At 48.4% G+C, this 57,671-nt stretch carries 48 protein-coding genes, 8 tRNA genes and 1 riboswitch (2 of these 57 cut by a window edge); of the genes, 12 read left to right on the top strand and 44 right to left on the bottom strand.

Annotation, left to right across the window (positions count from 1 at the left end):
- From rpoC to ACKTSF_RS03655, 18 genes are all read right to left on the bottom strand, one after another.
- Window positions 1-2,634 carry the 5' portion of a DNA-directed RNA polymerase subunit beta' gene (gene rpoC / locus ACKTSF_RS03740; protein ID WP_407886773.1) on the bottom strand. Its footprint begins 1,014 nt before the window's first position, so 2,634 of the gene's 3,648 nt are visible here — the first part of the coding sequence; the start codon lies at window positions 2,632-2,634; its stop codon lies off the left edge, out of view.
- A 21-nt stretch (window positions 2,635-2,655) separates the two neighbouring features.
- Window positions 2,656-6,270: a DNA-directed RNA polymerase subunit beta gene (gene rpoB / locus ACKTSF_RS03735; RefSeq protein WP_407886772.1), complete on the bottom strand. Its 3,615-nt coding sequence runs from the start codon at window positions 6,268-6,270 to the stop codon at window positions 2,656-2,658.
- 240 nt (window positions 6,271-6,510) lie between these two features.
- Entirely contained in the window at window positions 6,511-7,110 is a 600-nt protein-coding gene (locus ACKTSF_RS03730) for a TetR/AcrR family transcriptional regulator (protein WP_407886770.1), read from the bottom strand.
- Between the two features lie 538 nt (window positions 7,111-7,648).
- Window positions 7,649-10,138 carry an ATP-dependent Clp protease ATP-binding subunit gene (locus ACKTSF_RS03725; protein WP_407886768.1) on the bottom strand — a complete coding sequence of 830 codons (2,490 nt, stop codon included), beginning with the start codon at window positions 10,136-10,138 and terminating at the stop codon, window positions 7,649-7,651.
- Between the two features lie 17 nt (window positions 10,139-10,155).
- Entirely contained in the window at window positions 10,156-10,623 is a 468-nt protein-coding gene (locus tag ACKTSF_RS03720; protein ID WP_407886766.1) for a CtsR family transcriptional regulator, read from the bottom strand.
- 337 nt (window positions 10,624-10,960) lie between these two features.
- Window positions 10,961-11,034 (bottom strand) — tRNA-Pro (locus ACKTSF_RS03715).
- A 37-nt stretch (window positions 11,035-11,071) separates the two neighbouring features.
- A tRNA-Pro gene (locus tag ACKTSF_RS03710) sits at window positions 11,072-11,145 on the bottom strand.
- A 34-nt stretch (window positions 11,146-11,179) separates the two neighbouring features.
- Window positions 11,180-11,253: transfer RNA gene (locus ACKTSF_RS03705), tRNA-Arg, on the bottom strand.
- A gap of 20 nt (window positions 11,254-11,273) precedes the next feature.
- Window positions 11,274-11,359 (bottom strand) — tRNA-Leu (locus tag ACKTSF_RS03700).
- 11 nt (window positions 11,360-11,370) lie between these two features.
- A tRNA-Gly gene (locus ACKTSF_RS03695) sits at window positions 11,371-11,442 on the bottom strand.
- Window positions 11,443-11,469: 27 nt separating this feature from the next.
- Window positions 11,470-11,542 (bottom strand) — tRNA-Thr (locus ACKTSF_RS03690).
- 37 nt (window positions 11,543-11,579) lie between these two features.
- Window positions 11,580-11,661 (bottom strand) — tRNA-Leu (locus ACKTSF_RS03685).
- Window positions 11,662-11,700: 39 nt separating this feature from the next.
- Window positions 11,701-11,773, bottom strand: a tRNA-Val gene (locus ACKTSF_RS03680).
- 562 nt (window positions 11,774-12,335) lie between these two features.
- Entirely contained in the window at window positions 12,336-13,607 is a 1,272-nt protein-coding gene (gene serS, locus ACKTSF_RS03675; RefSeq protein WP_407886764.1) for a serine--tRNA ligase, read from the bottom strand.
- 248 nt (window positions 13,608-13,855) lie between these two features.
- Window positions 13,856-13,999, bottom strand: coding sequence for a hypothetical protein (locus ACKTSF_RS03670; RefSeq protein ID WP_407886762.1), 144 nt, complete (start codon window positions 13,997-13,999; stop codon window positions 13,856-13,858).
- 141 nt (window positions 14,000-14,140) lie between these two features.
- Complete coding sequence (locus ACKTSF_RS03665) at window positions 14,141-14,773, bottom strand: deoxynucleoside kinase (protein ID WP_407886760.1); 633 nt, start codon at window positions 14,771-14,773, stop codon at window positions 14,141-14,143.
- A gap of 239 nt (window positions 14,774-15,012) precedes the next feature.
- Complete coding sequence (locus tag ACKTSF_RS03660) at window positions 15,013-16,527, bottom strand: amino acid permease (RefSeq protein ID WP_407886758.1); 1,515 nt, start codon at window positions 16,525-16,527, stop codon at window positions 15,013-15,015.
- 118 nt (window positions 16,528-16,645) lie between these two features.
- Window positions 16,646-16,828, bottom strand: a riboswitch (Lysine riboswitch).
- Between the two features lie 56 nt (window positions 16,829-16,884).
- Window positions 16,885-17,433: a GNAT family N-acetyltransferase gene (locus ACKTSF_RS03655; protein ID WP_407886756.1), complete on the bottom strand. Its 549-nt coding sequence runs from the start codon at window positions 17,431-17,433 to the stop codon at window positions 16,885-16,887.
- 373 nt (window positions 17,434-17,806) lie between these two features.
- Here ACKTSF_RS03655 and ACKTSF_RS03650 point away from each other — a divergent pair, with 373 nt between their 5' ends.
- Window positions 17,807-18,595, top strand: a complete 789-nt coding sequence (locus tag ACKTSF_RS03650; RefSeq protein ID WP_407886754.1) for a lp_1002 family arylesterase — start codon at window positions 17,807-17,809, stop codon at window positions 18,593-18,595.
- 102 nt (window positions 18,596-18,697) lie between these two features.
- Here ACKTSF_RS03650 and ACKTSF_RS03645 read toward each other — a convergent pair whose 3' ends face one another.
- From ACKTSF_RS03645 to ACKTSF_RS03620, 6 genes are all read right to left on the bottom strand, one after another.
- Complete coding sequence (locus ACKTSF_RS03645; RefSeq protein ID WP_407886752.1) at window positions 18,698-19,387, bottom strand: phosphatase PAP2 family protein; 690 nt, start codon at window positions 19,385-19,387, stop codon at window positions 18,698-18,700.
- An 89-nt stretch (window positions 19,388-19,476) separates the two neighbouring features.
- Window positions 19,477-19,926 (bottom strand): threonine/serine exporter family protein, encoded by a 450-nt coding sequence (locus ACKTSF_RS03640; RefSeq protein ID WP_020089845.1) that lies wholly within the window; start codon window positions 19,924-19,926, stop codon window positions 19,477-19,479.
- Window positions 19,927-19,938: 12 nt separating this feature from the next.
- The gene (locus ACKTSF_RS03635) at window positions 19,939-20,694 is read right to left on the bottom strand and encodes a threonine/serine exporter family protein (protein ID WP_407886749.1); all 756 of its coding nucleotides are present in this window, start codon (window positions 20,692-20,694) and stop codon (window positions 19,939-19,941) included.
- 274 nt (window positions 20,695-20,968) lie between these two features.
- Window positions 20,969-21,616, bottom strand: a complete 648-nt coding sequence (locus tag ACKTSF_RS03630) for a metal-dependent transcriptional regulator (protein ID WP_407886748.1) — start codon at window positions 21,614-21,616, stop codon at window positions 20,969-20,971.
- 58 nt (window positions 21,617-21,674) lie between these two features.
- Window positions 21,675-22,574, bottom strand: coding sequence for a cation diffusion facilitator family transporter (locus tag ACKTSF_RS03625; RefSeq protein WP_407886746.1), 900 nt, complete (start codon window positions 22,572-22,574; stop codon window positions 21,675-21,677).
- A gap of 175 nt (window positions 22,575-22,749) precedes the next feature.
- Entirely contained in the window at window positions 22,750-23,313 is a 564-nt protein-coding gene (locus ACKTSF_RS03620) for a GNAT family N-acetyltransferase (RefSeq protein WP_407886744.1), read from the bottom strand.
- Window positions 23,314-23,641: 328 nt separating this feature from the next.
- Here ACKTSF_RS03620 and ACKTSF_RS03615 point away from each other — a divergent pair, with 328 nt between their 5' ends.
- Window positions 23,642-23,809: a hypothetical protein gene (locus tag ACKTSF_RS03615; protein ID WP_407886742.1), complete on the top strand. Its 168-nt coding sequence runs from the start codon at window positions 23,642-23,644 to the stop codon at window positions 23,807-23,809.
- 195 nt (window positions 23,810-24,004) lie between these two features.
- Here ACKTSF_RS03615 and ACKTSF_RS03610 read toward each other — a convergent pair whose 3' ends face one another.
- Window positions 24,005-24,448, bottom strand: a complete 444-nt coding sequence (locus ACKTSF_RS03610; protein WP_407886740.1) for a MerR family transcriptional regulator — start codon at window positions 24,446-24,448, stop codon at window positions 24,005-24,007.
- A 219-nt stretch (window positions 24,449-24,667) separates the two neighbouring features.
- Here ACKTSF_RS03610 and ACKTSF_RS03605 point away from each other — a divergent pair, with 219 nt between their 5' ends.
- Window positions 24,668-26,158: an MDR family MFS transporter gene (locus tag ACKTSF_RS03605; RefSeq protein WP_407886738.1), complete on the top strand. Its 1,491-nt coding sequence runs from the start codon at window positions 24,668-24,670 to the stop codon at window positions 26,156-26,158.
- Complete coding sequence (locus ACKTSF_RS03600) at window positions 26,155-26,880, top strand: DUF4811 domain-containing protein (RefSeq protein ID WP_407886736.1); 726 nt, start codon at window positions 26,155-26,157, stop codon at window positions 26,878-26,880. Before ACKTSF_RS03605 ends, ACKTSF_RS03600 begins: the two co-directional genes overlap by 4 nt.
- Window positions 26,881-27,538: 658 nt before the next feature.
- On the opposite strand, the gene ACKTSF_RS03595 is transcribed toward ACKTSF_RS03600, so the two are convergent.
- Window positions 27,539-27,778, bottom strand: coding sequence for a MerR family transcriptional regulator (locus ACKTSF_RS03595; RefSeq protein ID WP_407886734.1), 240 nt, complete (start codon window positions 27,776-27,778; stop codon window positions 27,539-27,541).
- Window positions 27,779-28,171: 393 nt separating this feature from the next.
- Here ACKTSF_RS03595 and ACKTSF_RS03590 point away from each other — a divergent pair, with 393 nt between their 5' ends.
- Together ACKTSF_RS03590 and ACKTSF_RS03585 are read left to right on the top strand one after the other, a co-directional pair.
- Window positions 28,172-28,876, top strand: a complete 705-nt coding sequence (locus ACKTSF_RS03590) for an AzlC family ABC transporter permease (RefSeq protein ID WP_407886732.1) — start codon at window positions 28,172-28,174, stop codon at window positions 28,874-28,876.
- Window positions 28,867-29,202 carry an AzlD domain-containing protein gene (locus ACKTSF_RS03585; protein ID WP_407886730.1) on the top strand — a complete coding sequence of 112 codons (336 nt, stop codon included), beginning with the start codon at window positions 28,867-28,869 and terminating at the stop codon, window positions 29,200-29,202. The genes ACKTSF_RS03590 and ACKTSF_RS03585 overlap by 10 nt, the downstream gene beginning before the upstream one ends.
- An 81-nt stretch (window positions 29,203-29,283) precedes the next feature.
- Here ACKTSF_RS03585 and ACKTSF_RS03580 read toward each other — a convergent pair whose 3' ends face one another.
- From ACKTSF_RS03580 to ACKTSF_RS03555, 6 genes are all read right to left on the bottom strand, one after another.
- Entirely contained in the window at window positions 29,284-30,555 is a 1,272-nt protein-coding gene (locus ACKTSF_RS03580; RefSeq protein WP_407886728.1) for a uracil-xanthine permease family protein, read from the bottom strand.
- Between the two features lie 221 nt (window positions 30,556-30,776).
- Window positions 30,777-31,187: a hypothetical protein gene (locus ACKTSF_RS03575; RefSeq protein ID WP_407886726.1), complete on the bottom strand. Its 411-nt coding sequence runs from the start codon at window positions 31,185-31,187 to the stop codon at window positions 30,777-30,779.
- A 182-nt stretch (window positions 31,188-31,369) separates the two neighbouring features.
- Entirely contained in the window at window positions 31,370-31,936 is a 567-nt protein-coding gene (locus ACKTSF_RS03570; RefSeq protein WP_407886724.1) for a GNAT family N-acetyltransferase, read from the bottom strand.
- A gap of 271 nt (window positions 31,937-32,207) precedes the next feature.
- Window positions 32,208-32,984 carry a DUF1003 domain-containing protein gene (locus tag ACKTSF_RS03565; protein WP_407886722.1) on the bottom strand — a complete coding sequence of 259 codons (777 nt, stop codon included), beginning with the start codon at window positions 32,982-32,984 and terminating at the stop codon, window positions 32,208-32,210.
- Window positions 32,974-33,873: an RluA family pseudouridine synthase gene (locus tag ACKTSF_RS03560; RefSeq protein ID WP_407886720.1), complete on the bottom strand. Its 900-nt coding sequence runs from the start codon at window positions 33,871-33,873 to the stop codon at window positions 32,974-32,976. Before ACKTSF_RS03560 ends, ACKTSF_RS03565 begins: the two co-directional genes overlap by 11 nt.
- Before the next feature lie 15 nt (window positions 33,874-33,888).
- The gene (locus ACKTSF_RS03555; protein WP_407886718.1) at window positions 33,889-34,206 is read right to left on the bottom strand and encodes a biotin/lipoyl attachment domain-containing protein; all 318 of its coding nucleotides are present in this window, start codon (window positions 34,204-34,206) and stop codon (window positions 33,889-33,891) included.
- A gap of 212 nt (window positions 34,207-34,418) precedes the next feature.
- Between ACKTSF_RS03555 and ACKTSF_RS03550 the strand changes: the two genes are divergently transcribed.
- Entirely contained in the window at window positions 34,419-34,613 is a 195-nt protein-coding gene (locus tag ACKTSF_RS03550; RefSeq protein ID WP_407886716.1) for a hypothetical protein, read from the top strand.
- Between the two features lie 131 nt (window positions 34,614-34,744).
- Here ACKTSF_RS03550 and ACKTSF_RS03545 read toward each other — a convergent pair whose 3' ends face one another.
- From ACKTSF_RS03545 to ACKTSF_RS03505, 9 genes are all read right to left on the bottom strand, one after another.
- Window positions 34,745-36,154 (bottom strand): sugar porter family MFS transporter, encoded by a 1,410-nt coding sequence (locus ACKTSF_RS03545; RefSeq protein ID WP_407886714.1) that lies wholly within the window; start codon window positions 36,152-36,154, stop codon window positions 34,745-34,747.
- Window positions 36,155-36,568: 414 nt separating this feature from the next.
- The gene (locus ACKTSF_RS03540) at window positions 36,569-37,132 is read right to left on the bottom strand and encodes a sugar O-acetyltransferase (RefSeq protein ID WP_407886712.1); all 564 of its coding nucleotides are present in this window, start codon (window positions 37,130-37,132) and stop codon (window positions 36,569-36,571) included.
- 332 nt (window positions 37,133-37,464) lie between these two features.
- Window positions 37,465-38,889 (bottom strand): L-arabinose isomerase, encoded by a 1,425-nt coding sequence (gene araA / locus ACKTSF_RS03535; RefSeq protein ID WP_407886710.1) that lies wholly within the window; start codon window positions 38,887-38,889, stop codon window positions 37,465-37,467.
- A 57-nt stretch (window positions 38,890-38,946) separates the two neighbouring features.
- A complete protein-coding gene (locus ACKTSF_RS03530) occupies window positions 38,947-39,675 on the bottom strand; it encodes an L-ribulose-5-phosphate 4-epimerase (RefSeq protein WP_407886708.1) in 729 nt (242 codons plus the stop codon).
- Between the two features lie 17 nt (window positions 39,676-39,692).
- A complete protein-coding gene (locus tag ACKTSF_RS03525; protein ID WP_407886706.1) occupies window positions 39,693-41,294 on the bottom strand; it encodes a xylulokinase in 1,602 nt (533 codons plus the stop codon).
- Between the two features lie 35 nt (window positions 41,295-41,329).
- A complete protein-coding gene (locus tag ACKTSF_RS03520) occupies window positions 41,330-42,733 on the bottom strand; it encodes a sugar porter family MFS transporter (RefSeq protein ID WP_407886704.1) in 1,404 nt (467 codons plus the stop codon).
- Window positions 42,734-43,357: 624 nt separating this feature from the next.
- Entirely contained in the window at window positions 43,358-44,458 is a 1,101-nt protein-coding gene (locus ACKTSF_RS03515) for a GntR family transcriptional regulator (protein WP_407886702.1), read from the bottom strand.
- A 189-nt stretch (window positions 44,459-44,647) separates the two neighbouring features.
- Window positions 44,648-45,238: a sugar O-acetyltransferase gene (locus tag ACKTSF_RS03510; RefSeq protein WP_407886701.1), complete on the bottom strand. Its 591-nt coding sequence runs from the start codon at window positions 45,236-45,238 to the stop codon at window positions 44,648-44,650.
- Between the two features lie 175 nt (window positions 45,239-45,413).
- Entirely contained in the window at window positions 45,414-47,657 is a 2,244-nt protein-coding gene (locus tag ACKTSF_RS03505) for an ATP-binding cassette domain-containing protein (protein WP_407886699.1), read from the bottom strand.
- A gap of 521 nt (window positions 47,658-48,178) precedes the next feature.
- On the opposite strand from ACKTSF_RS03505, the gene ACKTSF_RS03500 reads away from it, so the two are divergent.
- Window positions 48,179-48,346 (top strand): hypothetical protein, encoded by a 168-nt coding sequence (locus ACKTSF_RS03500; RefSeq protein WP_407886698.1) that lies wholly within the window; start codon window positions 48,179-48,181, stop codon window positions 48,344-48,346.
- A 118-nt stretch (window positions 48,347-48,464) separates the two neighbouring features.
- On the opposite strand, the gene recQ is transcribed toward ACKTSF_RS03500, so the two are convergent.
- Entirely contained in the window at window positions 48,465-50,246 is a 1,782-nt protein-coding gene (gene recQ, locus ACKTSF_RS03495) for a DNA helicase RecQ (protein ID WP_407886696.1), read from the bottom strand.
- A 384-nt stretch (window positions 50,247-50,630) separates the two neighbouring features.
- Between recQ and ACKTSF_RS03490 the strand changes: the two genes are divergently transcribed.
- The 4 genes from ACKTSF_RS03490 (at window position 50,631) to ACKTSF_RS03480 (ending at window position 53,758) form a co-directional block, all read left to right on the top strand.
- Window positions 50,631-50,900 (top strand): hypothetical protein, encoded by a 270-nt coding sequence (locus ACKTSF_RS03490; protein ID WP_407886694.1) that lies wholly within the window; start codon window positions 50,631-50,633, stop codon window positions 50,898-50,900.
- On the top strand, window positions 50,901-51,278 hold the full coding sequence (locus tag ACKTSF_RS14580) for a type II toxin-antitoxin system YafQ family toxin (RefSeq protein ID WP_491062241.1): 378 nt from the start codon (window positions 50,901-50,903) through the stop codon (window positions 51,276-51,278).
- 274 nt (window positions 51,279-51,552) lie between these two features.
- The gene (locus ACKTSF_RS03485) at window positions 51,553-52,338 is read left to right on the top strand and encodes a potassium channel family protein (RefSeq protein WP_407886692.1); all 786 of its coding nucleotides are present in this window, start codon (window positions 51,553-51,555) and stop codon (window positions 52,336-52,338) included.
- Between the two features lie 16 nt (window positions 52,339-52,354).
- Entirely contained in the window at window positions 52,355-53,758 is a 1,404-nt protein-coding gene (locus ACKTSF_RS03480; protein ID WP_407886690.1) for a C69 family dipeptidase, read from the top strand.
- 317 nt (window positions 53,759-54,075) lie between these two features.
- Here ACKTSF_RS03480 and ACKTSF_RS03475 read toward each other — a convergent pair whose 3' ends face one another.
- Window positions 54,076-56,610: a M1 family metallopeptidase gene (locus ACKTSF_RS03475; RefSeq protein ID WP_407886688.1), complete on the bottom strand. Its 2,535-nt coding sequence runs from the start codon at window positions 56,608-56,610 to the stop codon at window positions 54,076-54,078.
- A 219-nt stretch (window positions 56,611-56,829) separates the two neighbouring features.
- Window positions 56,830-57,671: the end of a mucin-binding protein gene (locus tag ACKTSF_RS03470; protein WP_407886686.1), read on the bottom strand. 2,488 nt of this gene lie beyond the right edge of the window; only the last 842 of its 3,330 coding nucleotides appear in the window; its start codon lies off the right edge, out of view — the gene reads right to left on this strand; its stop codon occupies window positions 56,830-56,832.

Genomic DNA, 57,671 nt, shown 5'->3' with positions numbered 1-57,671 from the left:
AACGATCTTTTGAGCGGTGTCTTCGACGATCATTTGGTTCTTAGGAACGATAACGTCCCCAGTCTTTGGATCGTTGACGGTCTTTTGGGTGTAACGCCCTAAGATCCGGTCGTACAATGGTTCGATCATTTCGTTACCATCAGTGATGGCGCGAATCTTCAAACCACGGTCAGTCCCACAATCCTTTTCCCGAATGATAACGTCTTGCGCAACATCGACCAGCCGCCGAGTCAGGTAACCTGAGTTGGCAGTCTTGAGGGCCGTATCGGTCATCCCTTTACGAGCCCCATGGGTCGAAATGAACATTTCCATAACCGTCAGGCCTTCACGGAAGTTTGACGTAATCGGCAGCTCCATGATGTCACCACTAGGAGCGGCCATCAAGCCACGCATACCAGCCAACTGGGTAAAGTTAGAAATGTTACCACGAGCACCAGAATCACTCATCATAAAGATAGGGTTCTGTTGGTCGAAACTGTGAATCAGTGCGTTTTGAATGTCATCCTTGGCATCGTTCCAGATTCCAATAACACGTTCGTAACGTTCGTGATCGGTGATCAACCCACGCCGGAATTGCTTCGTTACCGTGGCAACCTGTTTGTGGGCTGCGTCGATAATTTCTGGCTTTTCCTTTAAGTCGGTAACGTCGACCATCCCAACCGTTAACCCAGACTTCGTAGATTCGTCGTAACCCAAATCCTTGATCCGGTCCAACAGCTTAGAGGTTTCAGTAACCTTGTATTGTTGGTAAACGGCAGCGATAATGTCGGACAAGAAGCCCTTCTTGAATGGTCCAATGATTTCTGCATTTTGCAGGTAATCGTGAATGTCTTCGCCCGGTGCCAAGAAGTACTTGTCAGGGACGTAGCCGTTCAGGTTCGTGCTGGTTGGTTCGTTCAAGTATGGGAACGACTTAGGCAGGATGTTGTTAAAGATCAACTTCCCAACAGTCGTTACCATAATCTTACCGCGTTGTTCATCGGTAAATGGCTTGTCAGTCATGCCGGAGACTTGGACCCCAACGCGACTGTGCCAGTGAACCAAACCGTTACGATAAGCCAAGACGGCCTCGTTGAGGTCGGTAAAGATCATGCCTTCCCCTTCACGGTTATCTTCTTCCATGGTCAAGTAGTAGTTCCCGATAACCATATCTTGAGAAGGCGCAACAACTGGCTTACCACTGGCAGGTGCCAGGATATGGTGAGCAGCCAACATCAGCAAACGTGCTTCAGCTTGTGCTTCGTCAGATAACGGCACGTGAATGGCCATTTGGTCCCCATCGAAATCGGCATTGTAAGCTTCACAAGCCAATGGGTGAAGACGCATAGCCTTACCACTAACCAAGACTGGTTCGAACGCTTGAATCCCCAAACGGTGAAGCGTAGGTGCCCGGTTCAACAGAACAGGGTGTTCCTTGATAACATCTTCAAGAACATTGAAGACATCGTCATCTTCACGATCGATCTGGCGCTTGGCATTCTTAATGTTAGAAGCCAAACCACGCGCAACCAATTCCTTCATGATAAATGGCCGGAACAATTCCAAAGCCATTGGAACTGGCAGACCCATTTGGTTGAACTTGAGGGAAGGACCAACGTCAATAACGGAACGACCAGAGTAGTCAACCCGCTTCCCTAACAAGTTTTGACGGAAACGCCCTTGCTTCCCTTTCAACATGTGTGAAAGAGACTTCAATGGACGATTACCAGGACCAGCAACTGGACGGCCACGACGACCGTTATCGATCAAAGCATCAACGGCTTCTTGGAGCATCCGCTTTTCGTTTTGAACGATGATCCCAGGTGCATTTAAGTCCAGTAAACGCTTCAACCGGCTGTTCCGGTTGATAACCCGCCGGTACAAATCATTCAGGTCGGACGTTGCAAAACGGCCACCTTCGAGTTGTACCATTGGACGAAGATCAGGTGGGATTACCGGAATAGCATCCATGACCATCCAGTCGGGACGGTTACCTGAGGTTACGAAGGCTTCCAGAATGTCCAAACGACGAACGGCACGCGTCCGCTTTTGACCAGTGGCTTCCTTCAGTTCTTCTTTTAATTCTTTAACTTCTTTTTCTAGGTCTACGGCCATCAATAACTTCTTGATGGCTTCGGCACCCATTTCAGCCTTGAAGGCCTTGCTACCGTATTCTACGAGCTTGTCACGATAATCCCGTTCGGAAAGGAGTTGCTTCTTTTCCAATGGGGTGTTACCTGGATCCAAGACAACGTAAGATGCAAAGTAGATGATTTCTTCCAGGGCACGAGGACTCATGTCGAGGACCAAGCCCATCCGACTTGGAATCCCCTTGAAGTACCAGATGTGGGTGACAGGAGCAGCTAATTCAATATGGCCCATCCGTTCACGACGAACCTTAGAACGGGTAACTTCAACACCACAACGGTCACAAACGACACCCTTGTAACGGATCCGCTTGTATTTCCCACAGGCACATTCCCAGTCCTTGGTAGGACCGAAAATCCGCTCGTCGAACAGCCCATCTTTTTCAGGCTTTAACGTCCGGTAGTTGATGGTTTCAGGCTTCTTAACTTCCCCGTAAGACCAGCTACGGATCTTATCAGGTGAAGCCAGCCCGATCTGCATGCTTTCGAACTTATTGACATCGACCAAAGAAGCGACCTCCCTTATTAATTAGTCTTGTGTGTTCGGTTGACTTTCATTTTTCGTTGATTCTGGTGTGGTCTTGGCACTATCGGCCTGAGCTTGCGCTTTACGTTGCTCTTCTTGCTGTTGGGCGTACTTGCTCAAAGCATCAACGTTCACAACATCATCGTCATCGTCGTCCATATCGCGGAGTTCGATTTCTTCGTTGTTCCCGTTTAAGACCTTCATGTCCAGCCCTAAGGATTGTAGTTCCTTGACCAGAACACGGAATGATTCAGGGACACCAGGCTTTGGAATTGGATCGCCCTTAACGATGGCTTCGTAGGTCTTAACCCGACCAACGACGTCATCGGACTTGTACGTCAAGATTTCTTGCAACGTATAAGCGGCACCATAAGCTTCCAAGGCCCAAACTTCCATTTCACCAAACCGTTGGCCACCAAATTGTGCTTTCCCACCAAGGGGTTGTTGGGTAACCAATGAGTAAGGTCCAATAGAACGAGCGTGCATCTTGTCATCAACCATGTGGGCCAACTTCAGGTAGTTCATAACACCAACGGCAACCCGCTTATCAAACGGTTCACCAGTCCGACCATCGTATAAGACAGTCTTGGCATCAGCAGCCATCCCAGCTTCCTTCAAAGCATCCGCGATATCAGTATCTTGGGCCCCATCGAAGACTGGCGTAGCCACGTGAATCCCTAACTTACGAGCAGCCATCCCTAAATGCAATTCGAGCACTTGCCCGATGTTCATCCGGGAAGGCACACCCATTGGACTCAGCATAATGTCGATTGGTGTCCCATCTGGCATGTATGGCATATCTTCTTGAGGGATAACGACGGAAACCGTCCCCTTGTTACCATGACGACCAGACATCTTGTCACCAACTTGGATCTTCCGCTTTTGCGCGATGTAGACCCGAACCATCATGTTGACACCAGGTGATAATTCATCCCCGTTTTCACGAGTAAAGATCTTAACATCCTGGATGATCCCGCCACCACCATGTGGAACCTTCAGAGAAGTATCCCGTACTTCACGGGCCTTTTCACCAAAGATAGCATGGAGCAAACGTTCTTCGGCTGATAATTCAGTCACACCCTTAGGCGTTACCTTACCAACTAAGATGTCACCGTCTTGAACTTCGGCACCAACACGGATAATCCCGTCTTCATCCAAGTTCTTCAAGGCATCTTCACCGACGTTAGGAATTTCACGCGTCATTTCTTCAGGTCCAAGCTTCGTGTCACGTGCTTCTGATTCGTATTCCTCAATATGAATCGACGTGTAAACATCATCGCGAACCAAACGTTCGTTGATCCCGATGGCATCTTCGAAGTTGTACCCTTGCCAAGTCATGAAGGCAACCAATGGGTTTTGCCCTAAAGCAAGTTCCCCATTTTCCATGGAAGGACCATCAGCCAAGATTTCGTCGTTGTCGACGTGATCGCCAACTTTAACGATTGGCCGTTGGTTGTAGTTCTTACCACCGTTTGACCGGCGGAACTTCATGAGCTTGTAAGTGTCAAGCGCATCGTCTTCGCGACGAACACGAATTTCACGTGCATCGACGTATTCAACAGTTCCTTCGTGTTGGCTAATTAAAGCAACCCCGGAGTCATGCGCAGCTTTATATTCAATACCAGTCCCAACCAGTGGTGCGTGAGGGTCAAGCAATGGCACAGCTTGTCGTTGCATGTTGGCACCCATCAAGGCACGGTTAGAGTCATCGTTTTCCAAGAAAGGAATACATGCAGTGGCCACGGCAACAACTTGCTTAGGCGAAACGTCCATGTAATCAATCTTGTCAGCACTGGTTTCGATGTTGTTATCTTCGTCACGGGCCATAATGGTATCCGTAGCGAATGACCCATCATCGTTTAAAGGCGTGTTGGCTTGGGCAACGACATAGTTATCTTCTTCATCAGCAGTCAGGTAATCGATCTTGTCGGTAACCATGTGTGTATCCCATGACACACGGCGGTATGGTGTTTCGATGAACCCATACTTGTTAACCCGTGCGTAGCTGGACAGACTGTTGATCAACCCAATGTTAGGACCTTCAGGCGTTTCAATTGGGCACATCCGACCGTAGTGGGTGTAGTGCACATCCCGGACTTCATATCCGGCACGGTCACGTGTCAAACCACCAGGTCCAAGGGCAGACAGACGACGCTTATGGGTTAATTCACCCAATGGGTTAGTCTGGTCCATAAATTGTGACAATTGAGATGACCCAAAGAATTCCTTAATAGAAGCAACCACTGGACGAATGTTGATCAATTGTTGTGGCGTTACGGTTGCGGCGTCTTGAATAGACATCCGTTCACGAACAACCCGTTCCATCCGGGACAACCCGATCCGGAATTGGTTTTGCAACAATTCACCAACGGAACGAATCCGCCGGTTACCCAAGTGGTCAATATCATCGGTGTTCCCAATGCCGATTTGCAGATCGAAGAAGTAGTTCATAGAAGCGATGATGTCGGCTGGACGAATGTGCTTCAGCTTGATATCAATGTTCCCATTCCCGATAACGGGAACTTCTTGTTCTGGATCGTCAGGTGATTGGACCTTGATGATTTGTAACTTTAGAGGTTCGGTAACGACCGCTTCATCTGAAGGTTGGAAAGTAACCATCTTGAAATCGTCTTGATCCAAGAATGGTGCCAAGGTCTTCATGACGTCCTTGTCAACAACCGTGCCCTTTTGCGCGATAACTTCACCAGTGTCTGGGTCAGCTAACGTTTCAGCTAAGGTTAAGCCGAGCAAACGGGTCTTCAGGCTGAGCTTCTTGTTGGTCTTGTAACGACCAACGGGAGCCATATCGTAACGCTTAGGGTCAAAGAAACGTGCAGTCAGCAGGCTCCGTGAGGAGTCAGCCGTCTTAGGTTCACCTGGACGTAGGCGTTCGTAAATGTCCTTTAAGGACTCTTCAACACGGGAATCGTCGGTATTCTTATGAATATCCTTTTCCAACGTGTTAGACAAGCTGTCGTTGTCACCCAAGATATCTAAGATTTCGTCGTCGGAACCGAAACCTAATGCCCGAACCAATTCGGTCATCGGAATCTTCCGTGTCCGGTCGATCCGAACGTAAGAAATATTCTTAGCATCAGTTTCGAATTCGAGCCAAGCACCACGGTTAGGAATAACCGTCGCGCCAAACACAGTCCGGCCGTTCTTGTCAGTGTCTTCATTGAAGTAAACACCTGGTGAGCGGACTAATTGCGAAACAATAACCCGTTCTGCCCCGTTAATGATAAAGGTCCCTTGGGCCGTCATTAATGGGAAGTCACCGAAGAAGACGTCTTGCGATTTGATTTCGCCCGTTTCGTGGTTGGTTAAGCGTAAAGTCACGTGCAGTGGTGCTGAGAAATTGGCATCGTGTTCCCGTGCTTCATCAACGGAATATTTGGGTTCTAGTAATTGATAATCAACAAACTCTAACGAAAGGTTTCCTTGAAAATCTTCGATTGGCATGATGTCGTCGAACATATCCCGTAAACCTTCATCGAGGAACCAGTTGTAAGAATTCGTCTGAATCTCGATTAAGTTAGGGAGATCAAGGACTTCCTTGATCCGCGAATAGCTACGGCGAGTACGGTGTTTCCCGTATTTCACTAAGTGTCCTGCCAAGTTGTTCACCTCTCCTATTTATTCTGTGAAATGGTCAAAAGTCCTAATGTTACATTTTGATTACAATTACGTAATCAGCCGGATTTTTGGCAAAAAAAATCCAAAAACAAACCCACAGTTTGCTTTTGGCTTCTTATAACGGACGCTACCGGACAATATATCGGTGCATCCAATTTCAGTTCACAGTTGCATACAAATGATATAATACTAGCTTCTGAAGCAAATGTCAATAGAGAAGCTCTACTTCTTAACGGCAACCCCAAATAGGATCAACCGAACCAGTGCTAGTGTCTGCTCGTGTTGGGAAGCATCTTTGGGTCCCACATGATGAAACGTGTTGAACAGTGGGCTCAGACTCGTCAGATAGAAAGCAGCCGCATCTTGCGTCTTGACCCCATCCTGCAGACTAACGACACCGGTCTCAAAGAAACTGGTCAGTGGCATCAGATAGTCTTGCATGAAGACCATCCCCAATTGCCGCTTGTTTTCTGGTTTGAGAAACTTGAAGCTTCCGTGGATCACGGTGAAGACATCTCGGGGATGCGCCTTGGTGAGTACCTCAGTGACCGCCGTCAATGCCTCTACAGGATCCGCATCTGCTGGCGTCTGTGCCACGACATCGGTGATTCCCGTCTGAATCTCTTCCCCAACGGTCTTGATGACTTCGAGGAAGATGACCTCCTTATCACTGAAGTGGTGATACAGCGCAGGCTGGGTAATCCCCACTTGTTTGGCGATATCACGGGTCGATGTTGCCTGATAGCCCTGTGCCAAGAATTGTTCCCGCGCTGCAGCTAAGATAGCGGCGTGGGTATGGGTTAGTTGTTCTTCTCTCTTCATGAGCAAGCCGGCTTCCCTTCTAAATGCGATTTATTTTTCATATTGTATTGCTGTAAAAATTGGCGTCCATGACTATCAGAGATTCCACCTGCTGTGGGGACTGACCCAAGTCAAGGAACGATCTTGGCCCTCGATTTGAAATATCACCAAAATCATCAGCCTTCAAGTTCGTCCCATGGCGTTAGCCCGCGCGAAATCAACCACGTGTCCTAAGACCACCGTCACAGCCGCTTGTATCTCTAGCGTCCGTCGACTAAGTGCGTTTTCATCAGCAAGTATGCCGACTCACAGTGGCTTGAGCAAGGCACCTGCTAAGCCGCGAATTTACGCCCGATCAACCTTCCTAATATACCATATTATCAAATTAAGTGTACCACATTCATTTATCACCAGCTAGGTCAACGCCTGTGATTTACCGTCCGTTCACCGACCAGCTCTGCTTCGTGTCAATACCGCGTTACCTCTGAGAATTGCTGTCCAAAAATAGTGGTGCTTCCCCGCCTGGAGGAAACACCACTACTATTGATTCATTTTAAAATTAGTGACTTGCCACTGCAGTTGGCTTAGTCTTACTTGGCGTCTTCACATTAACCGTGATTTCACCATGGGTCGCCCCAACCGTGACTTGGTCGTTAGCCTTGACTTCACCATTCAGCAAAGCCTCACTCAGCTTATCTTCAACCTGTGTCTGCAGTGCCCGGCGAATTGGCCGTGCCCCGTACTCAGGATCGAAACCCGCCTTGGCCACTACTTCAATGGCCGCCGGCGTAATCTTCAGCTTAATGTTTTGCTCAGCAACACGATCGACGATGTGCTTAGCCATCAGCTTCACAATCTCGTGGAGTTCATCCTTCTTCAGAGAGTGGAAGATAACCGTTTCATCGATCCGGTTCAGGAATTCTGGCCGGAATGACTGTTTCAACGTTTCTCGAATTGTCTGGGACATCGCACGGTAATTGTTGGCCATGTCTTCGGCACCGAACCCAACGGTCTTTTCATCCCGCAGCTTCGTCGCCCCTAAGTTAGACGTCATGATCAGAATTGTATTCCGGAAGTCAACCTTACGTCCCTTAGAATCGGTCAGGTAGCCGTCATCCAAGACCTGCAAGAGAATGTTGAAGACATCTGGGTGAGCCTTTTCAACTTCATCGAAGAGGACCACGGAATACGGCTTCTGACGAACCTTTTCCGTTAATTGGCCACCCTCATCGTAGCCCACGTAACCGGGAGCTGACCCGATCAAACGACTGGTCGAGTACTTCTCCATGTATTCGCTCATGTCGACACGAATCATGTTGTCTTCGGAACCAAACATGGCTTCGGCCAACGCCTTGGCTAACTCAGTCTTACCAACACCAGTTGGCCCTAAGAACATAAACGATCCGATTGGCCGGTTAGGATCCTTCAACCCCGACCGTGCCCGCCGAATGGCCCGAGAAACGGCCGAAACGGCTTCTTCCTGACCGATGACCCGCTTATGCAGGATTGACTCCAGATTGACCAAACGATCGGCGTCCGTCTGCTTCAGCTGTGTCACGGGAACCCCCGTCCACTCAGCCACCACATCGGCAATGTCTTCGCCAGTGACATCCGTCGCGTATTGCCGATCCGGTGTCACAGCAGCGGCAGCCTTGGCCGCACGTGCCTCTACCTTTTGCCGGAGCGTCATTTCTTCTGTCCGCAACTTAGCAGCCTGTTCAAAGTCCTGGCGTTCGATGGCAGCTTCCTTGGCCGCAGCAAGATCGGTTAATGCCTTCGCTTGTTTGCTAGCCGGCGTTGGCTTGTCCATCTGATCGATTCGAACCTTTGCAGACGCTTCATCCATTAGGTCAATGGCCTTATCCGGCAAGAAGCGATCGCTGATGTAGCGCGTCGATAACTTAACGGCTTGGTCCAAGGCATCATCCGTAATGTTCACATGATGATGATCTTCGTAGCGAGGCCGCAAGCCTTTCAAAATCTCTAAGGCTTCCGCGCTCGTCGGTTCGTTGACCTGAACGGTTGCAAACCGCCGTTCCAGAGCAGCATCGGATTCGATATACTTCTGGTATTCGTCCAACGTGGTTGCCCCAATGGTTTGAAGTTCCCCACGCGCCAATGCTGGCTTCAAGATGTTGGAGGCGTCAATAGCACCTTCAGCGCCACCGGCACCGATCAGCGTATGCAGTTCATCAATAAATAGGATAACTTGACCATCGTTGTAGATTTCTTCAATAACTTTCTTTAGTCGATCTTCAAATTCACCACGGTACTTGGTGCCAGCAACCAACGAGCCCATGTCGAGCATCATCAGCCGCTTGTTCTGCATATCTTCAGGAACGTCACCGGCCACGATCCGTTGGGCCAAGCCCTCAGCAATCGCCGTCTTCCCGACACCAGGTTCACCGATCAGAACGGGATTATTCTTGGTCCGCCGGCTCAAGATCTGAATGACCCGTTTGACTTCCTTTTCCCGACCAACAGTCGGATCCATTCGGCCTTCCTTAGCGGATTCAGTTAAGTTCCGTGCCAAGGAGTCCAGGGTTGGTGTCCCTCCCTGTGGTGCTCGGCGGCTACGGTTGTCATTTCGACGCTTAGGGGTATCCGTAATCCCAAGCTTACGTAAGACGACCTTGTGCGCATCTGGTAAGGCCACGTTGAGATTCTTCAGGATTCGAGAAGACAGAATTGTTTCGTCACTCAGTAAAGCCAGTAACAAGTGTTCCGTCCCAATCTTGGTTGCGCCCAACCGTTTTGCTTCGTCACCAGCTAAGGCCAACATGGATTTGGCCTTTGGTGAGTAGGGCAAGTAACTATCCTTGTCCGTGTTTGCTAACGTTCCGTAGCCGGTAAAACGTTCAATCTCTTCGCGAACATCATCGTCGGTCACAGAAAATTGTTGTAAGACTTTGTTGGCAATGCCATTTTTTTCAATGGTGAGGGCCAGCAGTAAGTGTTCCGTCCCCACCGCTTGGTGCTTGAAGTATTTTGCTTGTTCCTGTGCCAAGACGAGGACACTCTTAGCGCTTGGTGTAAATAGATTATCCATTGCAGCTCCTCACTTTCTTAACTCTCATATCGTAGATGGTTCAAAATTGAAATTAAAATCTGCGCACGAATCTGCTCATCAGCATCTCGGTCACCCGTGTTAATGGCATCCTTATTGATTGCTGCCAAGATGATATTCGCTTCACTACGGTTGATGGCCCCAGCTTCGAACAGGCTCCGCACGACCGATAAACTATCGTGCCGAGAAATCTGATCACCAACGGCCGTGACTAGCGAGTCGATAAAGTCGAGGTTATCTAATAACTTGACCTTTTCGATGCGAATATAGCCGCCACCGCCCCGCTTACTCTGAACCACGTAGCCATCCTGAATCGTGAAACGCGTCTTAATGACGTAATTGATCTGGGACGGCACAACGTTAAACTGATTGGCAATTTCCGCTCTGCGGATCTCCACCTGCTGGGATTCAGCCAAAATCTGCTTCAGGTAAGACTCAATAATATCCGAAATATTCTGATTCTCCATTATCGTCCCCCCTTCAGTCCAGTGTTCTTGACTAATGTTGACTAATATTATACGAAATTCCAGTGAAATTGCAACGGATTAGACCGTTTATCGCTGAGAAGTTTTATTTTCTTACCAACGATAGGGCCTCAACTCTTGGCCCACAACCACGTAGCCCTTCCGCCTTCTGTCATTCCAGATGACCATCGCTACGTTCACTTGATAATCGTAACGCATTTTTTTCAGATTAACAGCCAACAGCACTTAGTAATCTATGGTAACAAAAAAACGGCCAGTCTCCAAACAATCTGTATGGAAACCGCCGTCGCTTTTATTATATGTAATCGGGATAAAAAAATCGGGAAGACAAGATTTGAACTTGCGACCCCCACGTCCCGAACGTGGTGCTCTACCAAGCTGAGCTACTTCCCGAGAAAGGCTCACTGACCCACTAATCTTGTCAGTCAAATCGGGAAGACAGGATTCGAACCTGCGACCCCCTGGTCCCAAACCAGGTGCTCTACCAAGCTGAGCTACTTCCCGAAAATTGCCTACAATTACTTATAAGCAACAAAAATGCACCCAGTAGGAGTCGAACCTACAACCTTCTGATTCGTAGTCAGACACTCTATCCAATTGCGCTATGGGTGCATAATTATTATTCAATTAAATGCCGAGGACCGGGATCGAACCGGTACGGTCATCACTGACCGCAGGATTTTAAGTCCTGTGCGTCTGCCAATTCCGCCACCCCGGCAAAAGGGCAAAAGCGGAAGACGGGATTCGAACCCGCGACCCCCACCATGGCAAGGTGATGTTCTACCACTGAACTACTTCCGCAAATTGGCTATTATATTAATGGTGCCATGCCGACTAGAGGATTCGAACCTCCGACCTCCTCATTACTAGTGAGATGCTCTGCCAACTGAGCTAAGTCGGCAAAATATTTTTTAAAATATTTTGCAATATTCGGTTAATGCAGGTGAAGGGACTCGAACCCCCACGTCATAAGACACTAGAACCTAAATCTAGCGCGTCTGCCAGTTCCGCCACACCTGCAACGTTGGCGAACTAACGCCTAGGAACTTGTGTTCCTGATGGAGGATACAGGGCTCGAACCTGTGACCCTCTGCTTGTAAGGCAGACGCTCTCCCAACTGAGCTAATCCTCCATAAACTTCCGAAGCAAGAACTGTTTCTCACTCGAAACAACTATTATAATTTACCATGTTCAGCGAAGCTTGTCAACAACCTTTTTGAAATATTTTGAATAAATATTCGTTAGCTGAATAACTAGCCGCTCAACAACAAGTAATATTTTAGCGTACCTGAGAAGAAAAAGCCAGTCTTTTTTGCATTTTATTGCAAAAAATTCAAAACGCTTATTTCTGAAAGTCGCAGTCAATTCGGCTCCCTGTGCCTTCAACACAGCGGCTATGAATTAACCAACAGAAACTATTTTATACGAACTCCCTACCCTACGTCAATAAGAAATTGCAAAAATACGTAAAATAATTATTCATTTTATAACCAGGTCATGGTTCTATCGTTAGATAACCCTAGCTCACAGCATTTTCTGACCATCTTTCGGACTAACTAAAAGGACACCTATATGGCAAACTTCACCATTAGGTGCCCCCACACAGCACCCGCAGGCACTGACTACTTATTCATATTGGCGTATTTAACTTGCATGCCGTGCCACAATCACCAGGCCCTAACGATCTTAAAACCTTATTTCGTGATCCGTGTCACGCCACCCATATAAGGCACCAAGACGTCCGGAACCGTAATCGAACCATCAGCGTTTTGGTAGTTTTCCATAATCGCAGCAACTGCCCGACCAACGGCCAAGCCAGAACCATTCAAAGCGTGGACATATTGAAGCTTGCCGTTGTCGTCACGATATTGGATGTGTGCCCGCCGTGCTTGGAAATCCGTCGTGTTGGAGCAGCTGGAGATTTCCCGGTACGTGTTTTGCTCTGGGAACCAGACTTCCAAATCATGAGTCATAGCGGCCGTAAAGCTCATGTCGCTCGTCGTCAGGGTAATCACATGGTAAGCCAAGCCCAGTTGCTGTAAGAGGCTCTCAGCGTGCTTCGTCAAGGCTTCCAGTTCATCCCATGAGTTTTCTGGCTTACAGAACTTCACCATTTCAACCTTGTTAAATTGGTGAAGACGAATCAGCCCACGGGTATCACGGCCGGCACTCCCAGCTTCAGAACGAAAGGCTGGGGTCAAGGCGGTGAACCAAACTGGCAGATCCTCTTCAGGAATCACTTCGTCACGGTAGTAGTTGACTAAGGGCACTTCGGCCGTTGGAATCAGGGTCATATCTTCGTCCCGCAATTGGTAGACGTCTGCCTTAAACTTAGGGAATTGCCCGGTCCCGTACATGGAATCATCGTTCACGATGTAAGGGGGTAAGACTTCCTTAAAGCCAGCCTTGGTGTTCTCATCGAGGAAGAAGTTGTAAACGGCTCGTTCCAGACGTGCACCTAATCCCAAGTAATAGAGGTAACGACTTCCAGAAACCTTGGCTCCCGCTTCAAAGTCCAGGATACCCAAGTCTTCACCCAATTCGTAGTGGGCCTTTGGCTTGAAATCCAAGTTAGGCTTTTCGCCCCACTTACGAATCTCCACACTACCATCTTCCGTCAAGCCAACTGGCACGTTGTCGTTAGGAATATTTGGTAAGTGAGCAGCTGCATCGTGGACTTGAGCCTTCAACGTATCAAGGTCGGCATCGATCTTCTTGATATCCGCACTAACCTGACGCATTTCGGTAATCTTGTCATTGGCGTCTTCTTTGTTCCGTTTGAGTTGTGAAATCTCATCGGACACCGTGTTCCGTTGTGCCTTCATGGTTTCACTCTTGACAATCAATTCTCGACGTTGCGCATCTAATCCCAGTAGATCATCGATATCAGCGGGATCAACGCCCCGGGTTGCTAACTTTTCTTTAATAAAGTCGGGTTCTTGGCGAATCAATTTTAAATCTAACATCTGCTTACTCCCTTCAGTTTTCCGGATGATACAAAAAAGGCCTCCGTCACATGGGACGAAGACCTTCGCGGTACCACCCAAGTTCATGACTGTAATCTTCAGTCATACCCTTGAACATGATAACGGTCTGCACCGTGCGGCATTACCCGCCCACTTTAGTTAGTGCTGGAATGTTCGACGTTGCGGTTTGCAGCTTTCCCCGCTTCTCTGGCCGTCTACTGGATAGGCACCTCGTGTTTTTGATTACGCTAATCATACCGCATTTCGACCGCAATGACAATCGGGAAATTCTCCTTTGCCACCACCCATGAATCGTCCCAACGCATCCCCGCGAACCGCTCCAATACATCCCGCCTAAATTTGACGATCGGTAAGCCGGTGATCTTAGGCAAAGTCGCCGATAGCCTAGTGCTTCGCAGAAACTGTACTGGGTGTGAACGTATACCACGGTTGTCCACCTTAAGTTGCGAAAAAAAGAGCACCAACCGAAGTCAGTGCTCTCAACCATTTACCATGGTTTACTCAAATTAAGCCTAAAGTGCAGCAATCTTTTCGTCGATCAGGTGAAGCACTTCTTGACGAGCTGCTGGGTCTTCAACGAAGTCCAGCTTGTCACCGTCAATTTGCATCTTCGGCGACTTGTCATAATTGTTGTACCAGTTCACGTAGCGTTGGTCGAGTTCCTTATAGTATTCGAACAGGCTAGGGTCGTGATCAATTTGTTCGTAAGAACGACCACGCTTCTTGATCCGTTCCAACATCGTTTCAAAGGAAATGTTGATGTGAATCAATAAGTCGGGGTTCTTCTTGTGTACAGCGTCTGGCAATTCTTGCATCATGTTGGCCAGTAAGGAATCGTAAATGTCGACTTCCGTGCTAGTTGCGCGACCAAGGTCAGCGTTCAAGTGAAAGAGTAAAGAATCTTCGAAGATCGAACGATCCAGAACACTTTCATCGTCAGCGTTGGCAGCCTTGATGCTGTCCATTCGTTTGTTTAAAAAGTAGATTTGCAATAAGAAAGCATACTTTTGCGGGTTCTGGTAAAACAGTGGCAGAATCTTATTATCGTCCACCGATTCATAAAAAGCTGGTTTTTGTAAGTGTTCGGCTAATAAGTTCGTTAGACTCGTCTTGCCGGCCCCAATTGTTCCTGATAGTACAAGCATGCTATCTCTCCTTTGATTTACGCGCATACCGGAAATCGTTTTCATCCGGATTAAATTTCAACACTACATATTGTACCAACCCTATCGTCAAAAGACAATATATCGTGGAAAATTACTTTTGAGCGATTCAAGCGTTCTGTCCCCTCGTCAGACACAAAACGGCGACTGGTCGGGATTCACTCGAACCAATCGTCGTCAAAAGTTTTTTATTTAAGTGAAAATTGCCACACAATTTCAGATTAATCGTTTGAAGCTTCACGCGCCGCAGCGTCTTCCTTTAACGTCCCATCACGATGGACTGGGGAGACATCGACATCCTTCAGTGGAATCAACTTGGTATGCTTCTTGAGCTTGTAGCCAAAGTAAAGAACTAAGACCAGTGGCACACTCATGTAAGTAACCAGAACTTGTTCCCAGTTACCCGTGAAGAAGGATTGTGGATCTTGACCCACAATAACGGCGATACATAATACCAAGGCCAGAATTGGGCCTAATGGGAACCACTTTGCATGGTACTTCAGTTCAGACAGCTTGTGACCTTGTAAGGTGAAAGCCCGACGGAACCGTAAATGAGATAACGCAATCCCAAACCAAGCGATGAATCCGGTCAACCCACTAGCGGCAACTAACCACATGTAGATTTGAGGACCCGCAATACTACTGATGAAGGTCAAAGCAGCGATGACGGTCGTCGCAATCAGAGCGGGGTAAGGAATCCCATTCTTCCCGGTCTTTTCGAACAACTTAGGTGCGTAGCCTTCCTTGGAAAGGGAGAACAACATCCGCGTTGACGCATACATCCCGGAGTTAGCGGCAGAAATAACAGCCGTTAAGATAACCGCGTTCATCACACTGGCAGCGGCAGCCAAACCGGCACGTCGGAAGACTAACGTAAACGGACTGATCGCAATGTCACTTGCGGAAGAACCTAACAGATCATGACTCGTGTATGGTAAGACAGCGGCAATCACAAAGATAGCTAAAATATAGAATAAAATAATCCGCCAGAACACTGAGTTAATCGCCTTAGGGACACTGTGTGAAGGGTCTTCAGATTCACCGGCCGTGATACCCACTAATTCAGTACCTTGGAAGGAGAACCCGGCAACCACGAACACACTCAGAATGGCTGGGAAACCGCCAACGAATGGTGCCTTCTTGTAAGTAAAGTTTTCCAAACCGGTTGCGTGACCACCCATGATACCCACGATAGTCATTAACCCAACGGCCAAGAAGATAAAGATCGTGACAACCTTGATCAGAGACATCCAGAACTCCGTTTCACCAAAAGCCTGGACGGAGAATGCGTTGATCGTCACAACAAGGAATAACGCAATGGCACTCCAAATCCACCCCGGAACGCCGGGTAACCAGAACTTCATGACCAAAGCAGCGGTAGAAATATCAACGGCAACCGTAATGGCCCAGTTGAACCAGTAGTTCCAGCCCATCGCAAACCCTAAAGCTGGATCAACGTACTTGGCAGAATAAGCGGCGAACGATCCAGAAATCGGCATGTTCGTGGCCATTTCACCTAAACTCGTCATCAGGAAGTAAACCATCAGGCCCATGGCAACATAGGCAACCAATGCACCACCAGGCCCGGCAGTTGAGATGGCCGATCCACTTGCAACGAATAATCCTGTCCCGATACAGCCACCTAACGCGATCATTGAAACGTGTCGCGTCTTGAGTCCCCGCTTAACTTGATCAGAAGCCTCGCTGGTTGTTGCGTTTGTCATGCTTTGTTCCATAATGTTTCCTCCTTCTTAATTTAGAAGGACTTCCTCGAAACGACCCAGTGAACGAAAAAATCTCCTTCGCAATAAAAGCCCGCGAAAGAGATTGGAAAGTTCATAATTCCAAGTCAATATCGTTGAAAGCGCCCCGCAGCCTAATATTTGACTGCGACAGTCCCTGATCTATTAAACCAGAACCCAACCCTCACGCTAGGTAGTCACGTGAGAATTTCGGCAATCGCCCCTTTGGCTTCCCCTCATCGGTGATACCCACCTGAGGGAAGCGACTCATGTTGATTGCGCCTCTTCTATTCGATACATTGAAGTATACTCATGAATTTTGAAAATTGCAAGATTAAATTTAGATTAGTATCAATTATTTGGAGAATCATTCAGGTTTAGACGAAACAAAGCTTGCCGTTGCAACGTTTGTCCACCACCGGTCACGCCCATCAATTGGTCACCGATTGTTTGGAAACATAATTTTTCTAATAATTGGCAGGATCGATCGTTACTTACCAGACAGTTTGCCCAGACTGATTTAACCGGCGATTCCGCACGGTTCAGATCCTTAAAACACGCTGTTAAGGCCTCAGTCATGAGCCCCCTGCCCCAGTAATCTGGTGACAAGAAGTATCCCAACTCTAAGCTCGTCTCATCAGGGAGACCGTTATCCGCGAACCACTCATAAAAGATAACCGTGCCAATGAGCTGATTGGTCTGATGCAGAATAATTGCGTAGGACCGCGCACTGTTCCGATCTGCGCGATACCACCGACGAACTTGTTGGTCATCTGGCTGCGGTGAAAGTCCCACGGGCTGCGCAATCACGGGATTGGTCACCAGTCGTTTGTAGGCCGGATAATCACTGTCCGTCAGCGGTCGCAAGTCCAGCCGTTGTGTCTTTAAAATTGCTGTCAATCGCACAACTCCCTTTCATTAATTTTTGCCGAAATGCGTTACAATATACTTAGTCTTCACCTTAGCTTGTGGCAAGACCGTTGGCCGTACCACAGATGCCAACTAGCCGCGACCGATTAACAACATCCCACCGCCAAGCTCGAGGTTAAGATGCTTTGGCATTCAGCCAACATCATATGGCCGACAATTATTTTAACCGGAAATAGTCAGGATGTCGTCAACGGTCGTAGAAGCCATTCTTTGACTGAAAGTGTTCGCCACAACAGGCGGAATCTAAGCTGGCACAATCGACGGTCATAGCTATATATCATAACAGCCATCGACCTTTTAGCTTTTATCTTAACATGATTCATTAATTCAAGGAGGATTTGCAATGAAGATTATTACCCAGTCGCTTGCCCCTGACACCGCGGCTTATTTACAGGGCTACCTACGTGAAGGTGGCAATGCGGCCTACCCAGCCATGATCATTGTTCCTGGTGGCTCTTACACCCACATCCCCGAACAACAGGCGGAGGACTTGGCACTAGCCTGGTCCGCCCGTGGCTTCCAAGCCTTCTTCCTACGCTACAGCTTCACGGGCGAAAAGAATCCTTTGCTGCCCGCACCGATCGTTGAGCTTGCTCAAAGTGTCGCCACGATTCGTCAACACGCTGTCGACTGGCGCGTTGATGCCAATCGCATCAATGTCGCTGGTTTCTCCGTGGGTGGCCACATTGTTGCCCTCTTCAACGACCTCTGGCACGATACCAAGATCAATGCCCTCGCTGGAATCCAGCCAGAGCAAGCCAAGCCTAACGCCGTGATTCTCGGGTATCCCGTCATCTCTCCCAAATTGGGCTTTCCGACTGATGACCAAGTGCTGGCAAGCTGGAGCGACAATGTTGACAGTATTGCCGCCGATGAGCTAGTCAATGACCGGAATGCACCCACCTTCATCTGGGCTACGGCCGCTGATCCGCTAGTCCCCGTTCAGAATACCTTGAGTTACGCACAGGCTTCCCTGGCTCATCATGTGGATACAGATCTGCACATCTTCCACCACGGCCCTCATGGCTTAGCTCTTGCTAATCACGTCACAGCTTGGAAGGCAGGAACCGATCTCCCCCATGTCGCACACTGGATGGATCTAGCCAACGAATGGTTGAACGACTTAAATTAGAATTCAAATGAAAAGACAGTTACGGAAATGTCAGGTGGCATTTCCGTAACTGTCTTTTTTGTTTGCGATCCGGACCTTATCCGCAACGCTTCTTTCATACCCTTAAATTTCGGATTTCTTGAGTAGCGGCCAATTTTTCATCATCGGCGCAAACCGAATATAGAGGCCCTCTGCCAATTGTAACCACAGGTAAGCCAGCAGGATTGACCCAATGGTATCTGTTGGGAAATGGGCGTTTAAGTAAACCCGTGAGATCATGACTAACGCCATCCAAATAATCAGGATGATTCGGAGCAACCATGCCTTCCAGGCGTGCGCAATCATCGGCAGGAGCACAACCCAAATCATCGCAATGATCAGGAATGTGCCAAAGACGTGTCCACTAGGAAAACTAAAGCCGTTGTCGATGGCCAAATGTGTCGATGGCCGGGGACGCGCAATGATCTTCTTCACCAAAGCGGCGATCACATCCCCACCAGCTAAGGTTGCTAAACACCAGAGCGCTGGAATCTTGAACTTGAAGCCCCACAGTAAGAATGCGAGGATTAGGACCCATATAATAGCTAATTTCGGTTCTGCTAGGCTAGTCACTCCCCTGTACAGCAACGTCTTCCATCCTGGCTGGTTCTTCTGGATCACGTCAATAATTGACGAATCCAAGAAGTCCACGAAGGCGTTCTGGGCTTTCACAAAGTAAGCCACCACCAGGAAAAGTACCGTGGTCAACGTAAACTTCCACGGCCGATCCCGATCTCGATTAAATAACATCATGATTAAAATTCCTTTCGTCATACCCGATTCTGGGAAACCCCTAGCAATGAGTATACCACCCCACCGCTAGATTTCTAGAGGTGCCTTAAGATTATCAGATTTCCTTAAGGTTATCGCCGATGCCGCCAGACACGTTGCTGGACCCGGTTGACCAGTTCCGACAGCAAAAAACCAAAGGCAATGGCCCCGGAAATCATGACGACCTGAATCAGGAAAACAAACGCCGTGGAATTTTCCCCCAACGCAAAGTACTTAATCATCTGGTAGGCCTGACCACCGGGCACCAATGGGACCAATGCTGGGATGTTGAAGAGAATCATCGGCATCTTCTTGATACGAGCAGCCTGCAGCGAGGCCACGCCAATGACGACTGCTCCCATCATATTACCAACGACGTAGCCGCCACCCCAGATCACGATAAATTTATATACAAAATAGCCCAATACCCCAATCCAGCCCGCAAAATTCAACGCGCGACGGGGAATGTTTAGTAGGATACCAAAGCCGATGGTCGCGACGTAATTACCGGCGACCTCAATCAAAAATTCAGTCAAAGACATCTGGTACCCTCCCTAAAGAAATTGTAAGACCATGGCAATGCCAAAGCCAATTGCAGCTGCACTGACCAAAGCCTCCACACCCCGAGCTGGACCACTGACTAAGTTACCTGCCAGAATGTCCCGCACGGAGTTAGTGATTGGTACTCCCGGCACCAGCGGCATAACGCTCCCAATGATAATGTCATCCACGCTATTCCCCAGTCCTAAGTGGACTGACCAGATAGCCAGCACGCCAATCGTGGCTGCTGCCGCAAATTCCGACAGAAATCGAATCTGAATGAATTTATTAAGTAGATAGAAAACCAGCCACCCTAGTGCGCCCACCACACAGGTAATCCAGAAATCGGGAAGATTATGCCGGAAAACGACTTCCAACGGACCACTGACCATAGCAGCCGATAGCAGCTGGAGCCAGAACGGAAAGTACTTTGTCGACTTGTCCAAGCGGTCCAATCGATTAGAAAACTCCTGTAGGGTAATCTTATGCGCCGCAAACTGTCGTGACAGATCGTTGACCACGGAGATCTTCTCCAAGTCAAACGTTCGCCGCTTGACTGGCTCGATTTGCGCGCCGACCTCTCCATTGATCGCCATCAAGATCCCCGTGATCATCACGAAAAGTTGACTGGTTTTGGCGCCCGCATTGTGCGCGATACGGTCCATGGTATCCTCGACGCGCTCAACTTCCGATCCATTTTCAATCATGATGCGACCAGCGGTTAATGCTGTATGTAAAATTAATTGATCCCGTTTATTCTGGCTACTCATCTCTGTCCCTCCCGCTGGTTTTCACTTATTATACGACAGTCGCTACGGGTCTGACACCACTAACTTACCGGATAACGAAAATACTTTAGAATTTGACTGATTGCTCACACCACAGGCACCTGTGCTTACCACGACTTCTATCGTGAAGAGGACCGGCAACACCTAAAAAAGAACAACCAGCAGATGCTGATTGTTCCGGTCAATTATAATTTATTTAATTCCAGAAACGTTTTGTCATCGCACTGCAGATCAACCAATGACAACAGTGCCTAAGTTACTTAATGAAAACATAGTGGGACGCCTTGTAACTCACGATCAATTCGGCATCATCCGTTAAGTTCTGAACGGTCACGGGACCCTCGAAAGGATCGTGCTTGACAATCCGCAGTTGGTCACCAATATCCAGCTTTAAATCACCCAGATATGTCAACAGGTCCCGGTTATCGATGAACCGATCCACCGTCACAACCGAGCCATCCTTAGCATCGTTTAAGACCATGTGACTATCTTCATGGTAGTGGCCAAACCGATCCGGAATAACCCCACCGTGGGGACAATGCGTGGGGTGGCCCAGCATATCGTCCAATGAATTGACTAATTTCGGACTCGTCACGTGTTCCAGCACTTCGGCCTCCGCATGAACGTCGGGCAGATCATAGTCCAATTTTTCCACGAGAAAGACTTCCCAGATTCGGTGCTTACGAACCAAATCCTCGGCCAATCGAATACCACGGTTAGTCAGGGAAATCCCCGCGTAGGGCGTGTGTTCAGCCAAGCCCTCTGCCGTCATCTTATTGACCATTTCAGTCACGGATCCGGCAGCAATATTCAAGCTGATAGCAATTTGTTTGTTGGAAACCTTCTTTTGCTTGCCACCCAGCTCAAAAATAATTTTTAAATAATCCTCCTTCATCGGAGTCATCACTGTTCACCTCATCATAGATTATGTTCCTAACACGACAACATGATTAGAGACGTGCTTACTCATGCCGCCAATCATTTTGATCGTAAAACAAGGCCTCATGCTCTCCCCGATGGCACTCCGCCTGAATCGTCACATGATTCACATTATACTTCCGACACAGCAAGGTTTCAATCTGCCGATAAATCGGCTCGATCTCCGCCAGTGGAAGATCATCCATATTAACATGCACGGAAAAAACGATATTGTTCTCGTCGATCTGCCATGCATGCAGGTGATGGACCCCCTCAACTTCCGGCAACTGCTCAATATCTTCCGCAATTGCTTCATAATTGAGGCTTGGTGAAGCTTCCATCAGAATACCCAAGGTTTGCTTCACGATTGGCCAAGACTCAATGGCAATATAAATGCCTACCAAAATCGTAATGACCGGATCGACCCAGTTTACGTGCCACACGGTAATCATCACGGCCCCGACAATCACACCAACCGAAGCCAATGCATCGCTCAGTAAATGTAAATAAGTCGCTCGAACGTTTAAATTGTGTTTAGCCCCCCGATTCAAAAGAACCGTGGACAAGAGATTCGCCACAAAACTGACGACCGCAACCAAGAGCATCACTGTCCCCTGCACGTGCTCAGGATGGAAGAGTCGCTGAACTGCCTCGACTGCCAGAATGACACAGACGACCACCAACACTAGGGCGTTCAACAATGCCGCCAAAATTTCAGCACGCCGATACCCATACGTGTTGGTACGTGTCTGTTGTCGACCCCCGATCTTATGAGCCGCGTAGCTTAACACGATGGAAAGCGCGTCGCCAAAGTTGTGAAAAGCATCCGAGAGCAACGAAAGACTGCCTGATAACAGACCACCTACGAACTCAAAGATCGTAATCACAACATTTAACACGGTTACCAGAAAGAACCGGCCACCCGACAAACTACTCTTCTCCAACGTACACCGCCCCCATAAGCAACTACTCCCTATTATCGCAGAGTTTAGGGAGAATGAAAAGGTAGTTTTCGGCAAACCTGACTTTGACACAAAAATAGGATCGATCCCCAGTGAAAGCGGAACCAATCCTACTATTATATACAATTTATATTTAGCGAAACCACCGGTCACAAAGTTACTTCGTTGTCACGGTGTGTAGCACGTGTTCTGGCTTAACGTTAGCCGTGACCCGTTCATAAGCAAAATCCTTTGTCCCAGGCATATCAACGGCCGCGAGATCAATCGTTCCGGTCTCGGTGAATCCATTCTTTTTGATAACATGTTGCATTGCCATATTTTGAGGGTGCGTATCAATGCGGATACTTTCGATGTCCGCAGCTTGGTCAATCTGTTCAAAGAGCCGGTTGAACAATTCGCCAGCAAGCCCCCGCCCATGATGGTGGCTGGATACTGCTACACGATGAATCGCCAAGTAAGGCGCCTGTTTGGTCAGCCACTGACCCTCAATCTGTTTGTACGTCGGGTCCTCTCCCGGAATAATTGCGGCAGTCCCCAAAATTTCGTTGTTCTCTTCCAGCACGACCGTCCACCCTTGGTGAATGTCGTCAACTAAGACTGAAGTGCTGGGGTAGGCCCCCTGCCATTGGTCAATTTCTTGGGCCGCCAATAATTCACGACCATCACGAATGATTGATTCAATTTGTGGTAAGTCCACCATAGTAGCTTGTCGTAACAGCATGTATAACACCATCCTTCATGTTTTTGGTTTAAAGCGATTTTGTTATATTAACACGCTGACGACGAAATACAACCGTCTTGACCAACTTTTTTCTTCTGTGCAAAATGGCACAAATGAAAACGCCCGTCTGATGCCTTTCATGGGAAAAATCAAGTTTCATTTTCCTTTCATTTTCTCACAGATTTCTCACGATTAAGCTCACCTATTGTGGTCGTGATTGCTGTCTAGCGACTGAAGCGTCTGCCAACCTAACGAACAGCTTTTAAATTACCTATTACGAGGCCCCTGACGATGGTGACACGCTGCCGCCATCGTCAGGGGTCCTACTGTGACTAAAGAAAAATGGCCGCAAAAAAAGCGGCTGGTCAAGAACTTTCTAAACTTGACCGACCGCCAACGGAAGCCGTTCCGGGCGAGCGAAAAATCAAAATCAGTTTCAATTTTCCAAAAAACACGTCGTTTAGGTTTCACGATTGCTTACGTCAACTTAGGTTAACGTAGTCCATGCGCGAGATAAACGCGCTATTACTCATGGTTATTAGCCTGGTTTCACAACACGTCAACAACATGATTGACCACCAATCCAGCCAGAAGATCGATTGGTATCGAAAGTTTTTTTCTGCCCGGGACATGAAGAATCTCCCGTGTCTTCAGGTTACCATTGTTACAGGCGATTAACAATGAAATCGCCCTATTTAACCGCTGGAATCAGCTTAAAGTGCCACTGACCATCAACACGGTCCGCAATCAGCTCCTGAGTCGGGTCCGGTTCGAACTCGCCTAGGTTGATCTGCATGTCCCCATCATCCTTCATACTAATATGAGAGAACCGCCCATTCACAAAGGATCTGAGCGCGTCAAACAGATCCTTACGCCGCTGTGCCTGCTTCACCGCAGCGACCAGCGTGAGGCCTTGATCCTGAAGTGTCTTGATCTGTTCGACCTGCATCAGCGTCTTATAACTAAACTTACGATTTTTCCGGTCCCCAACCTCTTGGCTGCGAATATAGCCCTTGCGCTCCCAATAGCGGAGCTGACTCTGCGAGACGCCAGTTGCTTCGGCAACATCCCCAATTCCCAGCACGATATGTTCCATCGGAAATCTTTTAATTAAATTTGTTTCGTCTTCATCCATAGAAGGGTTCCTCACTTTCACCAAAAATTTCAATTTTTATAAATGCCCGTCTAACCGTAATGAAAGCGGTCATCAATTTTGTTAGGTAATTTAAAAAGCTTGTTCACTTTTCTCCAATCAGTATATATATTTTAAAAAGGTTGTCAAGCTAGTTGACAAATTAGTTCATTCTGCGTATAGTGATTTCAGAATTAATTTTAGGAAAAAGAGGGAATTATTTTGGGAAATGCAGCATCGCTTGATACAAACGGCAAACCCTACAACCGGAACCTCCTGGTTGTGCTCCTGTTAGTTGGGACGTTTTGTACCGTTTTAAACCAAACCATCTTAAGTACGGCCTTTCCAACCTTAATGAAGGCCTTCGATGTCTCCACGTCGACTGTCCAATGGTTGACCACGGGATTTCTGTTAGTCAACGGGATCATGATCCCAATCAGTGCTTGGTTGCTGAACACAATCAGCTCCAAGGTTTTGTACATCAGTGCCATGACAACTTTCTTAGTCGGAACCATCACCTGTTGGGCCGCCGTTAACTTTCCAATGTTATTGGCCGGTCGGCTGATTCAAGCCGTTGGTGTGGGTGTCTCCATGCCATTACTGCAGACCATGATGCTCACCATCTTCCCCGCTAACAAGCGTGGGACGGCCATGGGTCTTGCCGGGATCGTTATTGGTCTGGCACCAGCCATTGGCCCAACCCTTTCTGGGTGGGTTATCGACAACTTGAACTGGCGTGATCTCTTTGGGATGATCATTCCTATCGTTGCCCTTGTCATCTTAGCCAGCTTCTGGCTCATGCGTAGCGTGCTAGAAACGCACAAGGAACCGTTGGACGTGCTGTCCGCAGTTCTTTCTACTATTGGTTTCGGAAGTATGCTATACGGCTTCTCCTCTGTTGGTAATGATGGTTGGGGGAGTGTCAAAGTTCTCTCAACTCTGATCATCGGATTCATCTTTGTTGGACTGTTCGTCTGGCGTCAGCTCGTCATGGACGATCCCTTCTTGAACTTCCGCGTTTACCAATCCAAGCAATTCACAGTTTCTGCCATCTTAAGCTCCGTGGTCAACATGGCCATGATTGGTGTGGAAATGGTCATTCCCCTCTACCTTCAAATGGTTAAAGGGATGTCCGCCTTCCATTCCGGATTGACGCTGTTAGCAGGGGCCCTCATGATGGGGGTTATGAGTCCGATCACTGGGCGGGCATTTGACCGCTTTGGTGCTAAGCGTTTAGCTACAATGGGGATGTTCCTCCTCACGGTTGGGACCTTACCCTTTGTCTGGATCACCAAGGATACCTCAACGCTTTACATTGTCATCCTCTACGCCATCCGGATGTTCGGGATTGCTATGGTTATGATGCCAGCAACCACTGCCGGGATGAACGCCTTACCAATGAATATGCTGTCTCACGGGACTGCCGTCAACAACACGCAACGGCAGGTTGCCAGTTCTGTCGGAACGGCCATCATGGTCAGTGTCTTGACCAACGTTACCAAGAACAGTATGCCCGCTAAGCACGTCTTAACGACGGACCCTCTGAGCTACGCCTCACGTGCCATCAGTGCCACTTTGAACGGGTATCACGCTGCCTTCTGGATTGCCATCGGCTTCAGTGTTATCGCACTGTTTGTGGCATTCCTGTTGAAGGGTTCCCATTCCGTTCACATGGCGGATGAAGATTCTATTAAAGGAGGTGCCGCAAAGTGATTGTCATTACATTAGTGCTCTGTGCGGTTCTCGCTTTCGTCTTTTACGTCTACATGACCAACCGGGTCCTCGCAAATACGTTGACCGTTCTCGCTATCGTTGGGATGCTGACCAGCCTCTTCTTCATGGTGAAGAATGATCATGACCACTACGGCCTGCACAACGTCACCACAACATCAACACAAAAGATCTACTCGGCTTCACCTTCTAAGCAACTCCCAATGATGATCTACCAATCTATCGGGACTGCGGACAAGCACCAGGTCTACGTTTACAAGACCAGTGCCACCGCTAAGAAGACCAGTCACACCAAAGCTAAAGTCACGACGAAGAACGTGGTTAAACGGACGACGGGTGCCAATCGCATCGTCACCAAGAAGGTTTATCGCGAGTTCAAGAGTGATATGTATAGCTTCTGGTTCGGCCTCTCCGGTAACGGTCACAAGTACGTGAAGGAAACCAACACCATTTACGTCAATAAAAACTGGACAGTCCTGAGTGCAACTCAAGCTAAGAAGTTACAAAAATTAGCCAGCTCAAAGACTTTCCAAGCCAAACAAAAGACGGCGGCTACGGCCTACGTCAAGCAACAAGTCATGGCAGCGATGACCAAGAATCCATCGATGTCAGCAGCAGAACAGAAGAAGGTTACCACGCAAGCCACGGCCACTTACCAAGCCAAGGCCATGCAACAGCTGATCAAACAAGTTAAGGCTGAGTAATCGGTAACGTCTAAGGACGACCATCCCCCGTCACGGGAATGGTCGTCCTTTTTTTGATATTCAGACTACTCCTACTCTGGTTACTGGAAATCCTATCTGCCATGAAAGCCATCTGCCAACTGAAGATTGAAAGTCTAAATACACCTAGAAAGGCCAGCTAATAGAGATTTAATCCACAAAATTAGTCGAAAATTGCCAAAATTGCCACCTGCGGCTGCCAGAGATTCCGGCTGCTGTGGGGACCGCCTGCGGCCTGAGAAACGGTCCTTCGGCTCGGTTTGAAGCCCGACATAACCCGTCAGTCTCCAAACGCGTCCCACGCTGTAAGCTGGTTCCCAGCTAACACCGTCGTCACAGCTACCTCCATCTCTGGCCGCCTCCGGTTATGATTTGTTCTTTAACCTGACATTGCCGTGACAATCGCTGGACTGGCAGACCGCTTCTCAGGCTGACGGCGTCCTACCCACCGCGTTCTAGCCTAAATTTGGCGAACGGTAAGCCGGCTGGTTTCGACGACGCTGCCTCATTTTAGTCTCACTATCGTTGTTGCAACAGTCATAATAGGTATTTTAGATCTTTCAACACCCTTCAGCTGCCAACAAAAAAACGCCTGCGGCTAACCCGCACGGCGTTTTTTGGAACTACATTTACACTATCGTTACTGAACTTGCATGAGTCGAGATTGACCCTTCCGGCATCGTGGTAACAACCCGGATAAGTCATCTAAAGACGTCCCGTTATCCTGAAAACACTGAATCATGTCAATCCAGTAGAGATCCGAATCATCGAATTCCGTCGCAGAGTGATCTGCCCCTAGCAAACCATGCTTAACGTATTCATCGATCCGACCAGCATCAACATTAGCCGCCTTTGCCAGTTCAGTTAAGTTCATCTTCATCATCTTTACCCCGCTTTCTTCGTTATCAATGTGAGTATCATACAACCGCCATCAGCAAAAAGCAACCCTTTTACGCGAAGTATTTTTCACAGAAATTTTACATTTTAATTGCAGAATGGGCTAGGCCAAACAAGTCGTCTATAAACCGCGTCTTATCAGCCTCTCGTTCATTTTCGTTGGGATGAATTTGAGTTAATTTTTAGGTTCCAATAACTTTTACGGTATCCCCCATTTCACTGCTTTAGTGTAATACCTTTTCCACCTTGAAATACCAGAACACATCTGCTCTCCACAAATTAACACAAATAGTTTAGATTTCCGGTTTACCTTCAAGGACGATAGCGATAAACTGGACTTTAACTTGATTAATTTTCAATGAGAGGAAGTCTGTCTATGGGTCCTTCACTAACCTTCAAGACCGGCGTCCGCGATGTGTTACCGACTGTTTTTGGCTACATTGGGGTTGGATTAGCATTTGGTATCGTCGCGCACACCAGTCACCTGAGTCTATTGGTCGTGGCCGGAATGTCCTTTATCGTTTACGCCGGTTCCGCACAATTTATCATCACCAGCATGTTACTGCTGCACGATCCCCTATCTGCTATCTTCATCTCGACCTTTCTGGTCAATTCACGAATGATTCTGATGAGTACCAGTCTGGCTCAATATTTCCGGCACGAGTCCTTGTTCAAAAATCTCTTGATTGGGACGCTTGTGACTGATGAGACCTTCGCGTTGGCAATGAACAAACAGAATAAAACCAGTGGCAAGCTGAGTTTTGCCTGGCAATCCGCGGCTAACTTGGTGGCCTATCTGGTCTGGGGGGTAGCGACCATCGTTGGGGCACTGCTCGGGGGCATGATTGCCGACCCAACCCGCTTTGGTTTCGACTTCGCTCTGACGGCCATGTTCATTGGATTGGTCTATCTCCAATTGATCAGTGACCGGCGTTTGGGCTTGTCCCTACAACTCATGGTCATGATCTTTGTTGCCATTATTTATTACTTTATGATTGGCCTCATGAGTCAGAACTTTGCCCTGCTCGTTGCAACAGTGGCCGGCTGCCTCTTTGGAATGGAGATGAAGAAATGTCGATGAGCTTAACCGAACTGTGGGTGATTCTCGGATGCGGCGCCATTACCGTAGCCTCACGGGTGCTGCCCTTTGCCTTCGTGAAACAGGTCAATATGCCGGCTTGGTTAATCGACTTTCTCACGTTTGTTCCCATTACAATCATGACGGCCCTGTGTTGCCAGAGCCTGTTTATTGCCAATCCTGGCCATCTTGCCACGCTTAATGTCGCAAATTGTCTGGCTGCCATCCCAGCCACGATTGCCGGAGTATTGACCAAGAGTCTGCTAATGGTTGTCATCGTGGGCATCATGGCCATGGCGGTACTTCGCTACTTTTCAATTGGAAGCTAATTGTTTTAAGATCACTTGGAATTGATAAAGCACCGCTGACGCAAAGGTTGTCAGCGGTGCTTTTATTTTATCAATTAGTGATTAGACGTCCTTTGGCAGAATCAGGTTCAACACAATACCTAATACCGCCGCCACAGCCAACCCGGAAAATTCGTATTGCCCGAGCTTCAGGTAGGCGTTCCCAATCCCTATAACCAAGATTGACGAGGCAATCATCAGGTTACGCCGCTTATTGAAGTCAACGTGCTTTTCAATCAGGATTCGCATCCCACTGGAAGCGATCACCCCGAACAGCAGGAAACTGATTCCCCCGATAACCGGATTGGGAATACTTTCAATCAGAGCACTCAACTTGCCAACGAAACTGAAGATAACTGCAAACGTCGCTGCACCAATCAGGACGTAGACACTGTGGACCCGTGTAATAGCCAGCACACCCACGTTTTCACCGTAAGAGGTCACTGGTGGACCTCCGACCAGACTGGCCACGATTGAAGCCAAACCATCCCCGGCTAACGTATGATGAAGCCCGGGATCTTCGAAGAAATTCCGATGGGTCAGCTCGTTTAACACCGTGATGTGACCGATATGTTCGGTCATCGTCACGAATGCGATGGGGGCCAGGCTCAACACGGCCCCCCAGTAGAAGTGCAGCGGATAACTCACGCCAGGAAATTCAAACTTGGGAAGCTGAAACCAAGCTGCTTCCAGCACCGGTTTGAAGTCGACCAGCCCCGCAACGGCACCAACCAGGTAACCAACCACGATCCCCAGTAAGATTGGAATCAGCGCGAGAAAACCCTTTAAGTACAAGTTGAATGCCACCGTCAGCAGTAACGTGATCATCGCCACCAGGAAGAATTGCCAGTGGTAGGTACCATTACTGTCCACGGTCGCCTTCTGAGCGGCACTACCAGCTAATGACAACCCAATGACCATGATCATCGGACCAACCACGATGGGCGGCAGAACCTTATTGATCCAATCAGATCCAGCTAACGCGACAACCACCGCCACAATCAGATAGACCAGTCCCACGGCCATTGTCCCCTGCGCAATCCCCGGATACCCGGTGGTCTTCATCAGTGCCACCATGGGCACGATGAACGAAAAACTCGACCCCATGTAAGCCGGAATCTTTCCGCGCGTAATCAGGATGTACATCAAGGTTCCTACCCCAGAACTAAAGAGCGCGATCCCGGGGTTAAGCCCAACTAAAATCGGTACTAAGACGGTGGACCCAAACATAGAGAATAAATGCTGAAGCGATAACCCAAACCACTGTCCCAGACTCGGTCGTTCCCAAATATCAATCAACGCATCCGGATTACGATAACGCGATGGTTCTTTCATGCCACATGACCTCCAGTTCAAAATTGGTTTAAAAAAAAGCGTGCCCGTCCCGTGAGGAAGCGTGCTCGCCCAGTTTACCCAGCTATCGCCGGAAGTCGAACCCTTCACCGCCTCACGGGACGATGTTAAAGGAACTAAATTTTTACTAGTATACGGTTCATGACGGACCTTTGTCAAGACAAATTGTACTCAGGGGGTCAGGGACTGAATCATCAAAATGTTTAGTCGTTTACCATTCGCCAGTCACCTTGGTCGGCCTTGGAAATGTCATTCAAAAACTTTAAAACCCGCTTTGCCCGGTTAGGTTGTTGGTCGTTCAGCAGGTTTAAACCGGCCCCCGTCACCATGGGTTGACTCAATCGAAAATCGCCGTCAGCCGTCTCACCGGTCGCGAACGCCATCACGGTCTCACCGGATTCGATCTGCGTCGTCAGGAAGAACATGGTAAAGTCATCGTCTTCCTGCATGTAAGCTGGCATTGCCCAGATATCGGGCGCAATCTCCTGCATTTCACCAGTCTCGGTACCATCAAGAAACTTAAATTCCTTGTGGTTGGCCTGTGTGACTGGCTCGTTGAGGACCAGCATCATTTGGGCAAATTCATCGTCACCCATGTGGATAGTATCTTTCATGTGATTATTCCTCCTAGATTTCATTGCTACGTTAAAAATGTGCTACCAGTAACCCGTATTATACCAACATTTACGGCTAATTAAAATTTCATTTCTGCCGACATGTGGCTTTCAAAAGAGAGGCCAGAACAATCATCCCGGCCTCTCACGTCAAATTCAAATTAATTTACAACTTAGGCACACTACCCAAGCTCTAATTGCATGTGATAATAGTGGTGATCGCCAATCATCTGTTTACCGGAAACCGCATACCCCATCCGCTTGTAAAGGCGCATGGCTGCTGGATTCTCCAGGTCCACGTTCAGACCGATTATGGCTTGACTATCCCGTCGCGCGTAGTGGGGCAACGCTCGCAGTAACTGGTGGCCAATGCCCTTCCCTTGATGGTCAGGCGATACGGCCAGTGAATCCAAATACCACTCACCCTTAGCCGTTTCAGACTGGGTCTCAAACGGAACGTTAAATGCCGCATTCTTGGCAGTGATTTGCGTAAAGATATCGTCTACAGCTTCTTCTTGTTCTCCGGGATAACCAAAGGCCATCCCAACGACTTCACCCTCGGCCTCAGCCACCACTGTAGTTGCCGGCCCAGACAAGTATGTCTCGGTCCGGTACGCCGCTGTAATAGCCTTCAGTAAATCGGGTTCAGGAACATCTTCCAAATCTGACAGTTCCATCTCATCGTAGATCAAGTTCATCAACGGCGCTATCTGAGGAGCGTCCGCTGGTTGCGCCTCGCGAATTATCACAAAAAATCCTCCATTTCTAGTTCTTTCACTAGCCTAACGGAGGATATTGGGTTTGTCAAAGATTTTGCCAAACCGAGCGGAGACGTTCCGCCCATTTATGTAGCTGTCATGATGCTTGGATGGCAGCATAATTGGACCACAGGCACACCGAAATCGGCGTCACTAGGACCTTCACAAGTGATCTTAATTCTCACTAATTAATCGTCTAACACTACTTGCTTTACGATCTGCGGCCCGCTTGCCAAATATTAACCCAACGGCAAATAAGGCACTAGCTGTTATCCATGTTTTCATGGGGAGACTCCCTTCGTTTTGCCGAATCTGAACTTCCGGCGTCGTGCGCCCGTAGTTCGGCTAGTTCTTGGCGGATTTCGCCTAAAATTTCAAGTTGGAAACGTGCGATCTCCATCGTATGGGGGACCTGATTCTGTGCGAGGTGATCGACCTTGGCGTGAAGCAGACGCAACTCGTGCTCCGACTTCAAGTTCACGTGATAGTCATTTTCAGCCATCATTCGATCACGATCGGCGGAGCGGTTCTGGCTCATCATGATGATGGGTGCCTGAATCGCCGCCACGCAACTTAACACTAAATTTAACAGAATGAAGGGGTAGTTGTCAAAGTTGATGCCAAATAGATGCAAACCATTGACGATCATCCAGCTAATTAAAACGAACATGAAAACTAAGATAAACCCCCAGGAACCGCCGAAGCGAGCGACGTCATCGGACACCTTCTGCCCGAAAGTCAGGCTCTCCGACAAACTATCATTCACATCGATAATATCGTAGTCATCGCTCTGCAAGGCCTTCGTCAGTTTCTGATTGATCTTCTTGGTCTGCTTCATGTCGGCATTAATCAGGGCATCCACGTGCTCCAGACGGTACTTTAACAGGTGATGACCACAGATATAGTCAGTCGGCTTACTTTGCGGGTAATCGCGCTTAATTCGATTCCTCAGCCCAGCGTCTAATTCCGCCAACTGCAGACTGCCTTCCAGAGACACGGGTTCATCGTCGACCAAACAGTGAAGTTGTTCAGTTGCCATTTGCGTCACTCCTTAGTTGCTTAACGAGCTGCTGCCAATCCGCAGGGACCTCGCTGATAAACGACCGGTCTTCTTGAGTAAAGGGATCGGCAAAACTCAGGGTATGCGCATGCAGGGTCTGCCGCGTCATTCCCCCCATTTCAGGTCCATCATAGAGGTGGTCACCGATCAGGGGATGGTCTAAGTAGGCAAAGTGTGCGCGAATCTGATGCGTCCGCCCTGTATGCAGCTTGACTTCGACGACCGTAGCCTGGGCAAAACGTTCCTTGACCCAGTACTCTGTTTGGGCCGGCTTACCAGCTGGGGAGACCATCTGGTTATAGCCAGTCGGATCACTCGCTAGTGGCGCGTCAATTATTCCGTGGTCCTGTGACAACCGCCCACTGACGATTGCCAGATAACGCTTATCCACCTGATGTTGTGCCTGCAACTGACTCGCCAAGCTATTTGCCAAACGGTGCCGTGCAACCCAGACCACCCCACTCGTGAAGCGATCCAGTCGCGTTAAAATATGGGGCACCCGATTCTCCGCCTGTGTCTGTGCCCAGTGGCCCTTGATTCGATTGACCAGGGTATCCGTTCGATTGGCAGGACCGGGCACCACGTTAAGACCAGCTGGCTTATCGACCACCAACCAGTCTCGATTTTCAAATAAAACGGTGATTGGTACCGTGCTAGTCGCCACTGCGGGGTCATCCCCCTCGGCGGGCAACGTCACTGCCACCACATCCCCCACCTGCAGGGCCACTGCGGGGGTAACGACCACATCATTAACCTGAATCGTACCATTCTCCTTCAAGTCACTAAAAACCCGATGACTAACGCCCTGCTGGTTCAAGAACCGCTTTAGACTCGTCACCGGTGTTGTTACCTGCCACGTTAATTCCATGCCATAAATCCCCTTCTACTCAATCGCGAGGTCGACCATCCAATCGAGGTCGTCGTTGCGGTTATTCAGCCATTCCGGGTGAGTGGCTAAGTCTTCATTGATTTGAGTGATGCGTCCAGCAAACGGGAAGTGTAGCGTTAATTCTTCGCTGGCCCCGCTGACGATAAGGAATGGCGTTCCTAAATGAACGCGTCCCTGTGTAACCTGCCACGTAATCTTCTGAACGGGTCCTAAGAGTTCTCGTCCATCGTTGGCGAATCCAATGCGGACGATGCCTTGCTCCATTGGCGTCAACCACAAAGCGTTGGCACTGACTTCTGGATTATCAATCATTCTCGTCACCCCTTATGTGCTGTTAGTTCTGATTACAAATTGACACTGCTTAATAGCTTACAGGATTACCCGACTGCGGTAGGCGGGATAAAATTCTTCCAATCACGGTATATTTTAACATAGGCGGAGAATCGACGGGAATTATTTCATCCTTTTCTGGCATAAGTCTGGTGAAGCCGTTATAATGAAATCAGTTAAAGGGGGAGAATATTATGATATTGTCGCACAATGTCTTAACGGGGACGCTAATTCTATTAGCGGGAATTGCGCTGCTGGTCTTTATCATCTTTAAGTTATTTCCACAAACAAACCACAAGGCTGATGCTGACACCAAGGCCTTGCTAGTAATCTTTACGGTTATTAGCATTGGCTTACTAGGTATGGGCAGTTGGGTCTGCTTCAGTTAGAATTTAGACACGGTTTTTAAAAAGTCACAAGTACTCGCGCGCGAAAACGCAGGTACTTGTGACTTTTTTAATTACTTAATTACTATAGTAATAGGAAGTGTGAGCGACTAACAGCCCAAATTCATCATGGCTTATTCCATGTAATCCTCTGAAGCAGCCATTGTTTCAGTTTCCTTAGCGTGCGTCCCCTGTTGTTCGATTTCTTCCAGCGTCCGTCCTCTAGTTTCAGGAACACAGAACCGGACGAAGACGACACCCAGTAGGCAGATCACGCCAAAGATGGCAAAGACTGCTTCCTGGGACATCGCAGCCGTCATGACTGGGAACAATAGGCCCACAGCGAACGACCCGATCCAGTTAAAGGATGAGGCTAAGCCGGAAGCCCGGCCACGAACCGCCAATGGGAAGACTTCACCGATAAGAACCCAGGTCAGTGGTGCCCACGTGAAGGCATAGAAGGCCACATAAATGGACAGGAAGACCACAATCAACATCGGGTTACTATTGAGGTGTGTCACGTTCAGGAAGGCTGGCAGCAGGAAGGACAGCCCCATCACGGCACCACCTAAGGTCAACAGTGCCCGCCGGTTAAACTTATCGGCGATCCACAAGAAGACTAAGGATCCGACAACCAAAATGATACCTTGAATAATTGGCCACATCAAAGCATTGCTAGCAGCACTCCCGGTGGCTTGTTGCACGATCAGTGGAATGTAGTAGAAGATGGCATTGGCACCCTGGAACTGCTGAAATGCAGCGACACCGACCCCAGCAATCACCAGGTAACGGTACTTACCAGAGAATAAAGTCGCCCAAGAGGTCGTCTTAGCGGCAGCACTTTCAGTTTTAGCGGTACTTTGAATCGTGGTGATCTCGTCTTCAATTTCATTAGCTGGACGAATGTAGCTCAAGACCGTCCGTGCAGCGTCTAATTGCCCATTCTTAATCAAGAAACGTGGTGATTCTGGTAACCGGAGAACCCCAGCGAATAGGATAATTGCGGGAATCGCGGCGGAACCAAGCATTAGACGCCAAGCGAAGGCTTCTGGCAGACCCTTCAAAAGAAAATCAACGATATAAGAAATCAACATACCAGACACAATCATGGTCTGGTTGATTCCAGTCAGCCGGCCTCGTAACCGTGCCGGAGACATTTCGGACATGTAAGCCGGCACCAAAGCTGAAGCGGCCCCTACAGCCAGTCCGAGAAAGATACGAACCCCAATTAAGTAGTATTCGCCGAGGTTAGGGACCATGGCGGACATCAGGGAGCCCAGTGCGAAGATCAAGGCTGAGAGCAGGATCATCTTCCGTCGACCGAGTTTATCCGACAGTTGACCGGATAGTGCACCACCAAAGATTGCTCCAAACATAACAGCCGAGGTGATCCAGCCGATTAAGGTCGCATTCGACAGGCTCCAATCCGTCTGAAGGAAGGGTAACGCCCCCGTCATGACGCCGATATCATACCCGAATAAGATGCCCCCAAAGGAGCCGAAAAAATAGATGTAACCGCTTGAAATTTTCTTGTTGCCTTTCATTATTAAAAATACCTCCCAATGTCTCTGCGTGTTCTCTCTGTGCCAAATCGGGCTAAGGATGAATTGGTCCGATAAATCATAGTTATCGTTTCAACGTCAGAAAAACCAGTACTTACCAGAAGATAGGTAAAACGTTTTCACAAACGCAACACAAGTATTTTAAAACAGTTATACGGATAAATCAACATAATTTTGCCTTATGCGGATGATTTTTCAAAGCGCTTTCTTTCGCAAATCCCGGTATGAAAGCAACTGCTTGCTCAAAAAGTTTTTTTCAAAAATTGACTTTTTCTCGCCAAAAAAATGACTCACCAGAAGCCCTCACCCATAAGGATGGAAGCGTTCTGATGAGTCACCTAATAATCGATTACCGTTCAAAGGTATCTTTCGCCCCTTGAACCTGGTATAGTCGGTCTAATCCAAGTGCTTGACGACCCGTGCTGGATTACCCGCAATGACCACATCGTCCCCAAAGGACTTCGTAACCACGCTACCGGCACCCACAATCACATTATTTCCTAATGTCACACCGGGACAGATGATGGCACCACCACCGACCCAGATATCGTCACCCATAGTCACGGGCTTACCAATACCCATAGCCCCGTTACGTCGCAACTTTGGATCTGACGGATGGTTCACGGAATAGATCTGTACCTTGGGTCCTAGCAGGCAATGCTTGCCGATTCGAATGGGGGCAACATCGAGCATCACACAATCATAATTGGCGAAGAAATCCTCACCCACATAGATGTTATAACCATAATCACACTTGAAGCTTGCATGAACACTAACGTCCTTACCCGTTGCGCCAAAAAGCTTCTTAACCAGCTTTTCGCTCTGTTCGGGATGACTTTCGCCTAGCGCATTGATTGCTTCAACTTGTTTGCGAGCAGCGCCCCGTTCAGCAACCAATTCGTCATTATAGACGTCGAACAATTCACCGGTGATCATTTTCTCTTTTTCTGATTTTCCCATATTCTCTTCCTCCTTGCACATCCTGTTGGAACCACGACCTGATCTGCTAACACCTTACAACTGCTCATACATCCGGCCTTCAGTTAACTGGGGGCCAGCACCGCAACACAATTATCTTCCGACAAATCGTCCCTCTCAGTGCGCAATCAACGTCTCAAGACGTTGCCGAGAGTCACAACTCGCCATCTGGTTACTGTCCTGTTCACATTTCACCGGACCATTTACCCGTTACTCGGGTCACAGACGTTGTCGTCAGCACTCTCACAGCCGGTTAAATAAAAATGGCCGGAGCTGCTCTCGGCAACCCCAACCATTTTTTCAGCCATTAATGACTATTTGATGAATGCCTTGTTCATGTTAACCATAGTAGCGAAGTCTTCCATTTGTTCTTCAGTCAGAGCAAATGAGAGCATGGTGTGGTGACCACCACCGGCTTGCATCCAAGCTAAGGCACCCTTTTCAAGGCCAACCTTTGGCGTCCAGAGTTGCTTAGCAACTGGCAACTTAGGCGTTTCAGCTTCTGGCTTGTGAGCAGCTACGGCGTAACTGATCATCTTGAAGCCATCACGGAAGTCAGAGACAGTAACGTCAATGGCGTCACCTTCTGAACCAGTGAAGACAAGACGTGCAGGGTCAGCCTTACCACCGATATCCAATGGGTGAACTTCAACACGAGGCTTGTCGGAAGCGATAGTTGGGTCAACTTCCAGCATGTGAGAACCAAGGATTGCTTCGTGGCCCTTACGTAAGTCAAGTGTGTAGTCTTCCATGAAGGCCGTCTTCTTACCGTGTGACATGATCTTCATAACACGGCCAAGAGCAGCGGTCTTCCAGTCACCTTCGGCACCGAAGCCATAACCGTCACGGATTAACAATTGTGCGGCTAAACCAGGAAGTTGGTCCATACCCCAGAGGTCTTCGAAGTTCGTGGTGAAGGCAGTGTAACCACCCTTTTCCAAGAAACTCTTGATCCCGATGTATTGCTTCAATTGGGTACGTACGGACTTGGTGTACTTGTCAGCATCGTTGTCACCTTGAACCATGGTGTACTTGCTTTCCAAGTCAGCGTATTCCTTGTCGATGTCAGCATCCTTAACCTTGTTGATTTCTTCAACTAAGTCGCCGATACCGTAGTAGTCAACAGTCCAGCCCATTTGGATTTGTGCTTGTACTTTGTCACCTTCAGTAACGGCAACGTTACGCATGGTGTCTCCGAAACGAGCAACCTTAACCTTGAAGCTTTCGTTGTAAGCAACAGCAACATCTTCCCAAGAAGCGATCTTGTCTTGGACTTCTGCATCGCCCCAGTAACCGTAGACGATCTTGTTGTTCTTTTGTAAACGAGCATTGATGTAAGCATATTCACGGTCACCATGCGCACTTTGGTTCAAGTTCATGTAATCAAAGTCAATGTCAGCGTATGGGATGTTGTTCAAGTATTGCGTAGCCAAGTGAAGTAATGGCTTTTGTAACAATTCAGTCCCACGGATCCAGTTTTTAGCTGGAGAGAACGTGTGCATCCAGGTAATAACCCCGGCAACTTTATCGTTGTAGTTAACTTCCTTCATGAAGTTAGTGATACTTTCAGCAGTCGTCATAACATCCTTGAAGACAACCTTGTAAGGTAACTTGCCGCTGGCGTTTAACTTGTCAGCGATGTCTTGGGCATCCTTGCCGACAGACTTTAATTGTTCTTCACCATAGAGATGTTGACTACCGGTAACAAACCAAAATTCATATTCAGGAACTGATAACATAATTTACGCACTCCTTCTAGATAATTGATTGTTATTCATGACACAATTGATACCGAATTATTCACGCGCCGCATGACTCTGCGACTTGGCATTGTTTTGCCCATAATAAGCGTTCTTACCGTGCTTACGGTAATAGTGCTTATCCAACAGATATTGTGGCAATTCCAGGTTCTTATGGGTTAATTGCATGGAGTGATAATCTTCTTCAGCAACCACTTCCAAAACTTTGGAGTTGTACACGGCCTTGGCTGGAGTAGGACCCCAAGCGAACGGACCATGTTGACTAACCAGAGCGGCTGGAATAGCTTCGTAATCCAAACCACGTTCCTTGAAGGTCTTGACAATGGTTTTACCCGTATTGCCTTCGTAATCTTCTTCGATTTCTTCCTTGGTCAAAGCATCGGCCGCTGGAACATCACCGTAGAACGTGTCGGCGTGTGTCGTGTTCATTGCTGGAACGTCTAAGTTGGCGCCAGCAAAGGATACGGCCCATGGAGAGTGCGTATGCACAATCCCACCAATGTTTGGAAATGCGTTGTAAAGTACCGTATGCGTTGGTGTGTCGCTGGATGGGTTCATTTCCCCTTCAACAACTTCACCTTGCAAGTTTACGACGACCAAATCGCTAGGCTTTAGCTTGTCGTAATCAACCCCAGAAGGCTTGATGACGAACAGACCCTTTTCCCGGTCAATTCCGGAAACATTACCCCAAGTAAAGGTAACCAGGCCAAGCTTTGGCAGTTGCATGTTGGCGTCATAAACCTCTTGCTTTAATTCCTCTAACATTCAATTAACTTCCTCTCTTAGTCGCTAATTGCATCGCCAGCGGCAGCTTCCACCGGCAAGCCACCTTGATACTTTTCGATGAACTTCTGGTATCCAGCAACCCCTTCAGGTTCTGGACTCAAAGTCATGGATTCTGGGTTCGTGAAGACTTCTTGATCCAAGAAGTCTTCCAGTGAGGCATCGGTATCGCGCTTAGCGTAAACAGCTAAGACCGCCATCCCCCATGGACCACCTTCGCCGGCAGTACTCATTACAGTGATTGGTACGTTCAACGCATTGGCCAATACTTGTTGACCAATAACAGGTGTCCGGAACAAGCCACCTTGGGCAATCATCACATCAGTATGAACATGTTCTTGATTAATCAAGATGTCCATCCCAATCTTCAGTGGTGCAAAGGCAGCGTATAACTGCGTTTGCATGAAGTTAGGTAAGCTAAACTTGCTGTTTGGTGTCCGGACGAATAATGGACGACCAGCCTTGATCTTGGTGATGTTTTCACCAGATTGATAGCTGTAGTTAACCAATCCACCAGCATCTGGGTCTGCCTTAGCTGCTTCTAAGAAGAGCGTTTCGTACAGACGGTCTGGCTTCAATTCAACACCCAAACGGGCAGCAAATTCATTGAAGACACTAGCCCAAGCATTAATATCTGAAGAACAGTTGTTAATGTGGACCATGGCAACTGGTGAACCATCTGGCGTCATCACAATATCAATATCGCGATAGACCTTAGTCAGTGGCTTGTCCAAGACGTTCATGGAGAAGGATGACGTCCCAACGGAGATATTCCCAGTCCGCTTCCGCACACTGTTCGTACCAACCATCCCGGTACCAGCATCCCCTTCAGGTGGTGCCATCACACTACCGGCTTCCAAGTTGCCATTAGCATCTAGGAGGCTAGCCCCTTCAGCGGTCAAATGACCGGCAACCTTACCAGCTGGTAAGATATCAGGTAAGATGTCTTCGATGTCCCAAGGGTATTGCTTAACGTTGTCAAGGTTGCTGAACTTGTCCAGCATCTTCTTGTCGTAAGTACCCGTCTTGTCATCGATTGGGAAGACACCAGAAGCATCCCCAACACCCAAGACCTTTTCGCCAGATAATTTCCAAGTTACGTAGCCGGCTAAACTGGTAATGAAGTTCACGTTACGAACGTGGTCTTCACCATTCAGGATAGCTTGGTACAGATGTGCGATACTCCAACGTTGTGGAATGTTGAAATCGAACAACTTGGTCAATTCATCAGCGGATTGTTCCGTGATGTTGTTCCGCCAAGTCCGGAATGGTACCAACAATTTGCCACTCTTATCGAAGGCCAAGTAACCATGCATCATGGCACTGACCCCAACGGCACTGATCTTAGTCAAAGCACTGTGGTACTTGCTTTGTACATCAGCAGCCATTTGCGTGTAGCTTTGTTGAATTCCAGTCCAAACTTCGTCGATTGGGTATGTCCAGACGCCGTTTTCAAAGCGGTTTTCCCAAACATAACTGCCTGAGGCGATGGTATTGAAGTCATCAGTGACCAATACCGCTTTAATCCGGGTTGAACCTAACTCAATCCCTAAGGAAACCTCACCGGCTTCGATAGCGCGAGTCGTTTCAACTAAGTTCATTTAACTTACCTCCCAATAATCTTAAATCGAGAATTCTAGTTGTTGTTAGCAGTTTCTTTGTTCTTACCGTGGTTAGTCCCACGTGCTTCGATTTCTTCAAGTGAGTGACCACGAGTTTCTGGGACACAGAAACGAATGAACAGAACACCGAAGACACAGATAACACCGAAGATAGCGAACACAGCTTCTTGTGACATTGCAGCAGTCAGAATAGGGAAGATCAAACCAACAGCCCATGAACCGATCCAGTTAAAGGATGAAGCTAAACCAGATGCACGGCCCCGAACAGCTAATGGGAAGATTTCACCAACGAGGACCCAGGTAAGTGGTGCCCAAGTGAATGAGTAGAATGCAACGTAGATTGACAAGAAGACAACGATCATCATTGGACTTGCGTTAGGAACTAACTTGTTGATGATAGCTGGTAACAGGAATGACAGAGCCATTACGGAACCACCCATAGTCAACAACGTCCGACGATTGAACTTTTCAGCAATAACGATGTAGAGTAATGAACCAAGAACTAACAGAACACCTTGGATAATTGGCCACATCAATGCAGAACTTGCGGCGTTACCAGTAGCTTTTTCAACAATCAGTGGAATGTAGTAGAAGATCGCGTTGGCACCTTGGAATTGTTGGAAAGTAGCAACCCCAACACCGGCGATAACTAAGTAACGATACTTACCGTTAAACAAGGTAGCCCATGATGTCTTTTGTAAGTTACTTTGTTCAGTTTCAGCAGTCTTTTGAATGGATTCAACTTCTGGTTCAATATCTTCTGGCTTACGTACATATGAGAGAACCGTACGTGCTTCGTCGAGTTTACCCGTCTTGATTAAGAAACGAGGTGATTCTGGTAATTTCAGAACCCCGAAGAAGAGGATGAATGCAGGCACTGAAGCCAAGCCTAACATTAAACGCCATGACAGGTTGCCAGGTAAGTCTTTTAAGATAAAGTCGACAATGTAGGAAATTAACATCCCAGAAACAATCATGGTCTGGTTCATCCCAGAAAGGTTACCACGCAAACGCGCTGGTGCCATTTCTGACATGTAGGCTGGGACCAAGGCTGAGGCAGCACCAACGGCTAACCCCAAGAAGATCCGCATCCCGATTAAGTAGTAAGTCCCACCGTTAGGAGCAAATCCACAAAGGATTGACCCAAGAGCGAAGATTAAGGATGATAATAAGATCATCCGCCGACGGCCTAACTTATCGGCCATTTGACCGGCAATGGCGGCACCGAAGATGGCACCGAACATAACTGATGAAGTAACCCAACCGATCAATGAGGCGTTGGTCAACGCCCAGTCGGTTTTCAGGAATGGTAAGGCACCGGTCATAACACCGATATCGTAACCGAACAGAATTCCACCGAACGATCCAAAGAAGAATATGAATTTACTTGAAACTTTCTTTTCCGCTTTCGCTTCCAAATTTCGTTCCTCCTAAGTTTAAAGGGGTCAAAGATAAAAACTAAATAATGGCTTTTCCCGCTTAACTATTGATAGAAATGAATCCGCTCCACCTGACGTTAATCACCCTTCTGGACCGGCCGGCCAGTCCGAAAATTCAGGTTAACTTTGTGAAGCGTTTTCATTTCTGAACAAACTTAGTGTATTATATTTATACGCATAAATCAACACTTATTTTTTATATGCGGATTAATATCTCGTGAAAACCCTTGCTATCACACGGGTTTGCTTGATTTTATTTTTTTGAAAGCGTTTCCGAATCGTGATAAGTTAAGCCTTTTACTCTAATCGAACCCTTTCAATCAATTCGCGGTACGGACCGGTTTATTGGCAACTATTTTTTTAATCGGATAAGTTTTTCTCGGCTATTTCCGACCGATTTAGTTGGTTGGTTAGTTATCGGGCGATTGTCTCTCCCCCCGCGGTTGGGTGTTCCCTCCTCTTCAGTTAGTCGGTGACCCCCACGGACAACCACAGTGTTTGACAGCCGAACGACAAAAAAAGGCTTACGGAAGTTATCCGCAAGCCTGCAAAGTTATCTGTTTTCAGTTGTAACACCGCTGATAATTGAGGTTGGTCCAAAATTCATCCTAACCTATCTATCCCCACGTGCTTAGGGGCAGCTGTAGACTGTCGCACAATTAAGTCGGGTTCGTAGGTGATTGACTGCACAGGTTGCTTGTTCAACAGCTGGAGCATCATCCGGCCTGCATCTTCCCCCATAACGTCCTTCACGTGATTGAGCGTGGTCAGTCCGGGGCTCATGTACTGTGACATTTGATAGTTATCAAAACCGACGATTGAAATGTCTTGCGGCACCCGCAGTCCGCGTGATTTCACGTAAGACATCACGGGAATAGCCAATTGATCATTATAACAGGCAATCGCGGTCGGCCGATCTGAACTATCGATATAGGAGGCCACTCGACTCGTGATCCGTTCAAAATCATCGCCAGACTGATACATAATCAGATTGCTCTTATAGGAAATATCTGGATGCTCTTGGTAGGCCTGAACGAACCCATTCATCCGGTTAACGCCTTGGATATCATCAACCTGGAAGATACCGAGGATGCTTTCGTGACCCATGCCTAACAAATATTCCACGAGCTTCTTCTCAGTCTTGGCGTCCGCCGTATTGACGTACGGAAAGTCCAACTGAGGATAAGCCGCGTTAATAAACAGCACCGGAATCTGGTCATCCTTAATTTCTTGGTATAAATCCATATTGGGATTGGGCAAAGCACTCTGGGTCGGTTCAATAATCAACCCGGCGACCTTGCTATTGAGCATGTTGATCAGATGCTTGCGCTCACGGTCATGGTTATTTCGCGTATTTCCTAGTAGCATTGAATACCCACTATCGGAAATCACTTCATCTAAGCCATAGATGATCCGTGGGAAGATGTAGTCGGCGATATGTGTGGTAATAACCCCGATCATCTTACTATCGTTTTCGGTCGTCCAGTCCTTGTGCCAGTCCTGAACGAACATGCCACCGCCTTGAATCCGGTAGATGAAATGTTCGGTCTCCAAATCCCCCACGGCACGCCGAATCGTGTACCGGGAAACCTTAAACTGCTCCATCAGTTCTGTCTCAGTTGGTAATTTTTCATCAATCGGATACTTCCCGGAAAGAATTGCTTCCTTCAGAGAGTCCTTGACTCTTTGGTATTTGTTTTCCATAATTACTCTCCCATAGTTCGTATCCATGCCGGACGATGCACGCCCATGGTAACGTTTTGGCAAGGTTGCGCAAACGCCACCGGCTCCCTATCAATGGGTCCAAATTTGTTCGCAATTTATTTGATTAACACTAGCATAGCAAATTTCACGTCAAACCGCCAACTTTAACCCGTTTTTATGCGGATAAATCTATTTTTTCTCTGGAATGACGTTACCTTCAGCATCGAGATGCTTGACGATACGGGCCGGATTCCCAGCAATAACAACATTGTCTCCAAACGACTTGGTGACAACTGCCCCACCACCGACGATGACGTTATTCCCAATCGTTACACCTGGGACAATCACAGCATCCCCACCAATCCAGCAGTTATTGCCGATAGTCACGGGTTTGCCGTAGCCCAGCCAGGATGTCCGTGCGGCCAAGTTATATGGGTGACCGGCCGTATAAATTTGTGCTTTTGGCGCCAATAACACGTTATTGCCAATATTGATCTCACAAGTATCCAACAGAATACAGTCGAAGTTTGCGAAGAAATTATCGCCCACGTGAATGTTGTACCCATAATCGCAGGAAAATCGAGGACGAATCTCAACATTCTTGCCAACTGATCCGAATAATTTTGTGACCAGCGCCGTCATCCGATCCTTCTCACGGAAGGGAATTGTATTTAACTCTTCATATAAGTCTCGCGCGGCAAAACGATCCGCAACCAGTTTTTCATCGTTGACGTCGTAGAGCTCTTCATCCATCATTTTTTGAAATTCTGTCTTTGCCATCAGTGGTCAGTCCTTCACAGTAATTTATGAGAATAATAATAGCACACCGTGTAAGCGATTACAATACATTTATCTGCCAATATGGAGTGCTTTTATATTCATCCGGATAAATAATCCGCTAAAAAAAGTGACCAGCCCGGGACGGACTGACCACTTAAATTTATTTGATTTATTTTTAAAGGTACTGCCCCGTGACTGAACGGCGGATATCCCGCACGCCAGCTACTGGTCCGGCATATGGGACCTCACCACCATTGGCACCGCCATCCGGACCAATATCAATCAGCCAATCAGCACTGCGCATAACGTCCAGGTTATGTTCAATCACAATCACTGTATTTCCTTTGTCCACTAAATCATTGATGATTTGGACGATTGTTGCAATGTCCGAAGGGTGCAACCCGGTCGTCGGTTCATCAAGGATATAAATATTTCCACGTTTCTGTAATTCCTTGGCAATCTTCAATCGCTGGCCCTCACCACCGGACAGTGTACTCAGCGGCTGGCCCAATGCCAAGTATGATAGCCCAACGGTCAGTAAGCTCTTGAGCTTGCCAACAACCTTCGTTCCGTCAAAGAAAGTCGTCGCTTCTTCGATGGTCATCGCCATAATCTCGACAATATTCTTATTCTTAAACTGGTATGTCAGTACTTGAGGATCGAAGCGCCCACCATGACACAGCGAACACGCTACCGTCGCATTTTCCATGAAGGATAAATTCAGCTCCACGACACCCTTTCCGCCACATTGCGGGCACGCTCCCTTTGAGTTAGCGCTAAACAGGCTCTCACTGACGCCGTTCTCTGCCGCCAGTAACTTGCGAATGTCGTTGAGAACCCCCATATAGGTGGCTGGATTAGACCGACTATTAGCGTGAAGCGCCCGTTGGTCAATTCGAATGGCCTCGGGGTGTTCCTTGGCAAAAACCTGCTCGACCAAGGTACTCTTGCCGGAACCCGCCACCCCGGTCACCACGGTGAATAACCCAGCTGGAATTTTCAATGCGGCATCCTTTAAGTTGTGCCGGCGGCTCGGTTCACTCGTGATGAATTTCTGTGGTAATCGTGGTGTCCCCTTGATGGCCAAATGCCGGTTCAGATATTTCGCCGTTAACGTCTCAGATTTCAGTAGCTCTGAATACGTACCAGTAAAGGTAATCTGCCCACCGTGAATACCGGCATGGGGACCAACATCGACTACATAATCGGCCACTGCGATTACGTCCGGGTCGTGCTCAACCACTAGAACCGTGTTGCCCTTCTGCCGCAACTTAATCAACAGGTCATTGAGGCGATGAACGTCTCTAGGATGAAGCCCCGTACTAGGCTCATCCAAGATATACAACAAGTTCGTCAGGCTATTGGCCAGATACTTGACCGTCTTAACACGTTGCGATTCCCCACCAGACAGCGTGGTCGTTTCCCGCGTCAGACTGAGATAATCGAGGCCCACGTCAATCAAGCCGCCGACTCGCTCCTGAATGCTGTCGATCAGATTCGTCATGCGTGGATCACTAAATTCGGCTAGTGCCGTCCGCAGACCCGTCAGTTGCATCGCAGTTAGATCATAGAGGTTATAACCCTTAATCTTCACCGCCATGACTTCGGCATTGAAGCGTGTCCCGTGACAAGCTGGACAAGGACTCATGGTCGCAAACTTTTCAATTCTCTTCCGGGAACCCTCACTGATCCCTTTGCTCACCTTTAAGTTCTGTCGATAAAACAGCCGCTCCAGGCCCTCAAACTTTACGTCAAAGACTGAATCCTTGTAGGTAACGCGCACTGGTTGCTCCCCGTTTAGCAGCTGGGCTAATTTTTCGGATGAAAACTTCGCCACCGGTTGATCCAGATCAAACCAGCCGGTTGCCACCAACGTTTGAAACAGGAAGGTCTGCGGCCCATAACCGGGTAACAGGATGGCCCCGTCGTTGAGCGACTTCTCTGGATTTAGAATTGCCTCCCGTTTGACCACGTAGGTCTTCCCAATCCCCTCACAGGTCGGGCACATGCCGGCCGGATCATTGAAGGAAAAGGCGTTGCTTGCCGTGCCATAGTGTGGTGTGCCGAACCGGGAAAAGAGGATTCGCAGCAGTGGGCTAATGTCACTGACGGTACCTAAAGTCGACCGCGCATTACCGCCCAAGGGTTTCTGGTCAATCACGATGGCCGTCGAGAGGTTCCGCACCTCGTCAACATCCGGTCGGCGATAATTCGGCAGGAAGGTTCGCGTAAAACTATCATATGTACTATTCAACTGTCGCCCGGCCTCCTGTGCAATCGTATCAAAGACGATGGAGGACTTGCCGGAACCGGAGACCCCCGTAAAAACGGTCAAGCGATTCTTAGGGATCTTGAGGCTGATGTTTTTCAGGTTATTCTCACGGTCATTCACAATTTCAATAAAATCTGGATCAGACATGGCAGAACCCTCCTCTGCTAGACTTGAGCAATACAGCGCCTTCAAGATTACCATAGTCCCCTGAACGACCCAAGCATGTAGACTCACAAATTTCAGGTAAACACTTGCTGGAATTTATCGTTTCCGGCTGCCAAGGATTCCGCCAGCCAAACTAATCTCCGACCAACATTTACCGTCACATGACATATCACCAAAGTTTCAACCTAATTATCGGAATCCCATTCTAAAAAATGGTGAAAAAAAGTGGCGTTCATCGCGTCACTTCAAAATCATCTAATTATTGTCTGAAGATTGAAAGTTCCAAAGCGCCTAGAAAGGTTCAGCTAATAGATATTTAATCCATAAAATTAGTTGAAAATTACCACCTGCGGCTGCCAGAAATTCCGGCTGCTTCTCAGACCGCCTGCGGCCTGCATCTCTGACTGCCTCCGGTTATGATTTACTCTTTAACCTGATATTGTCGTGACAATTGCCGGACTGGCAACGTTAGTCCACGATAGTCGATCACCGTCTACGTAGGCGTGAGTGAGCCAAATTTAGGCTCAGCCGTGGGATTTTCCAAGTGGGTTAGCTTGGAAAATGGCGACTTTGAAACGCGGGTTGGGCGGTTCAAAGCGAGCTGGCAGACCGCTTCTCAGGCTGACGGCGTCCTACCCACAGCGTTCCAGCCTAAATTTGGTGAACGGTAAGCCGGCTGGTATGTAGCCAACATTTCAACCTTCAACTTTCAGCCATTGTCATGGACTATGACCTGCATCGGCTAAACTCTTCAAAAACTATTTACCCACAGGCATCCAGTTCAGTTTGCTATGCGTTAGCCGCTGCCTGATCTTCGCGAATAATAGCCATAAAAGCTTCGCCGTACTTTTCTAACTTGCTTTGACCTACACCCTTGACCGACAAGAAGGCCTCGTCGTCCTGGGGGAGTACCTCGCACATGCCATGGAGTGACCGATCCGAAAAGATGACAAACGGTGGCACGTGCTGGTCTTCTGCCAACTGATGCCGTAATTCTCGCAATTTGCCGAAAAGTTCATCATCGACCGGCGCCAGTCGCTTGGCCTTGCGCGCCATCTTCCGGAAGACTTGGGTCTCCCCCTTGAGGACGCCTACACCCTCTTGCGTGATTGCTAACGTCGGATACTGGCCGCCGACACTTTGTAAATAGCCCGCTGCGGTCAGAAAGTCGATCAGTTCACCGACGCTCTTCTGCCGTTGACCATTCATGATGCCATAGGTCGATATGTCTTCCAAATGGTTGTCTCGCACACGTTGGTTATGCGCACCCGTCAGGACCTGCGCCACAATTCCCTTGCCAAACCGTGACCGTAGCCGAACAACACAGGACAAGACCTTTTGCGCCGACACCGTAATATCTTGAGCTTCACGATCATCACGACAGTTACTGCAACGCCCACATGGCTCGGAGTCCTCCCCAAAGTAGGCCAGGATGAACTGCTGCAAGCACCCCTGCGTGTTCGCGTATTGACTCATCACCTGCAGCTTCTGGTATTCCCGTTGCTTATTACTTTCATCACGTTCCGACTGATCAATGAAGAAATGTTGAATCTGAAGATCCTGAGCACGGTACAACAAGATAGCTTCACTCGGCAAGCCATCCCGACCGGCCCGCCCAGCCTCTTGGTAATAGGCCTCCAGCGTTCCAGGAACCTGCGCGTGAATCACAAAGCGCACGTTACTCTTATCAATTCCCATTCCAAAGGCGTTGGTCGCAACCATCACCTGGATGCGATCGTACAGAAAGTCCTCCTGATTCGTGCGCCGTTCATCATCACTCAGTCCCGCGTGGTAGGCCGCCGCCTTGACGTGGTGCCGTGTCAACAGGGTTGTTAACCGTGTGACTTCCTTGCGCGTACTGGCATAGATGATCCCCGTTTCACCTTGATTGACCTGCAAATAGTCTAAAATAAACCGGTCGGTATCCTGATCCTTAACCACTGTTAGGTCCAGATTATCGCGGGCAAATCCAGTGTTGACCTCATTCTGTGGGTCAATCCGTAACTGCTGACAAATGTCGGCGGCCACTTGTTCGGTAGCCGTCGCTGTCAGTGCTAATACTTGCGGCTGCGTCGGTAGTTGTTCAATTGCCGTGCTCAATGCCAAGTAACTCGGTCGAAAGTCGTGGCCCCACTGTGAAATGCAGTGCGCTTCATCGACCGCCAAGAGATCCACCGGCAATTGTCCCAGTGCCTGCAGGAATGCTGCCGAATCCAACCGTTCAGGCGCCACATAAAGTAATTTATAGTCGCCATTATGCAGTCCCGCCAGGCGTTCTTGAATATCTGGCCAGTCCACTGAACTGTTGATAAACGTTGCGGGGACCCCACTGTCATTTAACGCATCGACCTGATCCTTCATTAAGGAAATCAGAGGCGACACCACAACCGTAATCCCATCGAACATCAACGCGGGGATTTGGTAACACAGGGACTTGCCACCGCCCGTTGGCATGATAGCCAGACTATTCTCCCCCGCCATGACGTGTGCGATGATTGCCTGCTGTCCGGGCCGAAAGTCATCGTACCCGAACGTTGTTTTTAAAATGTGTTGCGCTGCCGCTAAGTCCATCAATGCTTACTCCTTCTTCTCAATGCTTCTATTCTACTGGCAAACGCGACCCGATACAACCGAACGGATAGCCGAACAACTTTTTTCGTAAATCATTCTGAAATAGTTAACGGGCAACCCGTACTTACTTATCGTAAATTACATCGCATACAATCAATGTTGAAGGAACCAATATGGACCAGTCGAAAATATAGCTGGTTCTTTCTAGATGTACTTGGACTTTCAATCTTCAGTCTAAAATAATTCATTTCAAAAAAATAATGAAGGACTTTCTACGTAGTTAATTAGAAAGGAGTGATTCTAATGACCAATTCCAAGCAAGTTTCCGACTATCCCCCTTCTGATATGCTACACTCAGGTTATTTAAGAAGGAGGCCATTCCCCATGGCAACCAAGGACAAGCTTCAAATTGAAATTGATTCTGAGATTAGAAAGCGCGCGGAAAGTAACTTACAGACGAACGGTATCTCTCTCACGCATTTACTACAAGCTATCATCACTAGTATTGCCAATAATCGGGCAAACCCTTCGACAGTAATCACTGACGCGGATTTGCTTTCTTCCATCGATGAGGTGATTGATTCCCTGAATGGCAAAAAAGAGCTGCCATCCTATTCAACGCTCGATGCACTGAATAAAAGTCTGTTAGATTAAGTGGTCGCCTATGCCATTCATACCACTCATAAATTTAAGCAACAGTTCAAGAATGTTCAAAGGACACCACGTTGGAATCGCATTTTCAACGGTACGACACCACTAAAGAACGACAATCGCTCTGCTTGGGATATTGTCATATCTTGCTTACTAACGGGCACCCCAATACCAAGCTATTTTTATCCTCATCACTTGCACGGAAAACGACAACTCACCAAACGGATCAATCTTCTACTTTCAAAACAAAATACTTCAGTTAGCATCATGGAATGCCATTTTGATGGTAAAAATGGCAATCATCTCCTAATTTATGCACAATCATCGGAAACTAGCCAAGTTTTTTTACTTTCCATTGGCACACACGCTGATCTTTTCTAATTGGATCAATCAATTTCAACCATTACATCACTATTTATATGGGCCCAGCCGAAAATACGGTTGGTCCTTTTCTAGTTAAGCCACCTCCACTACCAAGTCGCCCACGCACCATCACGCCCCTTAATCATGGGATACTCGACATAACAAAATCATCCCAATCTCAGATTCCACGCAGTTGAGCAAACCATAGCGTTTAGTCTGACAAAAAACATCGAACACCTGCTAGCTGCATGCGACATCTAGGGTCAATCAAATTAGAAAGGCGTGTATGGACATGACTTGGCAACTAAAACTTTACAATGGCGTGGTCATTGTTTTTGCACTGTGGTCGATTGTCCTCGCAATTCTCGATTTCTCCAGCCTGATTACCCTTACTTCCCTGCCGTGGTCCGTCATGGACGATGGTATTTTGGTCCTGTTTACCGTTGACTACTGGGTGCGCTTCTACCGTGCACCCAAGAAATGGGTCTTCTTCCGCCACAATCTCTTTGACCTGATCGCCATTCTCCCGCTAACCAGTCTGTTCAGCCTCTTTCGACTGGCACGACTGACCCGCTTGCTTCGGCTCACCTGCCTCTTTCGATTCGTTCGCTTGGTCGGATTCATCGGGCGGCTACGAAAGCCCCTTCAGAAGTTCTTAAAGACTAACGGCTTCATCTACTTGGTCTGGGCCAGCTTCGCCATTCTGATACTCGCGGCTACTCTGTACGCCTACGCGGAACACGTCTCGTGGGGTGAGGCCTTCTGGTGGGCGATTGTGACCGCTTCTACCGTGGGCTACGGCGACATTGCCCCACACACAACGGTCGGTAAATTCGCGGTGACCCTCCTCATGCTGGTCGGTATTGGTTTTATCGGCGCGCTGACCAGTACCATCACCACTTGTTTTGCCCATCATGGTGAGACTGACCGGTATCAGCAGTTAAGTAAACAACTCAAAACATCGAACGACAACGGCTCCTTACCAATCAGCAAAAGTCCGACGAGGCGCCCACAAAAACGCCCGATGACTAACCAACCACTTCAACGCTCCCACCATCAATGCTATAATGTTTTTTAAAAGGAGTGCTGTATTCATGACGAAGAGAATTAAAGGTTCATGTACCACGATTTTAGTAGGGAAAAAGGCTTCTTTAGACGGCTCCACCATCATTTCACGGAACGATGACGGCCACGAAGCCTTAGACCCAGAACGGTTCGTTGTGGTCAACCCTGACGACCAACCTCGCGATTACCAAGCGGTGATCAGCGGTGTGCAAATCAAGTTACCTGACAACCCGCTGCGTTATACCTCAATTCCTAACTCCATCTTGACCAATGGTATCTGGCCCGCAGCCGGTATCAACGGTGAAAACATTGCGATGTCCGCCACGGAAACCATTACCACCAACTCACGCGTATTGGGTATCGACCCCTACGTTGACGGTGGGATCGGTGAAGAAGACCTGGTTACACTGGTTTTGCCATACATCCACAGCGCCCGCGACGGTGTGAAGCGTTTAGGAAGCTTATTGGAAGAATTCGGGACCTACGAACCAAACGGGATCGCCTTCTCCGACAATGACGAAATCTGGTGGTTAGAAACCATTGGTGGGCATCACTGGGCCGCTAAAAGGATTCCAGATGACGCCTACGTGGTGGCACCTAACCGCATGAACATTGATGACTTTGACTTTAGCGCCGAAGACACGTTGGCTTCTGACGACTTGGAAGACTTGATCGCCAAGTACAGCCTGAACCCCGATTTCGACCAGGTTAACCTGCGTCACATCTTCGGTAGCGCCTCCATCAAGGATACAGTCTACAACAACCCCCGGGCTTGGTTCGGTCAAAAATACTTCAATCCTGAAATCGAACAAGACCCTCAGGACCAAGACCTGCCATTCATCTGCCACGCCAACCGTAAGATCTCTATCGACGATGTGAAGTTCGTCCTGAGTTCTCACTTTGAAAACACGAAGTACGATGTTTACGGTCACGGCTCAGAAGATGACAAGACGTTGTTCCGCCCAATCGGGATCAACCGGAACCACGACGTTCACATCTTACAAATCAGAAATAGCGTCCCCGACAGTATTGCTGGGATTCACTGGTTAGCCTTTGGTGCCAACACGTTCAACACGGTCGTCCCATTCTACGCTAACGTTGACGATACACCAGCTACTTACAAGGATGCCGATGGCACGTTCAACATGAACCACATGTACTGGTTGAGCTGCACCACGGCACTGCTGGGTGATACGGACTACAGTCTTTACGAAGACTTCCGCAACACCTTTGCTTTGGAAGCCATGGCTGCTTACCGGAAGATTCAACACGAAACGGATGCCGCTATCGTTGATGGTGCCGACACCAAGATCCTGAAGGAAGCCAACGAAAAGCTTTCCGACGAATCCTTCACACGTCAAACCAAGTTATTGGGTGACATGGTGACGTTTGGCTCCGAGCACATGAAGTTACGGTACAACTTAAACGACTAATCTTTACCCTTTGCAATGAATGGCGCGTCAGACTTCGGTCTGACGCGCCATTTTTGATACCTATCGTCGCCCAATTTTAACAGCGATCGTCACTACTTGACGGCCATGATAATTATTGAATAAAAACGAAAATTCCCATGAATAACGAAAAAAGTGAGACATAATCGCTCAAAAATACATTAGTAACTAGTAGAGGCCAAAAAAGCAACTACCAAAAATGCAGTAGCTGCTCAAAAAAGGGGTTAATGATTTGACGAATTATATCTTTCACACAAATGACAAGTCCTGCCTTCAGCCAACCATAGGTACAGGCAGGCTTACTTCACCGTCGTAGCAACCGCAGCATGCACGGCATCCTTCTCGGCTTCGACCAAGTCAACACGACTCTCGATGACCTTGGTGTCCATCTTGATTTCCCGGGTTAAGCCTGGGGTGTTGATCTTTGGCGTGAAGAAGGCCTTGAATTCGGCTAAGCGCACTGGCGTGTGGAAGATACCGGCGGTCACCGTGATGTACGTGGTAAATTCCATGTCACCACCGACCGTGTCTTCCAACCATTGCCAGTCGTTTCTGATCCAGTCCCAAGCGGCCTGTTGACCCTTATCGTTGCCCAGAACACCGCGGTACCAAGCCCGCAAATCTTGTGGCTTGATGGTGTCAGCGTCTTCGAACAACGTGATCAACTTGGCAATTTGCTTGGTGTCTTGCGTCGTTGGCAGTGCGGAAGCTAAGTCCGCTTTGTAGCTAGCGTCGCTGGATGACCGGTAGTCGTTTAACAATTGGTCGAACAACTGGTCACTGCCGAAGTGCTTGAGCTCGTTGGCCAAAATGAAGTTCCGAGTAGCGGCTGGCAACGTTGCTGGGTTGTCCTGATGCGCAACGAAAACGGCGTGGGCAGCGGCAATCGACTCAGTATTTTGGGCGTATAAGGTGGCATTCAAAACGTATGGCCGCGTTAATTGGTCATCGTTAGACTCACCGGCCTTAGGCGTCCAGCCTAATCGTGCAACTTGGCTAGCACTCAGCTTGTCGAATAAGGCTTGTAACTGCTTCTCTTCAGTAGAACCTGGCGTGACAAACTTCTTCAGGTTGCTGGCAACCCCATACAGGACATCGTTGACAACCGTAGAATGGCTAGCAGCGAAGCGATCCAGTAATGGCACGATGGCAGCATAAGAAATTTGCCGCCCTTCGGCTAACAGCCGCAAGTCTTGCAGTAATTGTAACTGGGTAATGGCATCCAGGGAATCCAAGTTAGCGAGGATGTCTTGGAGCAAGGTGTCGTCGTACTTCACGATGAAGTGAGAATTGTTGCCCACGTTCAGGCGGAAAGGTTCGCCGCTCGCCTTGCGTAAGTCGGCGTAGTCCCCTAACGTGGCGGATTGATCGGCGAAGATAGCCGGGGCGGCACTGTAATTACTGTTCAGGGGTACCTGCCATTGACGACCGGCATCCTTACCCGCACCCACGAAGAATTGCTGCTGGGTAATGGTTAACTTGCCAGCGACCACGGCGGCAGAAACAACGGGATACCCGGGTTGTTCCAGCCAAGAGTTCATGATGGCACCGACGTTCATACCAGAAGCATCCCCCAGTGCGGCCCAGAGATCAGCCCCGGTGGCGTTGCCATAATGGTGTGCGGCGAAGTAAGCCTTCAAACCTTGACGCAAGGCATCGTCTCCAATTAAGGCACGAACCATGACGAGCATCCGGGCCCCCTTAGCGTAAACGATGGCACCATCGAACAAAGCGTCGATTTCGGCGGGATCTTCAACTTGCACGTGAACGGATTGCACGCCATCGGTGGCATCCCGTTGCAGGGCCATTGGTGCTTCACTCGTCTGGAAGACTTCCCAAATGTGCCAGTCGGGTTCGATGGCGTTGATCGCCACGTATTCCATCATGTTGGCAAAGCTTTCGTTTAACCAGAGATCGTCCCACCACTTCATAGTAACCAGGTCACCGAACCATTGATGGGCAAGTTCGTGAGCAATAACCGTCGCGACCCGTTGCTTGGTTTCAAATGAGGTGTTGTCGGGATCTAACAGCAAGTAGGCTTCACGATACGTGACCAAGCCCCAGTTTTCCATGGCACCGGCTGAGAAGTCGGGTAAGGCCATTTGCCAAGAATGTGGGAGTGGGTATGGCGTCTGATAGAAGTCTTCGTAGAATTCGATGGAACGCTTGGCAATATCTAAGGCGAAGTCGAGTTCCTTGGCTTGGTGCGCCTTGGTCGCAAAGACACCAACCTGGACCCCACTCTTGGTGGTGGTCAACTTGCTCTGCATTTCCCCGAAGGCAAAGGCGATCAGGTACGTGGACATGCGAACCGTGGTGTCGAAGATGTGGACGCCATTCTCGGTCTTGGTCTCAGGCATGTTGCTGATGATGGTTTCGCCGTCGTGTTCGTCGAATTTAATGGCTAAGTCAAAAGTTGCCTTGGCTTCAGGTTCATCGACACAAGGGAAGGCTTGACGGGCTGCGGTCGTTTCAAACTGCGTCCCGATGATCAGCTTCTTCTCGCCGTCGACATCGTAGTAGGATGGGTAGATTCCCATCATGCTATCGGTCAGAGGTGCGGTGAAGGCAATGGTCAGTGTGGTCTCGCCGGTCTTGCCCAGATCGATATGAATGCCTTCCGTCTCGTCATCGAAGGTAAATGGCACGTCTTGGCCGTCGGCTTTGACGGTGCTGATGGTCATGAACTTCTGATGGATGGCGATGTTAATCGCCTTGGCGTCACCGGTAATGGTGGACGTCCCGGAGATGGATTTAGCGGCACGATTAATGTCTAAGTAAACGTTGTAATGCGTTGGTTGGAATAATTCGTAAAAATGTGTGGATTTTGCCATGATTTCCTCCTGAATTATTAGAATATCCTCATTATACACTTTTGGCCGGTGGGAGCCACGTGAGGTGTTACGGGGAATGAAAAATCAGCGCATTTATGAGCCACCCGAAACGTCCCCTTCTCATCTACGACTAATTTAGCCAAACCCAAAAGGCACCGCCAGTCATCCCTGAAGGACAACTCGACGGTGCCAAAATATAGTCACTTAAAACTAATTAGCTTAATGTTCCCGTTTCTTCCAACCAGCCAGACCAACTAAACTTCCCAATAAGGCCAGGCCAACAAGGGCTAAACTGTTGCCGCGTTGTTCATTTGTCTGTGGCAATGTCGTCTTGCTCTGTGCTAGCTTGACAGGGGCCTTTCGTGACTGTGACTGTTTGGTTGACGTTGCCAGTTGTTGTATCTTAGCATCCTGGCGTCCAGTCGTGATACCGGCCACTTGACCACCCTTGGCCTTAGGCGTAGTTGCGACTTTAGCCGGTGCCTTGGTCTTCTTAGCTGGCATCTTAGTTACCGTTGTTGGCTTCTTGCCAGGCGTCACGACGTCAGCACCACCGCCGACAGTTGGGCCAGTAGTTGGTGGCGTTACGTTACCGCCACCATTATCACCGCCACCACCGGTCGTCGCATCCGCCGTGTAGGTCACGACAACGGCCACATCGGCACTATCAGGTGTTACCGCTTGTGTCGTAGTCTGCGTTAAATCCTTGGCTGGGTCCGTGGTTGAAGCCACGTGCATCCCCGCCACCGTTGGATTCTTGACGGCATCAAAGCCTAACTTATCGCCAGTTTGGTAAACAACCCAATTCGTATCGGTTGGTTTGCCGGTAACATCGAGTTCTGGCGTCCCCGTGGCAGCTGGATTACTGTAAGTCACAGCGTCCTGGGTAACCTGATCCGTCACCGTGGCAAAGGTCATGGTCTTGGTAACCGGAGCGGCCACCTGCTTTTGTTGTTGATCCTGATAAGTAATCTTCTCAGTAACGGCCTTTTCAGTCGTCTTAAAGTCATGGGCTAACGTAATCGTAAAGTCGAGAGCCGTGTCGGCATCTTTCCCAAAGA

This window comes from Levilactobacillus muriae (assembly GCF_045862015.1).
GTDB classification, from domain to species: Bacteria; Bacillota; Bacilli; order Lactobacillales; family Lactobacillaceae; genus Levilactobacillus; species Levilactobacillus muriae.
Note: the sequence above shows the minus strand (reverse complement) of the source record. Positions and strands in the feature narration are given on the sequence as shown.

Coding starts and splice junctions, on each gene's coding strand:
- ACKTSF_RS03510 (WP_407886701.1), bottom strand. CDS start 45,238: ATGGCAAAGACAGAATTTCAAAAAATGATGGATGAAGAGCTCTACGAC.
- ACKTSF_RS03610 (WP_407886740.1), bottom strand. CDS start 24,448: ATGGATGAAGACGAAACAAATTTAATTAAAAGATTTCCGATGGAACAT.
- ACKTSF_RS03515 (WP_407886702.1), bottom strand. CDS start 44,458: ATGGAAAACAAATACCAAAGAGTCAAGGACTCTCTGAAGGAAGCAATT.
- ACKTSF_RS03580 (WP_407886728.1), bottom strand. CDS start 30,555: ATGAAAGAACCATCGCGTTATCGTAATCCGGATGCGTTGATTGATATT.
- ACKTSF_RS03545 (WP_407886714.1), bottom strand. CDS start 36,154: ATGAAAGGCAACAAGAAAATTTCAAGCGGTTACATCTATTTTTTCGGC.
- recQ (WP_407886696.1), bottom strand. CDS start 50,246: ATGGACTTAGCGGCAGCGCAACACATTTTAAAAACAACGTTCGGGTAC.
- ACKTSF_RS03530 (WP_407886708.1), bottom strand. CDS start 39,675: ATGTTAGAGGAATTAAAGCAAGAGGTTTATGACGCCAACATGCAACTG.
- ACKTSF_RS03595 (WP_407886734.1), bottom strand. CDS start 27,778: ATGAAGATGAACTTAACTGAACTGGCAAAGGCGGCTAATGTTGATGCT.
- ACKTSF_RS03485 (WP_407886692.1), top strand. CDS start 51,553: ATGACTTGGCAACTAAAACTTTACAATGGCGTGGTCATTGTTTTTGCA.
- ACKTSF_RS03630 (WP_407886748.1), bottom strand. CDS start 21,616: ATGACTCCGATGAAGGAGGATTATTTAAAAATTATTTTTGAGCTGGGT.
- ACKTSF_RS03540 (WP_407886712.1), bottom strand. CDS start 37,132: ATGGGAAAATCAGAAAAAGAGAAAATGATCACCGGTGAATTGTTCGAC.
- ACKTSF_RS03555 (WP_407886718.1), bottom strand. CDS start 34,206: ATGATTGATAATCCAGAAGTCAGTGCCAACGCTTTGTGGTTGACGCCA.
- serS (WP_407886764.1), bottom strand. CDS start 13,607: ATGTTAGATTTAAAATTGATTCGCCAAGAACCCGACTTTATTAAAGAA.
- ACKTSF_RS03635 (WP_407886749.1), bottom strand. CDS start 20,694: ATGAGTAGCCAGAATAAACGGGATCAATTAATTTTACATACAGCATTA.
- ACKTSF_RS03620 (WP_407886744.1), bottom strand. CDS start 23,313: ATGCTGTTACGACAAGCTACTATGGTGGACTTACCACAAATTGAATCA.
- ACKTSF_RS03725 (WP_407886768.1), bottom strand. CDS start 10,138: ATGGATAATCTATTTACACCAAGCGCTAAGAGTGTCCTCGTCTTGGCA.
- ACKTSF_RS03640 (WP_020089845.1), bottom strand. CDS start 19,926: ATGTCTTTGACTGAATTTTTGATTGAGGTCGCCGGTAATTACGTCGCG.
- ACKTSF_RS03480 (WP_407886690.1), top strand. CDS start 52,355: ATGACGAAGAGAATTAAAGGTTCATGTACCACGATTTTAGTAGGGAAA.
- ACKTSF_RS03645 (WP_407886752.1), bottom strand. CDS start 19,387: ATGACGAAAGGAATTTTAATCATGATGTTATTTAATCGAGATCGGGAT.
- ACKTSF_RS03565 (WP_407886722.1), bottom strand. CDS start 32,984: ATGGCAACTGAACAACTTCACTGTTTGGTCGACGATGAACCCGTGTCT.
- ACKTSF_RS03560 (WP_407886720.1), bottom strand. CDS start 33,873: ATGGAATTAACGTGGCAGGTAACAACACCGGTGACGAGTCTAAAGCGG.
- ACKTSF_RS03475 (WP_407886688.1), bottom strand. CDS start 56,610: ATGGCAAAATCCACACATTTTTACGAATTATTCCAACCAACGCATTAC.
- ACKTSF_RS03585 (WP_407886730.1), top strand. CDS start 28,867: ATGTCGATGAGCTTAACCGAACTGTGGGTGATTCTCGGATGCGGCGCC.
- ACKTSF_RS03550 (WP_407886716.1), top strand. CDS start 34,419: ATGATATTGTCGCACAATGTCTTAACGGGGACGCTAATTCTATTAGCG.
- ACKTSF_RS03490 (WP_407886694.1), top strand. CDS start 50,631: ATGGCAACCAAGGACAAGCTTCAAATTGAAATTGATTCTGAGATTAGA.
- ACKTSF_RS03505 (WP_407886699.1), bottom strand. CDS start 47,657: ATGTCTGATCCAGATTTTATTGAAATTGTGAATGACCGTGAGAATAAC.
- ACKTSF_RS03575 (WP_407886726.1), bottom strand. CDS start 31,187: ATGAAAGATACTATCCACATGGGTGACGATGAATTTGCCCAAATGATG.
- araA (WP_407886710.1), bottom strand. CDS start 38,889: ATGTTATCAGTTCCTGAATATGAATTTTGGTTTGTTACCGGTAGTCAA.
- ACKTSF_RS03525 (WP_407886706.1), bottom strand. CDS start 41,294: ATGAACTTAGTTGAAACGACTCGCGCTATCGAAGCCGGTGAGGTTTCC.
- ACKTSF_RS03650 (WP_407886754.1), top strand. CDS start 17,807: ATGAAGATTATTACCCAGTCGCTTGCCCCTGACACCGCGGCTTATTTA.
- ACKTSF_RS03660 (WP_407886758.1), bottom strand. CDS start 16,527: ATGGAACAAAGCATGACAAACGCAACAACCAGCGAGGCTTCTGATCAA.
- ACKTSF_RS03665 (WP_407886760.1), bottom strand. CDS start 14,773: ATGCTTGTACTATCAGGAACAATTGGGGCCGGCAAGACGAGTCTAACG.
- ACKTSF_RS03730 (WP_407886770.1), bottom strand. CDS start 7,110: ATGAAGAGAGAAGAACAACTAACCCATACCCACGCCGCTATCTTAGCT.
- ACKTSF_RS03720 (WP_407886766.1), bottom strand. CDS start 10,623: ATGGAGAATCAGAATATTTCGGATATTATTGAGTCTTACCTGAAGCAG.
- ACKTSF_RS03590 (WP_407886732.1), top strand. CDS start 28,172: ATGGGTCCTTCACTAACCTTCAAGACCGGCGTCCGCGATGTGTTACCG.